The organism is Streptomyces afghaniensis, assembly GCF_044327915.1.
Taxonomy (GTDB): domain Bacteria; phylum Actinomycetota; class Actinomycetes; order Streptomycetales; family Streptomycetaceae; genus Streptomyces; species Streptomyces afghaniensis.
The window spans coordinates 651,114-707,154 of the sequence record NZ_JBIRGJ010000005.1 but is presented as its reverse complement, the minus strand read 5'-3'; the positions used below and the strand labels follow the sequence as shown (position 1 = coordinate 707,154).

Below are 56,041 nucleotides of genomic sequence, written 5' to 3'. Positions count from 1 at the left end.
CATGACCGAGGCGAGCGGCCTGGTGAACAAGACGCCCGCGGCGTTCAGCGAGGCGATCGAGGAGGGCGACGACGTCTCGCCCCGGATCCTCCAGGAGAGTCTGGCCCTGTTCAGCGGCGGGAAGGTCAAGGTGCTCGTCTACAACGAGCAGACCTCCGGCCCGCAGACCGTGAAGTCCGAAGCGGCGGCCAAGGCGGCCGGCATCCCCGTCGTGCCCGTCACCGAGACCCTGCCGAAGGGCAAGGACTACCTCGGCTGGATGACCGCCAACGTCGACGCGCTCGCGAGCGCGCTGGCCAAGTGACCCCGGTGTCCGGTCAGGACGTCAGTCCCGTCGTCAGTCTGCGCGACGGGGCCCTGGCGTACGGCGACCGCACGGTGTGGAGCGGCCTCGACCTCGACGTTCGGCCCGGGGAGTTCCTGGCCGTGCTGGGGCCGAACGGCGCGGGCAAGACCAGTTTCGTACGGGCGCTGCTGGGCCGCCGGCCGCTGTCCGCCGGGACGCTGACCGTCCTCGGCCGGCCCGCTCGGGACGCCGCCCGGCACATCGGCTACGTCCCGCAGCAGGCGGCGCTGTCCGCGCAGGCCATGCTGCGGGCCCGGGACCTCGTGCGGTTCGGTATCGACGGGCACCGCTTCGGCCCGCGCCTGCGCACCGGAGCGGTCCGCCGCCGCGTGGACGAGATCCTCGAGTCGGTCGGGGCCGCGGCATACGCCGACGTCCCCCTCGGCATGCTGTCCGGCGGCGAGCGGCAACGCGTGCGCATCGGGCAGGCGCTGGCGACCGACCCGCGCATTCTGCTGTGCGACGAGCCGCTGCTGTCGCTCGACCTGCACCACCAGCGGGCCGTCACCGAGCTGATCGACGCCCGGCGCCGCTCCCACGGCACGGCGGTGGTCTTCGTGACGCACGAGATCAACCCGGTGCTGGGGATGGTCGACCGGGTGCTGTACCTGGCCCCCGGCGGCCACCGTGTCGGCACCCCGGACGAGGTACTGACCTCCGAGTCGCTGTCCCGGCTCTACGGCACGCAGGTCGACGTGGTGCGTGTGCGGGGCCGGGTCGTGGTCGCCGGGGCCCCCGACGGGCCGGCCGCGCACGCGCACCATCCCGGGCCGGTTCACGAGACGGACGGAGTGCGCGCATGACGCTCGCCGACGGGGTCTGGCACCAGATCTTCGACTTCACGGACTACGGCGAACTCCTGGCCCTGGTCCGCAACTCGCTCATCGCGGGCGTGGCACTGGGGCTCGTGGGCGGGCTGGCCGGGGTCTTCGTCCTGATGCGGGACCTGCCGTTCGCGGTGCACGGCATCAGTGAGCTGTCCTTCGCGGGCGCGTCGGCCGCGTTGCTGCTGGGCGCGAACATCGTGGCGGGCTCGATCGCCGGTTCGCTCCTCGCGGCCGGAGCCATCGGGGTGCTGGGGACACGGGCCCGGGACCGCAACTCGGTGATCGGCATCATCATGCCGTTCGGACTGGGGCTCGGCGTGCTCTTCCTCGCCCTCTACAAGGGCCGGGCGGCCAACAAGTTCGGCCTGCTCACCGGTCAGATCGTCGCCGTGGACACCCCGCAGATGTCGTGGCTGCTCGGCACGTCCGTGCTGGTGCTGATCGCCCTGGCGGTCATGTGGCGTCCGCTCGCCTTCGCCAGCACGGACCCGGACGTGGCGGAGGCCCGCGGGGTGCCGGTGCGCACGCTGTCCTTGGCGTTCATGCTGGTGCTCGGGCTCGCGGTCGCCCTGTCGGTGCAGGTCGTCGGGGCGCTGCTGGTGCTCACGCTGGTCGTCACGCCGGCCGCGGCCGCCGCCCGCGTCACCGCGTCGCCGGTGCTGCTGCCCGTGCTGAGCGTGCTGTTCGCCGTGGCCTCGATCGAGGGCGGCATCCTGCTCGCGCTGGGCAGCAGCATTCCCATCAGCCCGTACGTCACGACGGTCTCGTTCGGCATCTACGCGGTGTGCCGGGTGGCCGGGACGTACCGGACCCGGCGGTGGGGAGCGCGGGGGACGGCGGTGGGGGCGGCGTGACCCGTTGACCGCTCCTCGGCCCGGGTCGGCTCAGCGTTCGAAGACCACCCGCCCGTCGAACACCGTGAGATCCACCTGGACCTCGGTGATGTCGTGCGGGTCGAGGCCCAGCAAGGGTCGGTCCAGGACGCACAGGTCGGCGGCCCTGCCCGGCTCGATCGTGCCCTTCCAGTCGTCGGCGAAGTCCTGCCAGGCCGGGGTGGCCGTGTAGGCGCGCAGGGCGTCGGCGAGCGGCACGCACTGTTCGGGGCCGCTGGGGCGGCCGCTGGCCTTGGACTCGCGGAGCATCATCGACGCGACGCCCTGTCGCCAGTCGGGCTCGGTGATCGGCGCGTCGGAGCTGGCGCAGACCCGTACTCCGGCGTCGAGCGCAGAGCGCACCGGCCACTGGTAGGCGGAGCGTTCGGGGCCGACGACCTCGTCCATCAGATCGGAGATGGTCCACTTGATGGCGGGGTTCATGTTGACGCCGTAGCCGTGCGCGGCGAGTCCGGCCAGGCTGCCGGGGCTGATGAAGTCGCCGTGGATGACGTAGTGGCGGGCGTCGGGGCGGGGCGCGGCCCGGTCGGCGGCGACGAAGGCGTCCACCACCGTGTCGATGGCGCGGTCGCCGGTGACGTGCACACCGAGCTGGAACCCGGCCTCGTGGGCGACCCGGATCATCTCGCGCAGTTCGTCGGCCTGGAGCGCCGGGGTGTCGCCGTGCACGCACAGGGCACCGTGCCCGCCCTGAGCGTAGGGCTCGTTCATCCAGGCCGTGCGGTTGGGCGGCACGCCGTCAGCGAAGATCTTGACGCCGATGGCCCGCAGCAGCCGGGGGTCGGCGGACTCGGGGCGGCGCAGTTCCGCCAGGCCCTTGCGGACGTCGTCGGCGGAGCCGCCCATGGGGGCGGGCAGCAGCAGGACGCTGACGCGTGCCCCGAGTTCGCCGCTCGCCGCGAGGTCCGCGTACGCGGTCCAGTTGTCGGTGCTCAGGCCGCCGAAGAGAGTGCCGGAGCCGCCGGGGCCGAGGCCGGGCTCGGTGTAGCTGGTGATGCCGCGGGAGTGCAGTTCGCGGACCACGTTCTGGATGGCCTGGCGGCGCTGGGCGAGGGTGGGGGCGGGCAGGGCGGCCTGGACGAGCCGCCCGGCGGCCTCGCGCAGGATGCCGGTCGGCCGGCTGTCGGGGTCGCGGTCGATGACGCCGCCGGGCGGGGGCGTGGTGTCCGCGTCGATGCCGCAGCGGCGCAGCGCCTCGGAGTTGGCCCACACCATGTGCGAGGAGAAGTCGGTCAGGCAGACCGGGTGGCCCGGGGCCACCGCGTCCAGGTCCCGGCGGTGCGGGAAGCGGCCCGGGTCGGCCAGGCACTCGGCGAGGTAACCGGGGTCCCAGCCCAGGCCGACGATCCACGCTCCGTCCGGGACGTCCCGTGCCGCCCGGGCCACGGCCGCGGCGATGCCGGCGATGGACCCCACCGCCGGATGGCCGACGTCGATGGCGAACGGCGGCTTCGTCATCCCGTAGGCGGCTCCGTGCAGATGCGAGTCGTTGATGCCGGGCAGCACGGTCCGGCCGCCCAGTCCGACGATCCGGGTGCCGGGCCCTGCCAGGGCGCGCATGTCCGCGTCGCTGCCGACGGCCAGGATGTCCCGGCCGCGTACGGCGACGCCTTCGGCGACGGTGAAGCCGGTGTCGACGGTCAGGACCTGGCCGCCGGTCAGGACGAGGGTGGGAGCGGTGTCGCTCACGGTGACCTCTTTCTCGGGGTAGGGGGATCAGCGCTCCGCGGAGGGAACAGCGCCCCGTATGGGGATCAGCGCCCCGTGCGGGGTGCGAAGTACGCCAGGGCCGCGCCGGCCACCAGCGCGACGCCCTGGGCCATCTGCTGCCAGAACGTCGGCACGTTCAGCAGGGTCAGGCCGTTCTGCAGGCCGCCGAGGAAGAGCACGCCGAGCAGGACGCCGAGGATCGAGCCGGAGCCGCCGGTGAGGGCCACTCCGCCGACCAGCACGGCGGTGAGCACGGCCAGCTCAAAACCGGATCCTGAGGTTCCGGCCACCACGCTGTCCAGTACCGACGCCTTGACGGCACCGGCCAGACCGGCGGCCACGCCGGTCACGACGAACAGCGCGAACGGGGTGCGCCGGACCTGGATGCCGGAGAGGTGGGCGGCCTCCCGGTTGACGCCGATGGCGAAGACGTGCCGTCCGGCCGGGGTGACCGCGAGGAACAGCGCACCCGCCGCCAGTACCACCGCCGCGATGACGACCGGCGCCGCGATCCCGGCGATCCGCGCCCCGCCGATCCAGGCGAACCCGGAGCCGAAGCCGCTCAGCGGCAGCGGGAACAACTGCTGTGCCAGACCGCGTACGGCGGTCAGCATGCCGAGCGTGACGATGAACGCGGACAGGCCGAAGTAACAGCACAGGACGCCGTTCACCGCGCCGACCACCGCCCCGGCGGCGAGCGCCCCGAGCAGGGCGACGGCGGGCGGCTGGTGGTGCTGCCCGGCCAGCCAGCCGGCGACAAGACCGCCGAGGGCGAGCGTGGAGCCGACCGACAGGTCGAGGTATCCGCTGATGACGAGCAGGGCCAGCGGGACGGCGACGATGGCGAGGGTGGCGGCGTCGGTGGCGATGCCGCCGAGGTTGGCCGGGTCGAGGAAGCTGCCCGTGGCCATCTGGAAGACCAGCACCATCGCCACGAGCACGACGAGGAGCGGGTTGCGGCGTACGGTGGTCAGCCCGCCCGTGGCGATCAGACGCGGACGTGTGAGGACGCGGCCGGCGGTGGTCATGCTGCTCCTTCGGCGGGCAGGGGGTCGGGATCGGCGTCGTGGACCGCCGAGAGCAGGGCCTGTTCGGTCAGCCCCGGCCCGGAGAGCTCGCCGACGATCCGTCCCCGGGCGACGATCAGGCAGCGGTCGGCGAGCGCCGCGACCTCCTCCGGGTCGCTGGACGCGAACAGCACGGCGGTGCCGCGCTCGGCGGCGAGCCCGGACACCACCCGGTAGATCTCCTGACGGGCCCCGACGTCGACGCCCTGGGTCGGCTCGTCCAGCAGCAGCACGTCACGTCCACGTGCCGGGCCTCGTTGATCCACCGGCCGAGGACGAGCTTCTGCTGGTTGCCCCCGGAGAACGCGCCCGCCGGCAGCCCGGGCCTGGCCGGGCGCAGCCCGACCGCCGTGGCCAGCGCGTCGAACACCCGTCATTCGGTGCGCAGCGCCCGTACGTGGTACCGGGCCAAGGTCCGGACGGCCGGCAGCAGTGTGTTGTCCTGGGCGGACAGCGACGGGAACAGGCCCTGTGCGCGCCGGTCCGCCGGTACGAGCGCGATTCCGACGCCGAGCGCGTCGGCAGGCCGGGCGGGGCTGACGGTGCGTTCGCCGACGCGGATGGTGCCGGCGGTGGCTCGGCGCCGGCCGTAGAGCGTCTCCAGGATGCGGGTGCGGCCGGAGCCGATGAGCCCGAACAGACCGACGCGTTCGCCCTCGGCGACGGTGAGACCGACGGGCCCGAAGCCGGGGCCGCGCAGGGCTTCGACGACCAGCCTGGGCGGGGGCGGAACGCGCTGCTGCTCGGGCGTGTCAGGGCCTGGCGTGTACGCGTCTCGGCCGGGAGTGCGCCTCGGCTTCCCGGCGTCCGGGCTCGGCTTGTGCCGGTCGTCATGCCCCGCCGGGCCGGGCATGTGCCGCGGCCTCCGGGCGCCCGTGCCGGGCACGCCACGGGCCTCGTCCACGTCCGCGCCGGACGCGTGGCGCGGCCTGCCCGCTATCGCCTCGACCAGGTCGCGCCGCGTCTGTCCCGCCACCGCGGCCTGGTGGGTCACCCGGCCGTCGCGCAGTACGGTGACCGCGTCCGCGAGTCGTTCCACCTCCGACAGCAGGTGCGTGACGTAGACGATGGCGAGGCCCTGCGCGCGGAGATCCTCGACGCGTTCGGCCAGGGCGTCGGTCTCCGCGCCGGACAGGGCCGCGGTCGGCTCGTCGAGGACCAGGACGGCGGCGCTGCGGCTCAGGGCCTTGGCGATCTCGACCAACTGCCGCTGGGCCATGGGCAGATCGCCCACCCGGTCGCGCGGGGAGCACCTGGCCGCGACCCGCTGGAGCAGCCCGGCGGCGACCTCCTCCTGGGCGCGCCGGTCGATACGGCCGTACCGGGTCCACTCCTGGCCGAGGAAGATGTTCTCCGCCACGGTCAGCGCGTCGACCACGCTCAAGGTCTGGAAGATGATCGCCACGCCGGCCGCGATCGACTCGCGCGGGGTGAGGCGGCCGTACGACGTACCGCCCACCTCGATCGTTCCCGCGTCGGGCGGGTAGGCGCCGCCGAGGCACTTGATGAGGGTGGACTTGCCGGCGCCGTTGTGGCCGAGCAGGGCGTGTACCTGCCCGGCGGGCACGGTGAGGTCCACGCCGTCGAGGGCCCGGACGCCGCCGAAGGACTTGGTCAGGCCGCGGACGCGGAGGTTCGTGGTCGTCATCACGGGGCCTCAGGCGTTCTGCGCGAGCAGGGCGTCGATCTCGGCGGTGTCGGCGTGCTGGACGAGCGCGACCGGCACCTGGACGCTGGGGTTCGCCTTGCCCGCGGCGACGGCGCGCGGCACGTCGACGATCGCGGCGGCGATGTCCTTCGGGGCCAGCGCGGCACAGGCCCGGTAGAAGGTGCCCTGCTTGACGGCGAGGAGGGAGGGCGCGGAGCCGTCCTGGCCGCCGACGAAGGTCCTGGCGTCGTCGGCGGCGCGCCCGGTCTGCTGCAGGGCCTTGAATCCGCCGTACGCGGCGGCGTCCGTGACGCCGAGGACGAGGTTGAGGTCGGGGTGCTTGGCCAGGATCGCCTTCGTCTTCGACAGGCCCGTGTCCGGGTCGATGGCCTGTTCCCGCGCCACCACGTCGACGCCGGGCGCCAGCCGGGTGAAGGCGTCGATCATGCCCTTGGTGCGTTCGCGGCCCAGCTCGATGGTGCTGTCGGTGAGGAAGGCGATCTTGCCCTTGCCGTCGAGGTGCTCCTCGGCCCACTTCGCCGCTGCCTCGCCGAGCAGGGTGCCGCCCTTGCGGAAGCTGAACTGGATGTCGGCGCTCTGGTGTTGCAGGGAACCGCCGTAGGTGACCCAGATCAGTCCCGCGTCCAGGGCCGCCTCGGCGACGGGCTCGGCGGCCTCGAAGACCATCGGGAAGGACACGATCGCGGGGACCTTGCGGGCGACCCAGGTGTTGAGGTTGCTCGCCTGTGTGTCGGCGCTGGCGTTGTCGCTGGTCGTGAGCAGCGAGATGCCGTGCCGCTCGGCCTGGGCGGTGGAGAGCTTCACCAGGGTGGAGTAGAGCGGGAGTTGGGTGAAGGGGTAGTCGAGCCCGATCTTCGTCAGGGGCGTCCTGCCGGAGGGCGACGGATCGGCCGACGCGGCCGTGTTCCGTGGCGCCGAGCATCCGGCGGCCGCCAGGGCGGTGGCTGCGGAGAGAGCGAGGAAGTGCCGGCGTGAGGGTGTGGACGGGGGTGGGGTCATGGCGGGGGCTCTCCGAGGGGCGGGCCCGACTGGAGCGGGCGTCCGGGTGTGCCGAACAGGAAAGACCTGCCGGGCCCGCCGCACCATCCGTACAAATACCGACTGCGAACGACAGCAGGCGGATCACGGGCCCCTCGCACGACAAGACGGTGAACACCTTGCCGTACCCGGACCGACCCCTTATCGTTAGGCCCCAAACGACATCGCGCCCGAGCCGCCCGGAGGCTCGCCATGCCCAGTCACCACCAGATCGCGGCAGCAGCACGCATCGGCATGCTCACCCGCGAGCGCGACACCACGTCCGCCTCCGCGCAGGCCCTGCTCGAACTCGCCCACGCACTGCCGCTGGACGCGGCGACCCTGCTCACGATCGACCCGCTGACCGGATCCCACATCCAGGTCGCGAGCATCGGCTACACCGCCGCGGCCTCGCAGGCCCTGGCCGGGGAGTTCGTCGAGACGCCGTGGTACCGCAACGTCGTACGGCGCGAGCTGCCACCGTCCATCTCCGAGGACGCGGAGGACACCGACGACGCCGGGCCGCGCTTCCGGCACGGCTGGTTCTACGCCGAGCGGGTCCGCCCGGCCGGCTTCCGGGACGGCGTCACGGGCGCGCTGCGGCACCGGGGCCGGCTGGTGGGCCTGGTGCACCTCTCCACCGAGAGCGCGGACGCCTACGACACGGACGCCCGGCGGCTCCTCGCCTCCGTGATGCCCGCCCTCGCCGCGCTCGCCGACCCGCTGGCCCACGCCGGCGACCTGCACGGCCTGGCGGCGGAGGATGCGGCGAGCCTGGTCACCGGCGACGGCGGGGTGATCGACCTGCCGGGCCGGGACCGGCCGCGGGTGCTGCGGGACGCCGGCGGGTTCCGCGCGCTGCTCGACGCCTTCACCGGCACGGGCGGCCGGCGGCTGCGCCTGCTGTGGCCGGCCGGCGGCGGCTGGCAGCGGGTCGTACTGCACCGGCACCCGGCGGGGCCCGGCCTGGCGTCCGAGGCGGTGCTGGTGCACGAGACGCCCACGGAACTGCCGTACGGGCTCAGCCCCCGGGAGCTTGACGTGCTCACCCGGGCGGCCACGGGGCAGACCAACCAGGCCATCGCGCAGGCGCTGTTCCTGTCCCCGCGGACCGTGCACAGTCATGTCGAGCATCTGCTGCGCAAGACCGGATGCGCCTCCCGTGCGCAGGCGACCGCGCTCGCAGTCCGGGACGGGCTGCTGCGGCCGGACCCGGATCACCTCGCACGGTTCGTCGAGCGGTGAGCCGGGCCGTGGGGGTCAGCAGGTTAGGGCTCCGCGCGCCGCATGACGTCCCGGCAGAACTCCCCCCGGGGGGCACGCCGAGGACCCGGACGGGCGGGTTTCCCTGTCGTCTCCGTACAATTTGAGCCCGAACGACCGGGCGGCGAGAATGCGCCGCCCGGGTGTGACGCCTCGCGACCAGACGAAGGAGCCGCCCGTGCCGGGCCACCGATCCATCACCGAGGCCGAGAAGCTCGCGGCGGCGAAGCTCGGAGGTGTTCCGATCCGCCGGGAGCAGATGGCGGCGGTGGCGAACATCTACCGGGCCGCGTCCGCCGTGCGGCAGCACCTGGAGAACTCGGTGCTGCGCGGCTCCGACCTGACCTGGACGGCCTTCGTGGTGCTGTGGGTGGTCTGGGTGTGGGGCGAGTCGGAGACCCGGCACGTGGCGGAGGAGGCGGGGATCTCCAAGGGCACGCTGACGGGTGTGGCGCGCACGCTGGAGTCGCGGGGCCTGTTGCGACGGGCGGACCACCCGAGCGACGGGCGGCTGGTGCTGCTGAGCCTCACCGAGGAGGGCGACGCGTTCATGCAGCGGGTCTTTCCGGCGTTCAACGAGGAGGAGGCGTTCGTGACGGCCCGGCTCAGCGACGCGGAGTGCCGCAGCCTCGCCGAAGGGCTGCGGAGTGTGGTGCTCCAGGTCGAGGAGCAGGGCGAGGAGCGGCGGCAGTCCCTGCTGGGCGGCGCCGAGCCCGCACCACGGCGCAGCGGACGGCGGCCCCGGGCCTGACCCCCGCCGTGGCCAGGACGAGGACGTCGAACAGGCCCTGCACGACCCCCCACACCATCTCCCACGCCATGCCGGCCCTCATCCAGCGCCCCGAGCAGCCGGCCGGTCTCCAGGACCGCGCTGCGGTGCGGTGGGGCCGAAGGCGGTGGCGACGAAGGCCGCGGTCCACGGACATGATCGCGCCTGCGCGCGATACGCCGCCGGACATGCGTCGCTCGGCCGTCGGCGGGAGGCTGGTCTTCTCAGCACGGTCGGGCGTCCGGAGGAGATCGTCATGGACAGCGCCACTCTGGAAGACATGCGGACGGCATTGCGGGGGCCGGTCATAAGCCCGCGGGACACCGAGTACGACCAGGCCCGCAAGATCTACAACGCGATGATCGACAAACGCCCCGCCGCCATCGTGCGGTGCGCGGACGCCGCGGACGTCATGGCCGCGGTGACCTTCGTCCGCGATCACGGCCTGGAGCCGGCCGTACGGGGCGGCGGGCACAGCGGCCCGGGCCTGTGCCTGGTGGACGACGGCGTGACCATCGACCTCTCGCCGATGCGCGGGGTGCGTGTCGACCCGGTCGCGAAGACCGCGCAGGCCGGCGGGGGCAGCCGGCTCGGCGACCTGGACCACGCCACGCACGCCTTCGGCCTCGCCACTCCCACGGGCATCATCTCCATGACGGGCGTCGGAGGCCTGACCCTCGGCGGCGGACACGGCTATCTCACCCGCAAGTACGGCCTGACCGCGGACAACCTGCTCAGCGCGGACGTCGTGCTGGCCGACGGCAGCTTCGTCACCGCGAACGCGACCGAACACCCGGACCTGTTCTGGGCGTTGCGTGGTGGCGGCGGCAACTTCGGCATCGCGACGTCCCTCACCTTCCGGCTGCACCCGGTGGACACGGTCGGGGCCGGGGTGACCGTCTGGCCGGTCGAGCACACCCGCGAAGTGCTGGGGTGGTACCGCGAGTTCCTCCCCCGGGCGCCGGAGGACGTGTACGGGTTCTTCACCGTCTTCGTCATCCCTCCCGGGCCGCCCTTCCCCGAGGAGATCCACAGGCAGAAGGTGTGCGGCATCGTGTGGTGCCACACCGGCGACCCCGACCGGCTCGACGAGGCTCTCTCCGTGGTCCGGGAGCCCGGCCCGCCGGCCTTCCACTTCGCGGCACCGATGCCCTACGTCGCGCTGCAGAGCATGTTCGACGAACTGATCCCGACCGGCTACCAGTGGTACTGGCGCGGCGACTTCTTCGACGACATCCCCGACGCCGCCCTGGACGTCCACCTCAAGTACGGCGAGAACAATCCGACGCAGCTCTCGCTGATGCACCTCTACCCGGTCGACGGAGCCGCCCACCGGGTGGGTCCGGACGACACGGCGTGGAGCTACCGGGACGCCGTCTGGTCCGGCGTCTTCGCGGGTGTCGATCCCGATCCGGCCAACGCCGGGATCATCAGGCAGTGGTGCGTCGGCTACCAGGAGGAGCTGCACCCGTACTCCATGGGCGGCTCGTACGTGAACTTCATGGGCACCGGGGAGGGCCAGGAACGGGTCCGGGCGACATACCGTGACCACTACGACCGGCTCGCCCGGGTCAAGAGGACGTACGACCCGGACAACCTGTTCCACGCCAACCAGAACATCGCGCCGGCGCAGGTGTGACGACCACGGATCCCGTTCCAGGAGGCCGGCCATGGGACAGATGATCGACGCCGACGGTGTGGAACTCTGGGTCGAACGACGGGGCGAGGGACCCGACGTCCTGCTCATCTCGGGACTCGGAGATCCCGCCGAGGCCTGGCAGCCGCAGCTCGACGGGCTCGCGGACCGCTACCGGCTCACGGCCTTCGACAACCGTGGCGCCGGGCGTACGCCGCTGCCCGAGGGGCCGCTCTCCGTGGCGCGGATGGCCGACGACGCCGCGGCACTGCTCCGGGCGCTCCAGGTGCCTGCTGCCCACGTCGCCGGTTTCTCCGGGGGCAGCTTCATCGCGCAGGAGCTGGCGCTCCGCCATCCCGGCGTGGTCCGCAGCCTCGTCCTCATGAGCACGATGGCTCGCCCGGACCCCTACTTCCGTGCCATGACGCGCTTCTGGCACTGGATGGTCGAACGCGCCCCGGACGAGCGGGCCATGCTCGAGGCGTTCTTCCTGTGGATCTACACACCTCGCGCCCACGCGGACGGCATAGCCGACCGGTTCGTCGAGGAGACGCTCGCCTTCGAACACGCGCAGTCCGTCGAGGACTTCCAGCGCCAGCTGGCGGCGTTCGCCGAGCACGACACGCTCGACCGGCTCGGCCGGATCACCGCGCCGGCCCTCGTGCTCGCCGGCGAACTCGACCTCGCCACGCCGCCGCGCCTGGGCCGCGTGGTCGCGGACAGCATCCCGGGCGCCGCGTTCGAGGTGCTGCCCGGGGAGGCCCATCAGCCGTTCCAGGAGGTGCCGGACGTGTTCAACGCCCGGGTCGACGCGTTCTGGCGCGAGGTGGAGGCAGGGCACTGATGGTCCGTCAGGACTCGAGCCTGCGCAGGCGTTCCGCGTCGCAGGTGCGGGGGCAGGTGGCGCAGGCCTCGTCGGGACGGATGGCGTAGTAGAGGCAGCAGCCCGTGCGGGTACGGGTCGGGTGGTGGCGGCCGTCGGTACCGGCCAGGAGGCGGAAGTCCGCTCCGGCCGGGTAGGGGCTGACGGGTTCGGGGAGCAGGGCGGTGGCCGCGCGTACGGCGTCGTCCTCGCGGCCCAGGGTGCGGCCGAGGTACCAGATCCCGGAGACGAGATCGTCGCCGACCATGCCCCACAGGGCGCGCGGGCCGCGGCGTACGGCGGGGCCGAGGGCGGTGAGCAGCGGGCGCATGTGGTCGGCGACCGCGGCGCGCAGTTCGGCCCGCAGGGCCTCCTCGTCCGCGACGGCCACCGCCCCGGGCAGCGTGGCGACGGGGTCACCGGGCAGACAGGCGACGCGGGGCTCGGGCGTGATCGCGTACGTCCCGGCCGCGAGGTCCAGGCGCACCGCTTGGGGGCGTACGCGGGGCACACGGCGCTCCAGGTACCACACGCCGCTCATCAGCAGGGCGATCGACCAGGCGTAGTCGTGCAGGGCGCGTGAGGCTGCGACGTGGGGGCGCGGAGTGCGGCCGTGGCGCGTGCGGATGCGGGTCGCCTCGGCGTCCAGGAAGGCGTCGAGAGTCTGCTGATCGGACGTCAGTTCATCAGCGGAGAAGGTGTGCCGGCGGGCAGCCGTCCAGGGGTCCGCGACCTCGACGTCCAGCGCCTCACACACGCTGGTCAACCGCCGGTAAGCGGCGGCGAGGACGGAGGTGAGGGCCGGCGGTGACTCCAGGACAGTGCGCATCGATCACTCCTACGGGCAGTTGCAACCCGTGGTTGGATAGGCAAGGCTAACCTAAGGTACAAGATCGTCGGCGTGCTCGTGGACGTCCGCCGATCAAGGGCTGTCCCTGTCACAGGGTCCCGCGGCACGCCGTCCGCGCCCTGGCCGAGCGGCCCGCCGCCGACCCCGCCCCTCCCGGAAGACCGCCATGCGCCTGTACCTTCTCGCCCTCAACCCGACCGACTCCGTCACCGAGGGTTTCCTGCCCGCCGCCGCCCGGCTGGGCCTGGACGTCACCGTTCTCACCGACCAGCCCGCCGCGCACCGGAGAATTTGCCCGGACATCGAGGTTCTGGAGTGTGACGTGCGGGACTTCCGGGCCGTCGTGGCGCGGGTGTCGGACCGTCACCGTCCCGGCGCGGTCTTCACCAACAGCGACCACCTCCAGACCCAGGCCGCCCTGGCCGCCGCCTACTTCGGCCTGCCGGGCAAGGACTGGCGCGCCGCCCTGCGCTGCAAGGACAAGGCGGAGATGCGCCGCCGGCTGGCCGCCACCGGGGTGGACACCGTCTGGTCGGCCGAACTCACCGAACCCGCCCCGCTCGACGCGCCCTACCCGTGTGTCGTCAAGCCCCGCGAGGGCGTGCCAGTGAGGACGTGGTCCTCGTCGACGGCCCCGAGGACCTGGTGATCCGCGCCGAGGAGATCCTGGACCGCCGTCCCGGCGGCACCCTGGTGGTCGAGGAGTATCTCCCCGGCGAGTTGTACACGCTGGAGACCCTGGGCGACGGCCGGGTCCGCCATGTCCTGGGCGGCTTCCGCACCGAGCTGTCGCCGCCGCCGTACTTCGTCGAGGAACGCCTCACCTTCGTCCCGGCCCACCCCGAGCCGGTCGTGGCGCAGGTCCTCGGGCAACTCGACGCGCTCGGTGCCGGGTTCGGCGCCTGTCACACCGAGTTCGTGGTGCACGCGGGCCGGGCGCGGATCGTCGAGGTCAACTACCGCAATATCGGCGACCAGTGCGACCTGCTGCTCGCCCGGCTCCTCGGCATCCCGCTGTTCGAGCTCGTGCTCCGCACCCACCTGGGCGAACCGCTCCCGGCCGGGCTGGGCGCCCGCCGCGACGGCGCCGCCCTCGTGGAGTACCCGTGTGCCGACCGGTCCGGGACCCTGACCGACGCCCCGGATGCCGCCGACCTCACCGTCGATGGCGTGCGTCTGACGTACCGTCCCCTGCGGGCCGTGGGCGAGAGGCACGAGCTGTACCGCACCAACCGGGACTACCTCGGCGTCCTGCGGGCCACCGGCACCGACCAGGAGACCGTGGACCGGGTGGCGGCGGGCTTCCTGGCCACCTGCCGCTGGGAGATCCAGCCGTGACCGCACTGCCGCCCCCGCCGGACACCTGCGCGGCCGGGCTGCTCACCCGGGTGCTGAGCGCTCTGCTGCGCGAGGACGTCGTCGGACTGCGCTCCCGGAGCACCCTCGTCCACCGCCCGGACGGGCCCTGGCTGCGGCGCGCCGCCGGGCACGACGCACTGCTGCTGCCCGTCGCAGAGGACGGCTTCCAGTGCGCGTACGCCGCGCGGCTGCCGCTCCTGCGCCGCGCGTCGGACGGCACCGAGCTGACGTCGTTCGCCGACGTGCTGGGCGCGCTGCGCGCGCTCGCCGAGCCCGAGGACCGGGCCGGCTTCGACGCCTTCGCCGAGGAGTGCCGGCAGACGCTGGCCACGGAGCGGCTGCACGCCGGGACACGCGATGACATCGCGGCGGACATGACCGCCCGCCACGGGGCCGACCCCGCGTCCTGGACGGGCCTCGACGGTGGCCTGGCCTTCGACGCGCTCGCCGCCCGGCTCGACCATCCGGTGTACCCGACGGGGAGGGGCCGGGCGGGACTGGAGGAGGGGCAACTCCGGTCGTACGCACCCGAGTTCCATCCGCGGTTCCCGCTGCGCTGGCTGGCCGTGCCGCGGGACGCGGTCCATGTGACGGGCGTCCTCCCCGAGTCGTGGCCCACGCCGGCGCGGCTCGGTCTGCCCGGGCTGGACCGCACGCACCTCGCCCTGCCGGTGCACCCGCTGACCGTCGGCCCCGTGTTCGACGAGGCGTTACGGGCGACCGGCCTGCGTGGACGAGCGGTACTGGCCGAGCACGGCGCCCTGGAGGTCGTACCGACCCTGTCGATGCGGACGGTGGCGACGGTGGCGGATCCGGCGCTGCACCTCAAACTGCCCCTGGCCACCTCCTCGTTGGGGCTGCGCAACAAGCGGTCCGTCAAGCCCGGCACCCTCGTCGACGGGGCCGCCGGGCAGCGGCTGGTCCAGCGGATCGTCGCCCGCGAGCCGCGTTTCCGGGACACGATCCTGCACGCCGACGAGACGACGTACGCCCACGCGGGTCATGAGCTGCTGGCCGTGCTGTGCCGCCGCTACCCGGCCGGTCTCGCGGACTCGGTCGTCGTGCCGATGGCGGCGCTGCTCGCCGAGGCACCGGACGGGCGGCTGGTCCTCGACCATCTCGCCGACCGCTTCCACGACGGCGACCCGCTCGCGCTGCTCGACGCCTGTCTGACGCTGCTGTTCGACTGGCAGACCACACTGTTCGGGTACGGCGTCGCGCTGGAGTCGCACCAGCAGAACATCTCGCTGGTCCTGCGGCCGGGCAGCCTCCGGCTGCTGTTCAAGGACAACGACGGGCCACGCGTCAACGCGCGGCGGCTGCGCACCCGGCTGCCCGGCGCGTGGGAGTTCGACGACGCACGGGTCCTCGGCACGGACGACCGGCCGGTGGCCGACCTGTTCACCACCGTCACCGTCCATCTGTGCGCGGGCGCCTACGCGTTCGGACTCGCCCGGCACGGGCGCGCCCCGCTGCCGGTGTTGCTGCGGCTGGTGCGCGAACGGCTGGCCCAGGCCGTGGCACGGCTCGGCGGCGAGGCGGGGGACGTCCTGCGCGCCCGGGTGCTCGACGCACCGGAGCTGCCCGTGAAGGCGATGGTCACGGCCGGGACGCTGCTGACCAAGCAGCGGTCGGGCGCCGCCGACATCAACAAGCACTACACCAGGGGCCCCAACTACCTGCTGTCCTCCCGGAGCACGTCATGAGAACCGGGAGCCGGACCGGTGCTGCCGCGCTCATCCCCTCACTCACCACCTGCCCGCATCGAACTCGCGCCCCCCGCTGGAGCCTGCCATGCACTCGCTGACCGAATCGCCCGGCACCACCGCCGCCGCCCCGGTCTCCCTGCCCACCGCCGACGACGTGGTGGCGCACACCCTGCTGAACTGCCTGCTGCGCGAGGTGTCCGGGCCCGAGCGCCAGACCGTCGTCGCCGACGGGCATCTGCTGCTGCGGCTGCCCCGCCGAGGGGTGCTGCTGCGGGTCGCCCTGCGCCGGACGTCGCTGCTCGGCGCGCACCGGTTCACCGGCCCGGTGTACGAGGAGCGGGACGGCGGGCGCAGGGACGTGGACTGGCGGCGACTCGCCGAGTACACGTGCGACGAGCTGTCACTGCGCACCGGGGTGCGCAACGAGGAGTTCCTGGAGCAGGTCGCCTCCAGTCACGCGGCCGTCGCCGCCGCCCTCGCCACCGGGCCGGTGAACCGGCGCGATCCGGCCGACCCGCGGTCCGCCTACGTCGCCTCCGAGCAGTCCCTGCTCTTCGGGCACCGTTTTCATCCCACACCCAAGGCCCGCAGCGGCGACCCGCGTTCCTGGGCCGCGTACGCACCCGAAGCGGGCGCCTCCTTCCCGCTGCGCCACCTCGCCGTGCGAGAGCACCTGATCGCGCAGGAGAGCGCCGAACCGTCCGCGACCGCCGTCCTGGACCGGCAGCGCGCGGACGTCCCGGAGGGATACCGGTTGCTGCCCGCCCACCCCTGGCAGTTCGGCGCGCTCCGGGAGCACCCGCTGCTGCGCGCCGCCCTGGACCGTGGTGACGTGCTCGACCTGGGGCCGGGCGGACGGCCCTTCGCGGCCACCGCGTCCGTTCGCACGCTGTACGACGGGGACACGTTTCTGAAGTTCAGCCTGAATGTGCGGATCACCAACTGCCTGCGCAAGAACAGCAGTTATGAACTGTCCGGGGCGGTCGCGCTCACCCGGGCGCTGGCCCCGGTGCTGTCCGGCCTCGCCGGGCGCTTCCCCGGCAGTGCCGTGCTCCGCGAGCCCGCCTACCGCAGCCTCGCCCTGCCGGGGCCCGGCGGCGCACCGGACCGCGAACTCCTGGAGGGCTTCGGCGTGATCGTCCGCGAGGGCCTGTCCCGGCGGCTCGCCCCGGGCACCACTCCCCTGCTCGCGGCCGCCGTCGCCGACGAGTACCCGACCAGTGCCGCCCATGTCTCCCGCCTGCTCGCCGGAGCGGACGCGGCGGCGGCGCTCGACTGGTGGTCGGCGTACCTGGACCTCCTCCTGCCGCCCGTCCTGGCCGCCTACTTCGACCACGGCGTGGTGCTGGAGCCGCACCTGCAGAACGTGCTGCTCTGTGTAGACGACACCGGACGGCCCGCCCAGGTCCTCTTCCGGGACCTGGAGGGCACCAAGTTGCTGCCCGAGCAGCACGCGTCCACGCTGGCCGCACTGCCGCCCGAGGTGGCCGGGCCGATGACGTACGACGCGCGGCGCGGCTGGGACCGGGTCGTGTACTGCCTGCTCGTCAACCATGTCGCCGAGCTGCTCGCGGCCGTCGCCGACCTGCATCCGCGGGCGGAGCCGGCGCTGTGGGCGCGGGTGCGCGACACGCTGCGGGCGTACGCCGGGCGGCACGGCTGCCCGCCCCGTCTGGCCGCCCTGCTCGCCGGGGTGCCGCTGCCCGCCAAGGCCAATCTGCTCACCCGCTGGGAGCGCAAGGCGGACCGAGCGGCGGGTTACGTCCGGCTGCCGTCGCCGCTGGGCGAGGACGTGCTGCACGAGGCGAAGAGGAGCTCCCGATGACCACGTCCCACCCGACGCCCGCGGTGCGTGATCGTGTCCTGTCCCTGCCGCCGTCGCGGCTGCCGGCCTACGTCTACGACCTGGCGGCGCTGCGCGCGCACGCCGCCGGGGTCCGGGCCGCGCTGCCCGGGCGGGTCGAGCTGTACTACGCGGCGAAGGCCAACCCCGAGCCGGAGATCCTGGCCGCGCTGGACCCCTGCGTCGACGGTTACGAGGTCGCGTCGGGCGGTGAACTCGCCCATGTCGCCAAGGCGGTGCCGGGCCGGCCGCTGGCCTTCGGCGGACCGGGCAAGACGCCGGAGGAGGTGACGGCCGCGCTGGAACTGGGCGTCGGACGGTTCCACGTCGAGAGCGAACACGAACTGCGTGTGCTGGCCGAGCTGGCGCGGCGCGTCGTGCCCCGGCGCCGGGTCGCGGTGCTGCCACGCGTCAACCTGCCGGTGCCCGACGGCTCACTGGCGGGGAGCTCACTGGCGATGGGCGGGCGGCCGACGCCCTTCGGCATGGACCCGGCCCGGGCCGAGCCGGTGCTCCGGGCCCTCGCCGACGGGACGTACCCCCAGCTTGGACTGCGCGGCGTACACGCCCACCTGGTGAGCGGGCTGGAAGCGGCCCAGTTGCTGGCGGTCGCCGAGGGCGTGGTCGGCTGGGCCACGGGGCTGGGTGTGCCGATCGCGGAGGTGAACGTCGGGGGCGGCATGAGCGTCGACTACGCGGACCCGGAGCGCCGCTTCGACTGGGACGCGTACGGCGAGGGCCTGGCCCGGCTCGCCGAGGCCCACCCGGGGCTGACGCTGCGGATCGAGCCCGGGCGGGCGCTCACCGCGTACTGCGGCTGGTACGCCACGGAGGTGCTGGACGTGAAGCACAGCCACGGCGAGGAGTTCGCCGTCCTGCGGGGCGGCACCCACCATCTGCGCACCCCGGCGACGAAGGGACACGACCAGCCCTGTTCCGTCCTCCCCGTGGACACCTGGCCGCACCCCTGGCCACGGCCGTCGGCCGAGAGCGGTCGCGTGACCCTCGCGGGTCAGCTGTGCACGCCGAAGGACGTGCTGGCCCGCCGGGTGCCCGTGCCGGCCCTCAGGGCCGGGGACCGGGTGGTGTTCTCGCTCGCGGGTGCCTACGCGTGGAACATCTCGCACCACGATTTCCTGATGCATCCCCGGCCCGGGTTCCACTTCCTGACCGCCGGCACCCCGGACCCCTGAACCGCTCGCACGCCGGCCTGTGCCCGCCGGACGGGTCCGGCGGGCGCGGGTTGGGTCCGGCGGGCGCGGGTTGGGTCCGGCGGGCGCGGGTTGGATCCGGCGGGCGTCGCGGGCCGGACGCGTCAGGCGGCGGCCAGGGCCGGTGACGCGACCAGTGGCGGTTGCTCCGCCTCGGCGAGCAGGGCCATCAGCGTCGCCCGGGCGCGTGCCACGCGGGAGCGGACGGTGCCGACCGGACAGTCGCTCAGCTCAGCGGCCTCCGCGTACGGCATGCCGAGCAGCTGCGTGAGCACGAACGCCTCGCGCCGCTCGTCCGGCAGTGAGGCCAGCAACTCCAGCAGCGCCACGCCGTCGTCGAAGCCGGGCAGGCCGCGCGGCTGGGCGAGCTCGACCGCCGGCTCCCAGTCGGACAGGTCGGCCGCGCGGGGGCGTACGGCGGTGTTCCGGAGGCTGTCGGCCACCGCACGCCGGGCGATCGCCAGCAGCCAGGTGCGTGCCGAGGAACGGCCCTCGAACCGGTGCAGGCTGCCGAGCGCCCGCAGGAACGTGTCCTGCGCCAGATCGTCCACGGCCTGCGGATCGGCGCACAGATGGGCGACGTAGCGGATGACGTCTCGGTGCAGGGCACGCACGAAGCGGTCGACGGCGGCGGGGTCACCGCCCCGGGCGGCCAGCGCCCAGGCGGTTATCGACTCATCGGCCGACGCCTGCGGCTCTCTTCTCTCGTGCGAAAGGGGCAGGGCAGGAGTGATCACCTGATGTCCTTCTCGGGATTCCGGGACCACGGGCGGCGAGCACGCAGGCGTACGTGATGCCGGGCGTGCGCGCGGGCTGCGCGGTCCGGTGGGTGAGGGACGGGCCGTACCCGATGGGCCGTACCCGTACGGCACCGGGACGCACAGGGGCGCCCCGGGACCTACCGGCTGCCGTCAGACGGCAGCGGACCCCATGGGTGGCCCTCGAGAGGTGATCGCGTGGACGAGAAGGAGGAGGCGCGGCGCCCGGTCCGAGGACCAGCGCCGTGCGCGCACGGGCGGGGGCGGCGGTACGGGCAGGGCGAACAGGAGCCGCAGCGGCGCGGCCAGCCGGCTGCCCACGGCACGCAGGAGACGGAAGACGGCCCGCTCCCCGTGCCCCAGCCACAGACCGCACAGCAGGGCGGCGAGCAGGTGGGCGGCGAGCATGCCGAGGGACGAGTCACCGTCGGGAGTGTGTCCCGCGTGCCCCATGTGCGCGGACATGGACGCGGACATGGGCATGGGCATGGACCCCGCGGATCCCATGTCCATGGAGTCCGGCGCCGACGACGCGAGTGAGAACGCCGAGTGCAGGGCCGTCTGGACGGCCACCGCGACGGCGACGACCAGCCGGAGTCCGCGCTCGCGGCCCGCCAGGCACCAGCCCGCCACGCCCGTCACGGCCCAGCCGGCCAGCAGCGTCCGGAGCGGCACATGGTCGCCGGACATCATGACGTGCCCCAGGGCGGCGAGCACGACACAGACGGCCGCGAACACCGCGGCCCGTATCGTGCGAGCACACCGCCCAGCTGTCATGGCGCCTCATCCTCGCACCCGGCCCCGCTCCGTCACCCAGGGGTACGGACATCGCCCGGGCCGGGTACTCAATCCACGCCATGTGATCCAGACCACTGACCGTGCTTCAGTCGGGCGCCCACCGGGCCGGGAGTGAGGGCGATCTACAGTGCTCGTCATGACGACAGCGGCCTCGCCGGCCACACAGGCTTATCTCTCCGGGTTGTTCTCCCTGCACGGCCGGACCGCGGTGGTCACGGGCGGCAGTTCGGGCATCGGCCGTGCCATCACCGGTGCCCTCGCGCGCGCCGGGGCGAGCGTGGTCGTCGTAGCCCGCGGCGAGGCCGGGCTGACCGCGGCGGTCGAGGAGCTGACGGCCGAGGGCTGCCGCGCCGCGTGGGTCAGCGCGGACCTGAGCACGCGCGAGGGTGTGCGGACGGCCGCCGAGCGGGCCGTCGAGGCGTTCGGGGAACCCGACATCCTCGTCAACAGCGCCGGAATCAACGTGCGTCCGCCCATGGACGAACTCACCGAGGACGTCTGGGACGTCACGATGGCCGTCAACCTGGACGCGCCCTTCCTGCTGGGCCAGCGTTTCGGCCCCGGCATGGCGGAGCGCGGTTACGGGCGGATCCTGCACATCAGCTCGCAGCAGGCGCACCGGGCGTTCGTCCAGAGCGGTGCCTACGGTGCCTCCAAGGGCGGCCTGGAATCGCTGGCGCGGTCCCAGGCCGAGGCGTGGTCGCCGCGCGGCGTCACGTGCAATGTGCTGGTGCCGGGCTTCGTCATGACACCGCTCAACGCGCGGCTGTCGTCGGATCCGGAGAAGGTGGCCGCCCTCGCCGAACGCACGCTGATCGGCCGGAACGGACTGGCCGAGGACTTCGCGGGAGCGGCGGTCTTCCTGGCGGGCCCCGCGTCCGCCTACATCACCGGGCAGGCGGTCTTCGTCGACGGCGGCATGTCGGTGCACTGACGCCGTCCCGGCGCGGGTGGCGGTCAGTGCCCGGAGGAGTCCTTCCGCCATATGAAGACCTCCGTGCTCGGGCCGCGTTCGGAGAACCTCCCCGCCGGAGAGGCCTGCCGCAGCACCCGGCGCAGGTCCCCTTCGAAGTCGTCCCGGCGCCCTTCGAACAGATGCGGCGCCGAGAACGACATCGAGAACACCCAGGCGACGACATCGTCGACGGTCCGCTCCAGCACCTGGCCGCCGGGTACGACCAGACGCCGGGGGCCGGAGAATCCCGCCCGGGCGAACACCTCGGCCTCGCCGCCCGGTGTGCCCTGCGCCAGGACTCCGCGGCCCGCTCGACGCACGGGCCCCAGGTACCGCTTGACCAGGCCGTCCACGGCCGCGTAGGGGACCGCCGGGTGCGGCAGGCCGTCGAGGGTGCGGTCTTCCGTCTTCAGGTCCGAGATGTGCACCAGGGCCCCGCCCGGCTGGAGCATGTCCCTCACGGTCGCCGCGACGAGGTCGCGATCCATCCAGTGGAAGGACTGCGCGAAGGCGGCGACGGCGAACGTGCCGAGTCCCGCGGGGAGGTCCTCGGCGCGGGCCCGCACCCACCGGGTCTTCTCCCCCACTCCCCGCGCCGCTGCCCGGCGTCCTGCTTCGGCGATCATCCCGCGGTCGGGGTCCACGCCGACGACCTCCCCGAACAGGTGGGCGAGGCTCAGGGCGATGATCCCGGGCCCGCAGCCGACGTCGACGAGGCGCCCCTCCCCGTCGGGTCGCAGCGCCTCGGCGAGTGCGTCCGCCAGCCCCGGGGCGTACGGCAGCCGCCCCCGCTCGTAGTAGGCGGCGGTCCCAGAGAACAACGTGTCGTCCCACTCCCAGCCGGCCACCACGCCGCCCACCACCTCACCGCACAGGGTTCCGCGATCACCCGACCGGGCGATGCCCCCGATGATTCCACGGCGGTACAACTCCGAGGGACGGACGGCCGGGGATCCGCCGACCGGGCCTCGGCCGACGGGCGGTTGTCAGTGCCCGGTGTCAGGCTGGGGAGACCGAATCTGCGGAAGGGATGCATCGCCATGATCACCACGGAGTTCGCCCCCGGTTCCCCCTGCTGGCTCGACCTCGGCACTCCGGACGTGCGGGCCGCCGCGGCCTTCTACGGCGCCGTGCTCGGGTGGGACTACGAGTCCATGGGCGGGAGCGAGGACTTCGAAGGCGGCATGTTCCGGAAGGACGGCAAGATCGTCGCCGGTCTCGGCAAGCTCACGGAGGAGGGAGCACGCTCGGCCTGGATGCTCTACTTCAGCGTCCCCGACGCGGACGCCACCACCGAGGCCGTGCAGCAGGCGGGCGGCACCGTCCGGGTGGCGCCGATGGACCTCGACGACTGGGGCAGGATGGCGCAGTACAGCGACCCGCTGGGCGGCCAGTTCGCCGTCTGGCAGCCGGGGACGACCAAGGGCGTCGACCTGGTCGACCAGCCGGGCTCGCTGTCGTGGACCGAGCTGCTCACGAGCGACGCGACAGCCGCGAAGGAGTTCTACGGCGGCCTGTTCGGCTGGCAGTTCAGCGACATGGAACTGCCGGGCGGCGGGGGCACGTACACGCTCATCACCCCCGCGGGACTGCCCGAGGAGCGCATGCACGGCGGCCTCATGGAGATGGGCAAGGAGAACCTCTCGCTGACGAACGGCCGGCCGTACTGGCACCCGGTCTTCGCCGTGGAGGACTGCGACGCCGCGGTGGCCAAGGTCCGGGAGAAGGGCGGCAGCGTGCAGATGGGGCCCGAGGACGCGGAGGGCGTCGGGCGGCTGGCCGTCTGCGTCGACCCGGCGAACGCGGACTTCGTGGTGCTCACCCCGACCGGGAGCTGAGCCCGGCGGACACCCCCTGGCGAGCCCGAAGAGCTTCTTGCATATGATGTGCAAATGCACGACATCATCATCCGGGAAGCCACGGCGGAAGACCTCGACGGGGCCCGGGTGGTGATGCTCGACGCGGTGTACCGCGACTTCGGGACGGGATACGTGCCAAGGTGGCACGCCGACATCATCGATCCCGCGTCCTTCTACGTCGCACCGCCGCGGCACACACTCCTGGTCGCCGTGGACGAGCGGGATGGGACGGTGGCGGCAACGGCGGCCCTGGACGCGCGCGGCCCGGCGCATCCGCCGAACCCCCGCTGGCTGGCCGAGCGGTACCCCTCGGGCGAGACCGCACAGCTCCGGCGGGTGTACGTGCGCCCGGAGTACCGGCGGCGGGGCCTGGCCCGGCGGCTGGTGGAGGGCCTGCTGGAGTTCGCGCGGGCCGACGGTGGTTACCGGTCGGTGTATCTGCACACGTATCCGCACTCGCCCGGTGCGATGGGCCTGTGGCGGACGCTGGGCAAGGTGGTGTGCGACGAGCGGGAGGACGTGCCCGGCGGGGGCAGCGGCGCGGTGCACTTCGAGATCCCCTTCGCCTGAGCGGCACGGGGACGACGGTGAACACCTCGACCTCACCCCTGGCCAAGGGCCTGGCCGCCCTGCGCGTTCTCGCGCGCGGCGGCGGCCCGACGCTGCTGTGGCGGATCGCGCTCACGGCCGGCCTGGTGGGCGCGATCGGCCTGCTGCCGTGGCTGTCGCGCACCGACCCGGCGCTGACCGTGCTGAAGGCCCGCTCGGCCGACCGCGACCCGGACCCCGGGACGCTGCGCGCCATCCGTGACCAACTCGGGCTCGACGACGGCCCATTGGTGCTGCTCGGCCGCTGGCTGGGCGGGCTGCTGCGCGGGGACGCGGGCACATCGTGGGTGTCCGGCGCCCAAGTGCTGCCTTCTGTCGCGCAGGCGCTCGGCGTGTCGTTGCTGCTGATGACCGGCGCCATCGTCGTCGCCGCGGTCACGGTGACGGTCGTGTGCGCCCGTACACTCCGGCTCGGCTCGCGGGGCCGGCTCGCCACGCGCGGGGCCGGCGGCACGGCGACCGCGGTGCTGGCCGCGCTGCCCGAGTTCCTCGTCGCCTCGGTGCTCGCCTCGGTGATCGGCGTGCAGCTGGGCTGGCTGCCGGCCCTCGGCTGGTACGGGCCGCAGTGGATGGTGCTGCCCTCGCTGGCCCTCGGCCTGCCGGCCGGCGCGGTCCTCGGGCGGACGCTGGACGACCTGCTGCCCGGCGCGTTCGCCGAACCGTGGGCGCTGGCCGCCGCGGCCCGCGGTGTTCCGCCGAAGTCCGTGGCGCGGCGGGCGGTGCGCCGCTGTGTGCCCGGGCTGCTGCCCAACCTGGGCCTGTTCGTGGTCGGTCTGACCGGCGGCTCGGTCGCCGTCGAGCAGATCTTCGACATCCCGGGCCTGGGCCGGCTCACCCTGCAGTCCGCGCTCGCCCAGGACCTGCCCGTCCTGCAGACCGGCACGCTCGCCCTGGTCCTGCTCGCGGCCACCGCCGGCGTCCTCGCCAGGCTCACGGCCCGGCTGCTGATCGGGCCCGCGCTGCGCGACGGCGCCCTGTCCTCCCTGCACCGGCCGGCCCCGCCCGCGCCCCGCGCCCTGCCCCTGCTGTACGGGGCGCTGCTCGCCGCGGTCATCGGCATCGGTCTGCCGCGCGACGCGCTCGCCCTGGACACCCTCGCCCGGCTGCAAGCCCCCTCCCCCGCGCACCCGTTCGGGACGGACGCGCTGGGCCGGGACGTCCTCGCCCGTGTCGCGGACGGAGCGCTGAACACCCTCGGCACGGCGCTCGCGGTGAGCGCCGCCGCCCTCGTGGCCGGGCTGCTGCTGGGGCTGCTGCCGCGGCTGTCCGGGCCGCTGGTCGACACCGTCAGTGCCGTACCGCCCGTCCTGGCCGGGCTCCTCGTCACCGGCGTCACGGGCAGCGGCCCCTGGGCGCCCGCCCTGGCCGTCGGCGTCGTGGCCTGGTCCCCGCTGGCCGCCCACACGTCCTCCCTGCTGCGCCAGGAGCGGGCGACCACCCACCTGGCCGCCACCCGCGCGCTGGGCGCCGGGCGCTGGTATCTGCTCCGGCACGAACTGCTGCCCGCGGTGCTGCCGCCGGTGGCCCGGCACGCCCTGCTCCGGCTCCCCGGCGTCGCGTTGAGCCTCGCCGCGCTCGGCTTCCTCGGCCTGGGCGCGCAGCCGCCGTCCCCCGAATGGGGCCTGCTGCTCGCCGAGAACCAGCCGTACGCCGAACGCGCCCCGTGGGCCGTCCTCTTCCCGGCCGCCGTACTCGCCCTGCTGGGTGCGCTCGCGGTGACGGCCGCCGGCGGCGTACGACCGCCCCGGCGGCGTGGGCGGCGGGCCGGTCGCCCGGCGGGGCCGCCCGGCGACCGGGTCGTGCCCGCACCGCGGCAGCGGCCGAACCGTGGTGACGCCCTCCTGACCCCCGCGTCCCGCTCACCGAGAGAAGAACGATGACAGGCCTCATATCCCGCGTCCTGGCCCGCCGGGCCGCCCCGACGTCCGGCGACGAGACACCCGACGGCGCGACGCCCGGGGCCACGCGCGAGAGCACCTGGAGACTCTGGCGGGAACTCTCCCCGCTGCTGCGGCTGCTGATCGTGACCCAGCTCGCCTTCAACATCGGCTTCTACGCCGTGCTGCCGTTCCTCGCCGAGCACCTCGGCACCGCGATCGGCATGGCGGGCTGGCTGGTCGGCTTCGTCCTCGGTCTGCGCACCTTCAGCCAGCAGGGCCTGTTCGTGGTCGGCGGCTCGCTCGTCGACCGCTACGGCGTACGCCCGGTCGTGCTGGCCGGCTGCGTACTGCGGATCGCCGGGTTCGCGTGGCTCGGGTACGCGCAGGCGAGCTGGACGGTGATCGGCGCCGTGCTGGTGATCGGCTTCGCCGCCGCGCTGTTCTCCCCCGCCGTGGAGTCCGAGGTGGCCCGCCAGGCGGTGGTCTGGGAGGAGGAAGGACACGGCTCACGCACCCGTCTCCTCGGCCTGTTCAGCGTGGCGGGCCAGGCCGGGGCCTTCGTCGGACCGCTGCTCGGCGCGCTGCTGCTCGCCGTCGACTTCCGCACCGCGTGCCTCGCGGGTGCCGCGGTGTTCGTGCTCGTCCTCGCCGGGCACGTGTGGCTGATGCCGCAGCACATTCCCGGCAGGGTACGCGTCCGGGAGCGGGGCGGGGCGCGCCTGCTGCTGCGCAACCGCCGCTTCCTGGCCCTGTGCTGCGCGTACGGCACGTACCTGCTCGCCTACAACCAGCTGTATCTGGCCCTGCCGGACGAGGTGCAGCGTGCGGCGGGCTCCCAGGCGCCGCTGTCCTGGCTGTTCGCCCTGTCCTCGGTGCTGGTGGTGTGCGCACAGCTGCCGGTGACCCGCTGGGCGGGCGACCGGCTCGGCCTGCGCCGTTCCATGACCGCCGGGCTGCTGCTGATCGCGTCCGGTTTCGCGGTGGTCGCCGCGGCGCGCCCCGCCGGCTGGACCGGTACCGCCGGGCTGCTGCCGGCCGCGGGCTTCGTCGTACTGCTCACCGTGGGGCAGATGCTGGTCGTGCCCGCGGCCCGCGCCTGGGTGCCCGACCTCGCCGAGGAGGGCCGGATCGGCCTCTACATGGGTGCGCTGTCGTCGGTCTCGGGCCTGATCGTCCTCGCCGGCAGCGCGGCCACCGGCTCCCTGCTCGACACGGGCCTCCCGGCCGCCGTGCCCTGGCTGGTCCTGGCGGCGGTACCGGCCCTGGCGGTGGCACTGCTGCCGCGCCGGGAGGAACGGGCGCAGGCGGCGGGCACGGCGGCCTGACGGCACGGGGGAGGCGGGGGGGGCGGGCGCGCGGCGGCCCGGCCACAGGCCGGGCGCAGCCGCGGGCGCGCGGCGACCTGACCACAGGCCCACCGCAGGGGCGGCGCGCGGCGGCCCGACCGCACACGCAGGCCCGGAAGCCGGGCGCGCGGCGGCCCGACCACAACACCCGCAGACGCGGAAGCCGGGCACGCGGAAACCCGGCCGCACGCGCAGAACGCAGGGAGGCGAGGGAGGAGGCAGCGGCGGTCCGATCCGGCGCCCGGCGGCACTGAGGAAAGTCGCGGCAACCACGCGCGCCGCAGCGTCACCCCGGTGGGACGGGACTCCGCTCCCCGTTTTCCGGGACCGTACCGTCCCACGACACCGCACCGGGGAACTGTGGTCACGCGACGCCAGTATCCTGGGTCGGCTGCGGCACCCCCCACCAACCCCCGCTCCGACGCGGGGAGTTGCGGCCTGCGGCGAGGACCTTCCCACGAGCATAGGACGAGGACGAGTGCTGCTAGCGGGCCGCTACCGGCTGGACGTTGAGATCGGGCGCGGCGGAATGGGCGAGGTCTGGCGTGCGTACGACGAGACACTCGCCAGAGCGGTGGCCGTCAAGCTGCTGCTGCCCCAGGACACCGACGCCACGGCGGCCTCCCGGTTCCGCCTGGAGGCCCAGACGGCCGGGCGTCTCAACCACCCCAACCTGGTAGGGGTCCTGGACTTCGGCGAGTACGACAACCGGCTGTACCTGGTGATGGAGCTGGTCGAGGGCGACAGCCTCGCCCGGGTGCTGTCCGTCTCGGGCGCGCTTCCCGCCGAGCGCGTGGCCCGACTCGCCGCGCAGGCCGCCGCCGGGCTCGCCGCCGCGCACCAGCAGGGCATCGTGCACCGGGACGTCAAACCCGCCAACCTCCTGCTGGACGCGGGCGGCACGCTGAAGATCGGCGACTTCGGCATCGCGCGCTTCCTCGACGACCCGGGCGCCGCGCTCACCGCCACCGGTCAGATCGTCGGCACGGGCCTCTACCTCGCGCCCGAACGGGCCCTGGGCCGGCCCGCGGGTCCCGCTTCCGACATGTACTCCCTGGGGTGCGTGCTCTACCAGCTCCTCAGCGGCCGCCCGCCGTTCCAGGCCGACACCGCCGTCGCACTCCTCCACCAGCATCTCGACAACGCCCCCGTACCGCCCCGCGAACTCGGTGTCGCCGGTCTGCCGCCCGCCTTTGAGAGCTACCTCCTCGCCCTGCTCGCCAAGCAGCCCGAGGACCGGCCCACGGCGCAGCAGGCCGCCGAGTGGTTCGCCGGCGGCGCCTGGCGGGGGCTGCCCGAGCCGCTGCCGGAGGCGGCGTCCCCGGTGCCGTCCGCCGGGCCGAGACCGTACGCGGCAGCCGACAGCGGCGCCCCGGCCACGTACGCGCTGCCCACGGGGTCTCGCACCGCCCGGGGCGGGCGTTCCCGTCGCGCCGCGCCCCGCAGCGGTCTCGGCGACCACCGGAGAACGGCAGCGGTGGTGGCCGCGGCGGCCGTCTTCCTCGCCGCGATGCTCGCCGGCATGCTGTGGTTCTCGCCCGACAACACCGCGACGGAGGGCACGGAACCCGACGCGTCCCCGTCCGCGAGCAGCCCGGCCGCCCCCTCGCCCGGCGACTCCGCCGACTCCGCCGATCCTCTGGCCTCCGCCCCGGCGGCCGCCACGACTCCGACCGCCGGCGCAGTGGCCGATGTCACCCCCTCCACCACGGCACCCGATTCCCCGGCCCCCGCCGAAGCGACGAGCGCCCCCGAGAGCCCGGCGCAGGAGACCAACAGCAGCCCGCCGGAGGAGACGGACAAGCCCAAGCAGGAACAGGCTCCGCGCTCGTGGGGGAACGGGGAGGACGAGGACGACGAGGGTGACGACTGAGCCGTCCTGCGCCGGTGTGTGAGCGGTGGCCCCCTCACGCGCCCTTCCGCGCGCCCCCTCGGCTGGCTTGTCATGGCCCTTATCTCGGCATTACTGTCACCACGCCTTGGTGAACGGGAAATCCGGTGTGATGCCGGTGCGGCCCTCGCCACTGTGATCGGGAAGTCCGGCTCCAGCCCTAGCGGGCAGCCACTGGGTTCTCACGGACCCGGGAAGGCGGAGTACGGGCGGTGGGACCCGTGAGCCAGGAGACCGGCCAAGGCGCGTCAACCATCCACGAGGTGCTGGAGAGGGTCTGCTGAGCCATGCACATTGCCGAGGGTTTCCTGCCGCCGGCGCACGCGGTCGCCTGGGGCGCCGCGTCTGCGCCGTTCGTCCTCCACGGAGTCCGGTCGCTCACCCGTGAGGTGCGCGAGCACCCCGAGAGCACCCTGCTCCTCGGCGCCTCGGGCGCCTTCACGTTCGTCCTGTCCGCGCTGAAACTGCCGTCCGTCACCGGCAGCTGCTCCCACCCCACCGGCACGGGCCTGGGAGCCATCCTGTTCCGGCCCCCCGTCATGGCGGTGCTGGGCACCATCACCCTGCTCTTCCAGGCGCTGCTGCTCGCGCACGGCGGTCTGACGACGCTCGGCGCCAACGTCTTCTCCATGGCGATCGTCGGGCCCTGGGCCGGCTACGCGGTGTACCGCCTGCTGCGCCGCTACGGCGTGCCGCTGATGGTCGCCGTGTTCTTCGCCGCGTTCGTCGCCGACCTGTCCACCTACTGCGTCACCAGCGTGCAGCTCGCGCTCGCGTTCCCCGACCCGGGCAGCGGGTTCCTGGGCGCGCTCGGCAAGTTCGGCTCCATCTTCGCCGTCACCCAGATCCCGCTCGCGGTGAGCGAGGGACTGCTGACGGTGCTCGTGATGCGGCTGCTGGTGCAGTCCAGCAAGGGCGAACTGACCCGGCTGGGTGTGCTCCTGGCCGCGAAGGAGTCCCGGAGCGAGACCGAGGCGGTGGCCCGATGAGCAGGAACACGAAGATCAACCTCCTGCTGCTGCTCGCCGTGGCCGCGCTCGCCGTGCTGCCGCTCGCGCTCGGCCTCGGCGACCACAAGAAGGAGCCGTTCGCGGGCTCCGACGGCGAGGCCGAGACGGCGATCACCGAGATCGAGCCGGACTACAAGCCCTGGTTCTCGCCCCTGTACGAGCCGCCGTCCGGTGAGATCGAGTCGGCGCTGTTCTCCCTCCAGGCGGCCCTCGGCGCCGGTGTCCTCGCCTACTACTTCGGCCTGCGCCGGGGCAGGCGGCAGGGTGAGCAGCGGGCGCTGGAGCGGGAGCGGGACTCCGGGAGCCGGGCGGCCGGGGGCACGGCCGAGGAGTCCACGGCCGAAGGGGCCTGAGCCGCGTGCTGCCGATCGACGCGGCGGCGCACAGCAGTCGCTGGCGCCGCCGCCATCCCGTGGACAAGGCCGTGCTCGGGCTGGGTCTGACCCTGCTGGCGATCTCGCTGCCGCCCTGGCCGGGCGCGGCTCTGGTGCTGCTGACCGCCCTGGTGGTGCTGCTGGGTCCGGCGGGCGTGCCCTGGCGCCGGCTGTGGCGGGCCTACCGGGTGCCGCTGGGTTTCTGCGTGACCGGCGCGCTGACCCTGCTCGTGCAGGTCGGCGGGCCGGGCGGCTTCGTCTCGCTCGCCGGTGACGGGCCGGTCCGGGCCGGGGAGTTGCTGCTGCGCACCTCGGCGGCATCCCTGGGGGTGCTGCTGTTCGCGTTCACCACGCCCATGTCCGACCTGTTGCCGCGGCTGGTCCGGGCCGGGGTGCCGGCGCCGGTCGTCGACGTGGCGCTCGTGACGTACCGGATGAGTTTCCTGCTGCTGGACTCCGTGCGCCGGGTCCGTGACGCGCAGGCGGCCCGGCTCGGGCACACCACGCGGGCCGCCGCCTGGCGTTCCCTGGGCGGTCTCGGGGCCACCGCCTTCGTCCGGGCCTTCGACCGGGCGGTCCGCCTCCAGGCCGGTCTCGCCGGGCGCGGCTACGACGGCACCCTGCGCGTCCTGGTGCCCGAGGCCCGGGTCTCCGTCCGCTTCACGACGGCCAGTTGCGTACTCCTCGCGGCGCTGGCCGTCCTCACCTTCGTACTGGAAAGGCCGCTGACATGAGCGAGCCCGCCCTCGTCGCCCTGCGGGGCGCGTCCTTCGCCTACGAGGACGGCCCGGCCGTGCTCAGCGGCCTGGACTTCGGGATCCGCGAGGGGCGCGCGCTCGCGCTGCTCGGCCGCAACGGCAGCGGCAAGACCACGCTGATGCGGCTCCTCAGCGGCGGACTGCGGCCCCACGAGGGCCGGCTGACGGTCGACGGGCAGCCGGTGACGTACGACCGCAAGGGCCTGACCCGGCTGCGGACGACCGTCCAGCTGGTGGTGCAGGACCCGGACGACCAGCTCTTCGCGGCGTCCGTCGAGCAGGACGTGTCGTTCGGGCCGCTGAACCTCGGTCTGGACGACACCCAGGTGCGGGCGCGGGTGGCGGAGGCGCTCACCGCCCTGGACATCACCGCCCTGGCCGACCGGCCCACCCATCTGCTCTCCTACGGGCAGCGCAAACGCACCGCCATCGCGGGCGCGGTCGCCATGCGCCCCCGTGTCCTCATCCTCGACGAGCCGACGGCCGGACTCGACCCCGACGGCCAGGAACGGCTCCTCACCACGCTCGACGGACTCCGTGCGGCCGGCACCACGGTGGTGATGGCCACCCACGACGTCGACCTCGCCCTGCGCTGGGCCGACGACGCGGCGCTCCTCACCCCGTCCGGAGTCCGCACCGGGCCCGCCCCCGCCGCACTGTCCCGCACCGATCTCCTCCGGGAGGCGGGGCTGCGGCTGCCGTGGGGAGCCGCCGCGGCGGAACTCCTCCGCGCGCAGGGGCTGCTGACCGGCACGGAGCCGGGGCCGCGTACGCCTGCGGAACTCGCCGCCCTCGCGGCCGGGCGGCTGGGCGCGCCGGGAGTCCGAGGGGCGCCCGGAGACTGAGGGGCTCAGGCAGCCCGCACAGCGGGAGTCGGCGCGGTGACCTCGGTCAGTCGAAGTAGGACTCGAGGGAGCCGCGGCGCCGGACGTCGAGCGTCGCGCAGTGGAACGAGCCGCCGAACGGCGCGTAGTGCAGCAGGTCGCACGGGATCGGCTCGAAGCCCCACTTCTCCAGGGCCCGCAGCATGCCGGTGTGGTGCCGCTCCGCGATCACCCGCCGTTCGTCGATCATGAGCACGTTCATGCTGAGCCACTTGCCGCACATCGACGTGACCTTGAGCAGCGTCTCGTCGATCGGGTCGGGCTCGGGGGCGACCAGGACGTCCCAGGAGCTCAGGATGCCGGGCAGCCGGCCGACGTCGATGTACTCGGGGTTGACCAGCACCTTTCCGGGAGCGAGCAGGACGAAGGTCGTGTCGATGTGCATGGGCGTGCGGCAACGGCTCTCGATCTCGTGGATGCGGTACCCCGGCCCGAGATGGCGGCGCAGCCAGTCGATGCCCATCCCGTTGGTGACGTTGCTGCGCGTGACGAAGAGGTCCCGCCCGGCCCGGACGAAGTCCGCCGCATCGAAGACCGGCTCGAACTCGGTGAGGATGTACCGCATGGGCTCGCCGTCCTTCGGGACCTGGAAGTCCGGATCGAACAGTTCGTCCGTGAGCTGCGGCTTGGGTGCCGCCGTCCAGCGCGCGCCGCGGCGGAAGTAGTCCTTGAGGAGCGGGCGGTAGGAGTGGGTCTCGAAGTACCGGCACGGCCAGGCCATCGGGGTTTCGATGATCTCGTCGCCGATCACGAGCATGCTGTCCCGCGGACAGGTGTTGCAGAAGCCCCGGGAGGACCAGTCGGGGGTGGCGAAGCGGCGCCGGTGGTCGACCACGTCCGGCCGCCTGACCGTGACGCCGAGGGACTCCAGCAGGGCGACGAACCCGTCGATCTCCTGCTGCGCCTGCTCGACGAGCACGCGCGGATACCGGAAACCGGCGGCGAGTCCCTGCAACCGCCCGGCCCAGGGCGGCACGTTGCAGCTCACCACCGGGTGGTCCGAAGGGATCGTCGCGCCCTCGAGACGCCCGACGATGATCTCCTCCAACGGGTCCCACTCGGTGTACGAGTTGACCGGCGAGACGAGGCGCTCCACGCCCGCGCCCGTCGCAGCCGGCGTTTCGGACCTCCCCATCATGGCCATGCCCACCACCTTCGGATCTCAGGCTTCGGTGATGCACCGCGCTTGCCACGTCACTCACCGTGGCGCGCCGGCCGGGCCGGCGTCAACAGTCGTGCCCGACGGCGCTGTCGCTCGGGCGGTCCTGCCGTCCGCAATCCGCTTGTCCGCCCGCGCGGCACGGCCTACGTTGCCGGTGTGGATCTCTTCTCAAGCTCCTGGTCGGCGTTGCGCGCCGCGGTCGCCGAGCTGGCCGACGAGGACTTCGCCCGGCCGTCCGGCTGTACCGGCTGGCTGGTGCGGGACCTGGTGTGCCATCTGGTCATCGACGCGCAGGACGTCCTGATCACCCTCGCCACCCCCGCCGACGGGGAACCGACCCGTGACGCACTGAGCTACTGGGAGATCTCCGACACGCCGCCGACCGGAGACGACCCGCTCGATGCGCTGACCGTCCGGCTGGCCGCCGCGTACGGGGAACCGCACCTGCTCAAGTTCCACCTGGACGACGTCGGCTCCGCCGCGGGCCGCGCGGCGGAGCTCGCCGGCCCCGGTCTCAGGGTCGGCACCCGCGACGAGGTTCTCACCGTGGGCGACTACCTCTCCACGTACGTCATGGAGTGGACGCTGCACCATCTCGACCTGATCGCCCACCTCCCGGACGCCGCGCCGCCGCCCGCCGAGGGGCTCGCCCGGTCCCGCGAGATGCTGGAGCAGATCGCCGGGAGCGCGTTCCCCCCGTCGTTCTCCGACGCGGACGCGCTGCTGGTGGGCACGGGGCGGCGGGCGCCGACCGAGGCGGAGCGGGCTGACCTGGGCGCTCTGGCCTCGACGTTGCCGCTCTACCTGGGCTGAGCGGGGAGACCGGCCCGCGCAGTGGCGCTGCGGTACGTCGAGATACCCAGCGCGAGCAGCCAGTAGCTGAGGATCGCCCCCATAGATGCGGTGGTGCCCCAGCCGTTCGCCGCGTAGAAGTCCGCCGGGTCGTTGCCGAAGAACAAGGACGGCACGAAGGCCAGATTGACACCGGCCAGGACGTAGGCGGAGCGGCCGGTCCAGCGCGGCAGCAGGTTCGTACGGGAGATGCCGAAGCCCACCGTGGCCAGGAACAGCGCCAGCAGCACCCGGCCGATCGTCCCGTAGAGGATGTAGGTGCCGCTGACCGTGATGGTCGGGTCGATCGAACGGTCGGCGGCGATGACCGCGCCGGCTTCCAGGCCGCTGGAGACCAGGGTGACCGTCGCGTAGACCAGTCCGGTGGCGAAGGCCATCGAACCCACCCACTCGTAGGCCGGGTTCACCCGCTTGACCAGCTCGCGGAAGGCCGTCACGAACACGATCAGGAACGCCAGCGCGAAGATCGCGAGCAGCAGCCTGCCGAGGACGTTCGCGTCCGGCGGCGGACCGGAGTAGATGAAGTACAGCGGCACCTCGATGATGAGGGCGGCCGCGGCGGCGATGCCGGCGAGGCCCGTCAGGCGCCTGGCGAAGGTCTCGTTCATGGGGGTCCCCCGAAGTCCGGTGGCGGATCGCTCGTCGGCCGGTCGCCGACGACACACATGCTGCCGCCCCCGGCACGGCCCGTCCCTGGGCCTGGACACCCGATGCGGGGGTGGCCCTACCGACACCCCCGCGCACTCACGTCCCTGAACCGCCCGGCCGGCCCGCACCACCGCCCCGTACCGCCCCGAGTCCGCCGACCGTGCCTCTTGGCGCTCCCTGCGCACCACCGCCGGGCCGGAAAACACTTGGACGCCGCGGGCGCTATCGCGGGACACTTCCGGACTCGACCCGAATCTCCACACATCCGTTGCGGCGATGGCCCCTGCCCGCACCAGCGCGTGGCGGGCGGCCACAGAACGACACAGGGGTGGGATGGAAAAGCCTGGAACGCGCAGGGTTCAGCCGGGCAAACGCTCGGTACTTCTCGCACTTCGTTACTACGGACGGGAGTTGGCCAGGCTCCGCCGGCTGACGGCACCCGCGATGCTGTTCATGGCGCTGGGCAACATCGGAATCAACTACGTCGCGCCGCTGATCGTCGCCAAGCTCGTCGGCGACATCGCCGACGACAGGGACGTCACTTTCGACTCGGCACTGCCGTACGTCCTCGGCTTCGCCGGGGTCCTGCTGTTCGCGGAGGCACTGTGGCGCGTCGCCCTGCACTGCCTCAACCGCCTCGACGCCCTGGGCATCGAGCACCTGTACGTGATCGGGATGGACGAGCTGTTCGCCAAGGACGCCGCGTTCTTCCACGACAACTTCGCCGGTTCGCTGACCAAGCGCGTCCTGAGCTTCGCCTCGCGTTTCGAGCAGTTCGTGGACACGCTGACGTTCCAGATCGTGGGCAGCTTCGTACCGCTGGCGTTCGGGGCGGTGGTGCTGTGGCGCTACGAACCCCTCCTCGTGGTCGGACTGCTGGTGATGATCGCCCTGACCGGGGTGCTGGTCGTGCCTCTCATCCGGCGCCGCCAGGCGCTGGTCGACCTGCGTGAGGAGGCGATCGCCCGGGTGTCGGGCCACGTCGCCGACAGCCTGATGAACATGGACACGGTGCGGGCGTTCGCCGCGGAGGAGCGCGAGGCCGCCGAGCACCGCTCCCGGGTCGCCACGTCGCGCCGGCTCACGCTGCGGTCGTGGGACTACGGCAACCTCCGCATCGACACGCTGGTCGCGCCGATGTCGGTGCTGACCAACGCGATGGGTCTGCTGCTCGCCGTCACGCTCGCCGGGAGCGGCAACGGCGTGGAGGCGATCGTGGTCGCCTTCACCTACTACAGCAACGCGACCCGGATCATGTTCGAGTTCAACCAGATATACCGCCGGCTGGAGAGCTCGATGACGGAGGCCGCGCAGTTCACCGAGCTGCTCCTGACGCCTCCCACGGTCCTCGACCCGCCGTCGCCGGAACCGCTGCGGCCCCGGTCCGCCGGCATCCGCTTCGAGAAGGTGACTTTCGCGCACCGGGGTGGCAGGCCGTTGTTCGAGGGTCTCGACCTGGACGTGCCGAGCGGGGCGAGGGTCGGTCTGGTCGGCCGGTCGGGCGGCGGCAAGACCTCCCTGACCCGGCTGCTGCTGCGGATGACGGACATCGACGGCGGCCGCATCCTGGTCGGCGGTCAGGACATCAGCCGGCTGCGCCAGGCCGACCTGCGCGGCCAGATCGCGTACGTGCCGCAGGACCCGGCGATGTTCCACCGCACCCTGCGGGACAACATCGCGTTCGCCCGGCCGGACGCCACCGAGGCCGAGATCCGCCGCGCGGCCGAGGCGGCCCATGTCACGGAGTTCGCCGACGCGCTGCCGGACGGCTTCGACACCATGGTGGGCGAGCGCGGCATCAAGCTGTCCGGCGGTCAGCGCCAGCGCGTCGCTCTCGCCCGGGCGATCCTGCGCGACGCGCCGATCCTGCTGCTCGACGAGGCGACCAGCGCGCTGGACTCGGAGAGCGAAATCCTCGTGCAGGAGGCGTTGTGGCGGCTCATGGACGGGCGGACCGCGCTGGTCGTGGCGCACCGGCTGAGCACGGTCGCCTCCATGGACCAGCTCGTCGTCCTCGACCGCGGACGGATCGTCGAGCAGGGCACGCACCAGGAGCTGCTCACGATCGACGGTGCCTACGCGAAGCTGTGGCAGCACCAGTCGGGCGGGTTCCTCGACGACACGACGGGGCGGGCCGAGGTGCTCTGAGCGACGGCGCGCGCCGGAGGCCGTCTCCTCGCCCCCTGAGGAGACGGCCTCCGGCCACAGCGCTGTGCGACGCCCTGGTCAGTGGCCGTAGGGCGGCTCGAAGCAGCCGGTCTCCGGGTACGGCCCGTTGGCCCGGACGTCGAAGTTCGACTTCTGCACGAACGCCGTGACGCAGGCGTCGCGATGGACGCGCAGCGCCACCCGCACCGTCGCGGGGTCCTTGGCGTGGGCGGGGGACATCTCGCAAAGGCCTGACCGCGCAGGACGACTCGGCGCGCTCGTCGTGCGCCCGCCTCCGGTATCGACGACGCTGGACACGGAAGGCATCCCCCGGATCCAGCCAGTCGAGGACAAAGGCGGCGGCGCCATGACGATCGACGTGTCCGTGGAGCGCGTGATCCCGCTCCCGCCCGAACAGGTGGCCGAGTACGCCATGGACTGGCGTCATGACGCCGAGTGGACCCAGGGCATCCGCACCGCGGAGCTGACCCGCGAAGCGGATGAAGGCGGGTTCGGCGCGGGTGCCGAGGTCACCCGGACGGCATACTTCCTCGGCCGGCGCATCGACTACGTCCTGCGCGTGGCCGCGTACGAACCGCCCCGCCTGCTGGACATGATCTCCGTAGCCGGCCCGATGCCCATGCACGTCACGTACGCCTTCGAGCCGGACGTACACGGCACACGGGCCCGCATTCGCGTCCGGGGCGGCGAAGGCGGCTTCTACCGGCTGGCCGCGCCGCTCCTGGCCCGCCAGGTGCGCTCCTCCCTCCGCAAGGACCTGCGCGACCTCGAACAGCGGCTCATCGCACGGTAGTGATGCTCTTCAGCGCCCCGGTCTCAGAGCTGATGGGCGCGGGTGCCGCGCAGCCGGCCCCGGGTGTCCAGCAGCAGTCGGGCGTACTCGGGCAACCGGTCCAGCGGAACGGCGTCGTGGTCCTGCACCAGAATCGTGAGGTCCGCGTCCGTGGCGGCAGCCAGGGCGTCGACGGACCGCTTCACGGGTTCGCCGCCCGGCGACCAGGCGTCCACGTACGGGTCGTGATACGTGACGTCGGTGCCGCTCTGTCGCATCAGCCGGACGATCGCGGCGGCCGGGGTGGCCCGCAGATCCGTGCTGTTGCGCTTGTAGGTCACTCCGACGAGCAGCACCCGCGCCTCCCGCAGGGCACGTCCCCGCTCGTTCAGCAAGTGCTCGGCACGCCGCACGACATGCGCCGGCATCCCGGCGTTGACCTCCTGCGAGAGCTCGACCAGCCGCAGCGGGGTCCCGCCGGTGCGCGCCCAGTGCGTGAGATAGACGGGATCGACCGGGATGCAGTGCCCACCCACCCCCGGTCCCGGCCGGAACTCCTGGAAACCGAATGGTTTCGTGCGTGCGCAGTCGAGAGCCTCCCACACATCGACTCCCAGTGCCCGGGCGGCGACGGCGAGTTCGTTGACCAGGGCGATGTTCACGTTGCGGTAGGTGTTCTCCAGGAGTTTCGCCAGTTCGGCCTCGCGTGCGGAGCCCGCCTCCACGACTCGGTCGCACAGGTGCCGGAAGAAGTCGGCCGCGACCGCCGTGCACCTTCGGGTGCAGCCACCCACGACGCGTGGGGTGTTGCGCACCCCGAAGGTCTGGTTGCCCGGGTCGATGCGCTCGGGTGAGAAGGCGAGGGAGAAGTCCGTTCCGGCATTGAGTCCGGAGGCCTGCTCCACGATGCCACGGACGACGTCGTCCGTGGTGCCCGGGAAGGACGTGGACTCCAGGACGACGAGGGTGCCGGGTTTCAGCCGGTCCCCGAGGGCGGAGGCGGCGCGCCGCACGTGGGAGAGATCGGGTCCGCCGGTGTCGTCCAGTGGTGTGGGCACGCAGATCACGGCGACCGAGGCCTCCGCCAGCGGGCTCTCGTCGGCGGAGGCCCGGAAACCGGCGTCCAGCATGGCGGCGAGGTCGGCATCGGTGACGTCGGGGACGTGTGAGCGGCCCGAGTTCAGGGACGCGGTGACGGACGGGTTCTCATCGATGCCTGTGACACGCATACCGGCGCGGCACGCCTCGCGGGCCAGGGGGAGGCCGGTGTATCCGAGTCCGATGACGGCAACGCTGTTCATGTCGCTCCCTGGTTGTGGGCGGTCAGCGGCCGGCGGAGGTCTCACGGGCGGCCAGGAGCGCGAGGGTGCTGCGGCAGATCTTTCCGGTGGGTCCGAGGGGCATCTCCGCGACGCGCAGCAGGAGTTCGGGGAGCTTGCGGCGTTCGAGGCCGCGCTGGGACTCCAGGAAGACAGCGAGTTCGCCCAGGTCGGGTACGGGCGCGCCCGGCCTCTCCCGGATGCACGCGCACAGGCGCTCCCCCAGTTCCGGGTCGGGCACACCGACGCAGGCCACCTCGGCCACGGCGGTGTGCGCGGCGAGTTCGCGTTCCACCTCCGCCGGGCTGATGTTGTAGCCGCCTCGTACGACGATCTGCTTGATGCGGCCCAGTACGTGGAGCCTGCCGTGTTCGTCCAGGAACCCGCGGTCGCCGGTGCGCACCCAGCCGGTCGCAGTGCGGTACCGGGCGTCCAGGCCGGGGTCGGCGACGTAGCTCAGGGGTGTCATGGGGCCTCTGGCGCAGATCTCACCGGGCTGTCCGGCCGGTACCGGGGCACCGGTGTCGTCGGTGATGCGGATCCGCGCCACGGCCGGGTCGGGACGTCCGGTGCCCGCCTCGGGCCGGAGCCCGGTGGCGGCGGTGTGGCAGTTCACGCCGTCGGACGATCCGTAGACGGTGATGACACGGCGGCCGAAGCGGGCGCGGCACGCCTCGGCGGTGGCTTCCGGGAGAGCCGCTCCGCTGGACACGACGGCTTGGAGGCCGGTGAAGTCCTCGCCGGGTGTGGGGGGTTGTTCGGCGATGCGGTGCAGCATCGTGGGCACGCCGAAGACGTGTGTGGGACGGTGCTCGACGATCATGCGGAGGGCCGCGGCCGGGTCGAAGGACGCCTGCACCAGCAGCGTTCCGCCGAGGGCGGCGAGGGTGACGGATGTGCCGCAGGAGCCGAAGGAGGAGGCCAGCGGGACGAGCACGAGGTTGCGCATCGGGCCGTCCCCGGCGTGCAGGGCGCGTACGTAGGCGGCGCGGCCGCCGGCCATCGCGTTGTGGGAGTAGGCCACCATCTTGGGTTCGGCCTCCGAGCCGGAGGAGACCAGAATCCGGGCGGGTGCCTCGGGGTCGACGGGGCGCGGGACGAAGGGCCGCCGCGCCGGCGCCGCGAGTGACTGCACTGCCCGATGCCCCTCCCCCAGGGTGAACACCGTTTCGAGGTGAGGGAGGTGAGCGTGTGCCACCGCGTCGGAGGGACGGGCGACGATGACCGCGCGGGCGCGGGCGCGGGCGAGCAGGCTCGCCGGCCCCCGGCTGCCGGGCCCCGGCGGATAGGGCAGTGCCACCGCTCCGATCGCGGCGACCGCGAGTTCCGCGGCCACCGCGTCGCGCCCGTTCGGCACCCGTACGGCGATGATGTCCCGTTCGCCCAGGCCGTGTTCGGCAAGCCGGGCCGCGATGTGCCGTACCCGGGCGTCGAGTTCGGCGTAGTCCGCCGTGCCCGCCGAGTCGATGACGGCCGTCCGGCCGGGGTGCCGCCGTACGTGCCCGGAGAACAGCGTGTACAGGTCACGGTCGGGGCAGTGGCCCGCTTCGGACCAGGCGCGCCGCACCGGGGCCGGCACCAGGTCACGGATCTCGACGCCGGCGTTGGATGTCCATCCGGCCCTCATGAGAACTCCCAGGGTGCGAGGGGTGCCGCGTACTCCCCGACGGTCAGCGCCGGAGCGAACCGCGGGTCGCGGGCCAGGTCCGAGAGGCTGGTGCACACCGGCGTGGCGGCCACGCCCGCTGCCGCCAGCTCTGGCAGCCAGTCGGCGGTGGGCCGCGTCCGGGCCCGGGAGGTGATCGCGTCCGCGCCCGCCGAGGCGCCGAGGCCGAGCGCTCGCGCGAGGCGCTCCGGCCGCTCCCGTGCCCGCGGCCCCAGTGAGACGTACCCGTCCCGGGTGCGCAGCGGGCGGTCCGGTGCTTCGGAACGTCTCCGCCTGCGGGGAACGAGGGCGGCGGCGGAGTACAGGGAGGAGTCCACGCGAGCGCCCCTTCCGGTACGACGCCGTGCCAGCAGTGCCGCCAGTACGCCCTGCGCGCAGATCAGTCCGCCGAGGACGTCGGTGAGCGTCATCAGGGAGGGCGCGGGCGGCTCGTCCGCGGGCCGCACGGCGGCGGCGAGGCCGCTGTGCGCCTGGACCAGGTAGTCGGTCCCCACGGGTGGTTGCGGCCCCAGGGCGTCGCCCCAGCCGGATGCCCACGCGTACACCAGCCCGGGGCGCGCCGTACGCAGGTCTTCGGCGTCCAGCCCGAGCCGGGCCGCCTTGCCCGGCGCCCAGTTGTGCAGGAAGACGTCGGCCTCGGACACGAGTGCGCGGACGGCCCGCCGTCCCGCGTCGGTGGTGAAGTCGATCTCCGTGACGGCTTTGCCGGCGTTGAGGGCGCTGAAGCGGGCCGACGTCGTGCCCGCCGTCGGGGGGATGCCGCGCATCGGGTCACCGCCGGGCGGTTCGATCCGTACGACGTCGGCGCCCAGGAGCCGCAGGACGTGGCCGGCCATCGGCCCCTGGACCCGTCGTGCCGACTCGACGACCAGCAGTCCCGCCAGGGGCGCGGCGGCCGCACCGGCCCTGTCGGTCGTGGTCGCGCCCGGCTCCGGGAACGGTGTGAGGGTCCACGGGGGCGTCGGCGTGGGCGGGAGGGGGTCTTGCCGTACGGGCAGCACGGCGGCGCCCGACCGGTCCGCCGCCGACCGGACGTCCGTGAACGAGGCACGCCGCACGGTCGCGGACAGCGCGGGGGGCAGCACGCAGGTGGCGGTGGCGAACCGCTGCTGGAACGACCGCCATCCGCGTCCGGTGTCGGCCCGGTCCGCGCCGAGCAACCGCCAGAAGTCCAGCCATCGCTCGGCGTCGAGGGCTTCGAGTTCGAAGCGCACGCCGTCGGCGCAGACGAAGGAGCAGTCGGCAGGCGCGGGCTCCTCCCCCGAGCCGGCGCGTGACGGGTGGCCGTCCGCCGGGTCGTCGCCGTCCGCGGTCGCCGCCGCGAGGTACTGGGCGAGGGCCAGCAGCGCGGCCTGACCGACCGACGTCCGTACCTGTGTCACGTCGGCGCCGCCGGCCCGCGCGAGGAGTGCCGCGCAGACTCCCTGGGCCGCCAGGACGCCCGCCACCGTGGAGGCGTAGTCGACGGCGAGCGGTGCCGGGCGTCCGGCCGCCCGGCCGTGGACGTGCATGATCCCGCAGGCCGCCTGGACGGCCCGCTCATCGGCCAGCGGGACGGACAGCGGGCCCTGCCAGTCGATCTCCCAGCCGACGGTGGCGGTGGCGGGGTCGCCCACCAGGTCGAGGAGGTGTGCCGCGACCCCGGCGGCCACCGGCGCCGTGGCCGTGGCCGGGTCTCCGCCGCGCGGCACGCAGAGCGTCATCGGGCGTCCTCCGGCAGCGGCCGCGGGCCGTCGTCCGCCGCGTCCGCCTGCGGGCGCCGGCCGTGCACCGAGTAGACGACGCTGGACGCGGCGCAGAACGACGGGTCCCGCATCAGCGCCCGTACGTCCGCCAGCTGCGCCTCGGTCAGGCCCGCGGCCAGGAGTTCGTCCCGCAGGTGGTAGGTGTGGTTGAGCTGCATGCGCAGGCCCGGCGACCCCGGGGTGCGCAGTTCGATGCGGGGTCGCGGGTCGATGTCGACGAGCCCCGCGGCACGCATGGCGGCCGGCGCGTTCCGGGCCCAGTGGGGGTCTCCGCCACGGGCCCGCAGGATGGCGCACTTGGCGTCGAGGAAGGCCGAGTAGAGCCGCGCGGAGGCCTCGTCCGGGGTGAGCAGGGGCGGTTCGTAGGAGGCGTCGAACTCCTCGATGTGCAGCCACCCTCCGGGCTTGAGGGCGCGCACCAGTTTGCCGAGGACGGCGAGCCGCTCGGGCAGGTGCTGGAGGACGAGACGGGCGACGACGAGGTCGAAGGCCGCCTCGGGGAGCGGATCCCTCACCACGTCGTGCTCGACCGCGGTCAGGCACGGCCCTCCCTGGAGGTGGTGCGGCTTGACGTCGGTGGCCGTGACCTCGCCGGTGGGGGCGACGCGTTCGGCTAGCCACCGGGCCACGCTGCCGCTCCCGGAGCCGACGTCCAGGCACCGCCACCCGGTGGTGACGCCGGTCTCGGCGAGCCGTGCGAAGGTCATGGCGTCGTAGGCGTCGGTGAGGCAGCGGTGCAGTTCGTCGCTGTGCACGCTGTCGTTGTCGAAGGCGTAGCCCGGGGCCGGGCCCTGGCTCTCGCGCATGTCGTCTCTCCCTCGTCCCCGGTGTCAGGTCCACCGGCCGGAGCCGTAGGTGCCGGTACGTCCGGTCAGGCGGTGCAGCAGCTCCCGTCGCCGCACCTTGCCGGTGCCGGTGCGCGGTACCTGGTCCCAGGTGAGTGCGACCGGTTCGCGCAGCGGCGGCAGGTCACGCACCGCTTCCTTCCAGCGGGCCGGGTCGACACGGCCGTCGGCGGTGACCACGACGGGCAGCGGATCCCGGCCGGGCTCGGCGAGGACGACGCACTCCAGGGCGTTCGGCAGCCGGGCCTCCAGGAGGTCCTCGGTGCGCAGGCAGCTGAGCTGCGGGGTTCGGTCCACCTCCCGGTCGAGGAGTTCGATGCTGCCGTCGCGGTTGCGCGCGCCGATGTCGCCGGTGTTCCACCAGCCACCGTGGCTCTTGGCCGACCAGCGGTCCTCCTCTCCGACGTAGCCCAGGGCACGGGCGGCGGTCCTGGCCAGCACCAGACCCGCCTGCCCCGACGGCAGGGGCCGGAAGGTGTGGGGGTCGACCACCCGCAGCCGTGTCTTCACGGGCACCGGACGTCCGAGGTTCCGGGTTCCGGCCCCGCCCGACGCCCGGCGGACGGACTGCCGGGTGTGGAAGCGGAAGGTCAGCGGTCCCGTCTCGGTCTGCCCCCATCCCTCCATCCACACGGGCCTCTTGTGCCGGCTCGCGCCGAGGTAGGCACGGACGGTGGGGGGATGCACGGCGTCGTACGTGCTGATGACCATGCGGACGCGCCGGAACGGGTTGTCCAGTCCTTCGGTCAGCGGCTGGAAGCGCACGAACGAGGCGGGCAGCGCCTCCAGGACGGTCGGCGGACGGGCACGTAGCACGGGGTCGGCGAGGTTCGGGTCCTGCGTGGTGATGATCGAGATGGCGGCGGGGCCCATGCACAGCGCGCTCGCGGTCCAGCAGAACGTCCTGCCGTGGGCGAAGGCGCTCGCGTTGGCGAGGACGTCGGTGCGTCGCAGGCCGATCCGCGGCAACCGCACGCTCTCGAACCGTGCCAGCTTCCCGACGATCGTGCGGGTGGAGTGCACCACCAGCTTGGGCACCCCGGTGGTGCCCGACGTGTGGTGGATCACCAGCGGCTCGTCGTCGTGGCGGCGGTGCGGCCCGGGAGCGGTGTGTCCGCGTACGTCGTCCATGCCCAGCGTCCCCGGCACGGCGCCGTCCAGCACCAGCGTGGCCCGTGCGGTCGAGGCCAGGTCGGTGCCCTCCTTCCGGCCGCGTTCCAGCACGTGTGCCGTCGTGACGAGCAGAGCGGGGCCGAGCCGGGCCAGCAGCGTGCCCAGCACTTCCCCGGACAGGTGCGCGGACAGCTGCGCGGGGACGGCGCCGACGCGCACGGCGGCGCAGGCCAGCAGGTCGTAGTCCCAGTGGTTGTCCTTGACGATCGCCACCCGGTCGCCGGGACCGGCCCCGGCGGCGGCCAGCCAGCCGGCCGCTTCCCGTACGAGCGTGGCGAGTTGCGGGAGCGTGTGGTGGGTCCGGGAGCCCGCGTCGATGTCGAACGGCCGGTCCAGGTGGACGCGCGTGCCGAGCTGTCGCTCGGCGCACTCGTCGAGCAGGACGCCCATGTCGTGCGGTTTCACGAGACGTTCTCCTCGGTCGGGCGGGAGGCTGGGCGGATCCGTCCGGCCGACCGCGGGGGCCGCAGCCGGCTGAGGACGCGAGAGGCGGCGAGCACGCCCGAGCGCACGGCGCCTTCGCTGGCCGGCCGCAACATCACCCAGTCCCCGGCGTACTCGACCGGCCGTACGGCACGCTCCATGAACGGCCGGCGCCGGCGCAGGGCGTCGGGGGTGGCCTCCGGCAGGCCATGGGTGAAGGCGTGCACGAAGTGGCGCCCGGCGCTCTTGTCCAGACCGGGGACGTACCGGGTGGCTGCGCGCACGAGCCGCTCGGCCGTTTGCCGCTCCGGCGCGGCCAGCAGTTCGGGGATGCCGCGGGCGTCGGCCATCAGGGTCAGCAGTCCCTTGCCGGCGGGCGCCCGGTCCGGGTGCTTGGCGTGGTCCACGATGATCGCGGAGAGCACGTCGTCCTCCGCGTCCGGTGTCAGCAGGACGTACAGGGGCTTGCGGGACGGGGGTGCGAGCGGCCGGTCCAGCAGGCAACTGACCTTGAGCGTGGGGGTGAAGGTGCAGGCCGACAGGTACGAGAGCTCGTCGGCCGGGGCGTTGGCATGCAGGCGCGCCGCGACCGGGGCGGGCACGCACAGGACCGCCGAGCGCGCCGTGACGCTGTCGTTCCCGACGCGCAGCCGCACGCGGCCTTCCTCGGTGACGACCTCGTGCACCTGACTGCCGGTGACCACGTCGAGTCCCTCGGCCAGCCGCCGCGCGAGCAGGTCCATGCCGTCGCGGTACGTCCGCCAGCCGGTGGCCGGCCCCACCTCCAGGAGCAGGCTGAGCATCGGTGCGACGGCGGATCGCGCCGTGTCCCAGCCGAAGAAGCTTCCGGCGACCGGCTGCAACAGGTAGTCGTGCACGTCCCTGTGGTACCGGCGCGCGAACTCCCTGACCGTCAGGTGCCCGGCCGGGGTCCGTTCGGGGTGGTCGGCGTCGAACTCCCGGCGGTGTGAACCCGTCCAGGCCAGGATCCGGGCGAGATCGAACCGGGCCCGGGGCGAGAGCCCGGCACCGGTGAGCACCGCGGAGGGGTCCGCGACTCCGGGGTGGGCCCGTCCGCCGCGCCACACACCGACCGACTTGCCGATCCGTGGCACGTCGCCTCGCGGCACGCCCAGCCGTGACAGCAGTTCCCAGGTCGCGCGGTAGCCCTGCTCCGAGATCTGTTCGGCACCCTCGTCGATGGTGTATCCGTCGTGCCGGAAGCCGCGCATCCTGCCGCCGACGTGCTCGTGCTGCTCGTAGACCCGTACCTGGAGGCCCGCGCGCCGCAGTTCGTGTGCGGTGGTCAGTCCCGCCATGCCCGCGCCGACCACGGCCACGTCGAGGTCAGGGCTCATCCGGTGGCCCCCGCGCCGACGATCAGGTTCGCCGTGATCAGCAGCACGGTGCCGACCCGGTGTGCGGGGAACCCGAGCTTGCGGGCTCGCATGATGTCCCCCTGGCGGAAGCCGGTGAGGAACTGCCGCACGCGCAGCGCGGTGACGGGCAGCATCAGGAACACGAACCACCACGGGGCGATCCCGGCGACGGAGGCGACGGCTCCGGTCAGGAACTCCGCCGCCGAGAGCGACCCGATGAAGACGGCGTTGCCCTTGGGTGACACCAGGCACGCCACGGTGCGACGCCCGACGGCCCGGTCCCCGGGGATGTCGTTGGTGTTGGAGTACACACCGAACAGCAGCGGCCCGAAACCGAAGAGCACCCCTTGCACCAGCACGAACCCGGAGAAGTGGCCGGCCGCGAGCCCGTACGCGCCCGTCACCAGGGCCGCGCCCAGTCCGGCGAGGAAGATCTCCTGGAAGCCGTGGTAGCTGATCTTCAGCCCGTAGGAGTACTGGACGGAGACCACGAACAGGACCACGACCAGCACCACGGCCCAGGTGGGCGGGTGCGGTGCGATCGCCACGGCGGCAGCCCACAGGACGGCGCCGGCAGCGGCGGTGGCGCACGCGAAACCGAGCGCTTCGCGCAGGGTCAGGGTCCCCGCCACGAGCGGCTTGCGCAGCTTGTTGCGCAGCGGGTCGTCAGGACCGTAGTTCGCGGCGTCGCTGCCGTCGCGGTATCCGGTCACGTCGTCGAGGGCGACCATCGCCACGACGACGCAGACCGCGCCGAGAAGGAACAGGGTGAGCGTCACGATCGTCGTGGGCCGCAGGCCGGAGACGGGCAGCAGCACCGCGGACAGTGCCACGGCGACGCTCGGGTAGTAGTCGTAGACGTCGAGTTTGCCCAGCCGGGCATAGCTGCGCAGCTTGCTCTCGGGGCGTGCCGTTCCGGACGTGAACGGTCCGGCCTCGGTGCGGGTCGTCATCTGCTCCGCTCCTTCAGGTGTGTTCGGTCAGCGGCTGCCGCTCAGCCCGGCGTAGGCGCAGACCGTGTCCGCGATGTGCTCCACCTGGGCGTCGGTGAGGCGGGGGTGGACCGGGATGGCCAGTTGGCGTCGGCCGGCGCTCTCCGCGTGCGGCCAGCTCCGGTCCGCGGGCGCGAACCGGGTGAAGGCCGCCTGGTGCGGCAGCGGGAGCGGGTAGTAGACGTGGCTCTCGATGCCCCGGTCGGCCAGATACCGCTTCAGTTCGTCCCGCTCCTCGACGAGCAGCGAGTACACGTAGAAGCAGCGGCCGTTGCGGCCCGGCGGAGGGGGCAGCACACCACGCTCGCCGAGCGGCGTGAAGCGTTCGGTGTAGTGGTCGGCGATGCGGGCCCGGCGCTCCAGCAGCTCGGGAAGGCGGGGGAGCCGGTGGAGCTGGAAGGCGGCGAGCACTTCGTCGAACCGGCTGTTGTAGCCGGTGCGCGGGTAGACGAACCGCTCACTCTGCCCGTGGTTGCGCAACGACCTGACCGTACGGGCGAGTTCGGGGTCCATGGTGACGACGGCGCCGCCCTCGCCCGCTGTCCCGAAGGTCTTGACCTGGACGAAGGAGAACACTCCGGCCTCGCCCCAGGTCCCGGCGGGGCGGCCGTCGAGGACGCCGCCCTGGGCGACCGCCGAGTCCTCGACGAGGCGCACTCCGTGACGCCGGGCGATCTCGCGCATGCGGGGCATGTCGGCCATCACGGAGAACATGTGCGCGGGCATGATCGCCCTGGTCCGGTCGGTGATCGCCCGTTCCACCTCGTCCGGGTCGGCCACCATCGTCCACGGGTCGATGTCGGCGAACACCGGTGTCGCCCCCAGCCCTGCGACGGTATTGGCCAGCGGAGCACAGCCGTAGGCCGGTACGACGACCTCGTCGCCGGGTCCGATGCCCATGGCGTGCAGGACGAGGGTCAGCGCGGAGGTGCCGCTGGAGCAGGCCACGGCGTCGGCGGCGCCGAGCGAGTCGCGCAGGGCCTCCTCGAAGCGAGCGGTGTGCTCGCCGAGCAGGAACCTCTGCTCCGGTGCGGTGCCGATGTCGTGGACGAGGTCCATGAGCAACTGCCGGTCGTCCTCGAAGAGGTCCGGGGGAAAGAAGGGAACCGTCACGCCTGCCTCCTCGTCGTGAAGCGGCGGACGAGGTCGCACACCGTGTCGACGTCGTCGAGGCCCATGTCGGGGTAGAGCGGGAGGGCGAGGGTGCGCTCACAGGCCCTCTCGGCATGGGGGAAGTCGCCACGCCGGTACCCGAGGTGGGCGAAGCACTCCTGGAGGTGCAGCGGGACCGGGTAGTACGTCTCGGTGCCCACGCCGTGCCCGGCCAGGTACCCGGCCAGCTCGTCGCGCCGCTCGACCTCGACGAGGTAGACGTAGAAGACGGGGTCGGTCCGCGCGGTGCGGGGCACCACGGTGGGCAGCCGGAGGACGCCGGGTGTGCCTGCCAGCCGTTCGGTATAGGCGGCGGCGAGGCGGGCCCTGCGCGCGATGTCCTCGTGCAGCCGGGTCAGTTTGGCGAGGAGGACGGCCGCCTGGATGTCGTCCATCTTGCTGTTGACGCCGTTGACGGTGGTCTCGTTGCTGATGCCCGGGAAGTGGGCCAGCGTCCGGCCGAAGCGCCCGTGGTGGCGCAACGCCGCCGCCGTCTCGGCGAGTTCGGGGTCGTCGGTGAGAATCGCCCCGGCATCGCCGATGGCCCCGAGAGTCTTGGTGGGGAAGAACGAGAGCACACCGCCGGCCCCGAGCAGCCCGGCGTGGGCGCCGTTCCACCGCATGCCGACGGCCTCGGCGCTGTCCTCCACCACGGTCAGCCGGTGCTGCTGCGCGACGTCCAGCAGCGCGTCCATGTCGGCCATCTGGCAGAACAGATGGACGGGCATGATCACGCGGGTGCGTGGAGTGACGGCTTCGGCCGCGGACTTGGGGTCGATCGTGTAGGTGACGGGATCGATGTCGGCGAAGACCGGGCGGCCGCCGGCCAGTACGACGGAGGAGGCCGAGGCCACGAACGTGAAGGCGGGGACGACGACTTCGTCGCCGGGCCGCAGGCCGCAGGCGCGCAGCAACAGGGCCAGGGCGTCGGTGCCGCTGTTCACGCCGACCGCGTGGCGTGCGCCGGTCCACCGGGCCAGTGCCTCCTCGAACCGGGCGACCTGACGGCCGTGCGAGAACTTGCCGTCGTCGAAGACCTCGGTGAGCCGGGACCGGATCTCCGGCCAGAGCGCTTCGAAGGTCCGGGCCTGGGTGAAGAAGGGCACCTTGACCGAGGGGTCGTCCGCGGTGCCGGTCGCCCGGCCGTGCCTGCCGTTCCTCGGTCCGGGGGATGCGCTGGACATGGTTCCTTTCGTGGCGCCGAGGCGGATCGGGCCGGCCCGGCAGGGGGTGGTACGCCGGCGCTCCTCGTGGGCCGGGGAGCGCCGGACGCGGGGACCGGTGGATCCGGACGGGTCAGAGCAGGGCGAACTCCAGCTCGCCGGAGTGGTAGCGGTGTACGGCCGCGATCAGCTCGTCGACGGACAGCTGACCGTCGCCGTCGGTGTCGATCAGCTTGAACGCCGTGCCCGCCGTGGACTCGTCACTGCCGACGGCGACGATCCAGCGCTGGAATTCCTGAGGGCTGACCTGACCGTCGCCATCGGTGTCGCACAGGTCGGCGATCGCGCTGATCGTCGGGCGCAGCACCTGGTCGAAGCCGTCCTGCCCGCGGTCGAGTACCTGCTCCGCCGCCACGGCCTTGAACGCGTCGAAGTCCAGGGCGCCGCCGCCGTCGATCCCCGCCTGACCCGCGAGGTGATCCCACATGCCGAGGTAGGCGTCAGTGAGAGCCCGGCCCTTCGGGGAACTCTCGGTTTCTCCGAAGGCGAGCAGAATGCGTTTTGCCTCGCCTTCCCAGTCAGTGCGGTCGATGGTGCCGTCGCCGTTCTTGTCCCACATGTCGAAACGGCGACGCAGTCGCTGCTCCGGTACGGAAGTGCTCACGCTTCTTCCTTTCGTTTTCCTTTTCGGGACGTGCGCTTCAGATACTTACCTGAAGCAGCCTCTCCAACCCACTCTTACGAGTGAGAAGAAAAGCGCTGTTCATAAGCCGGCACCACTGATTCGCCGACTCAGCAGAATGACCATTCCCGCCACCATGATCGGGGCGACCTGGGAGATGAGTTGCCCGACCACGTCCACGGTCTCGAAGCGCCCGAGATGCGCCACGTGGAATACCAGGTGCGGAACCGTGAAGGCGAGGCAGCCGAAGGCCGCCGCCCGCACCAGTGACCGCTCGGGACGAACAGCGGCCCACAGCAGGACCGTCGTCAGGCCGAGTGACAGAGCACCGAGGTCACGCACGAGGTGTTCGTTGTACGGGGGGAATTTGGTCAGCCACGCGAAAGCCGGGAGAGGAAACGCGTCGTGGAACGATCGGGGCGCGAACAGAGCCCATGCGCCGGGCACCCCCTGTCCCAGGGACAGCAGCACCAGTGCGGCGCGCACCAGAAGGCGCCCGGTTTCCGGCGCCGGCCCCGCGGACACGGCCCGTCGGCCGGTTCCGGGGGCTTCGGCGGACCTGAGCCCGTCCTCGTCACCCGCGGGAACGGCCGGCGTCGGTGAACGGGGTTCTCCGAGCGATCCTCCTCCGGAGCGGGCCCTGCCGTGGGTCCGCGCGTCAGACACCCAGCAGCGGGCGTCGAGCTCGCCCGCGTGGTACTTGCCCACAGCGGCCACGAGTTCGTCGACGGACAGCCGCCCGTTTCCGTCGGTGTCCACCTGGCGGAACGCCTCGTCCGCGTCGATGCGGTCGTTGCCGATGGCCCCGAGCCACTTCCGGAACTCCTGCGGATCGACCTGCCCGTCGCCGTCGATGTCGCACAGGTCGACCATCGCGCGGATGCTGGGCCGGAGCACGGTGCTGAAGCCGACGGCGCCCCGGCTCAGCATCTGGGCGTCGGCGATCTCGACGAACTGCTCGACCGTCAGGGCCTCACCGGCGTCGCGGCCGGCCTGTTCCATCATGTAGTCCCACATGTGCGGGTACGCCTGCAGCAGCGCCCGCGCCTTCGGGGAGTTCTCCTCCTCGCCGAAGGCCTCGACGATGCGCCGGGCCTCCGCCTCCAGGTCGCCGCGCTCGATACGCCCGTCCCCGTTGGTGTCGTACAGCGCGAAGCGCTGCCGGAGCCGCTCGGCCTGGGCAGTCTTGTCGGACATCTGACTCCTCGTCGTCGAAAAGCTGCGGAGAAATCCGCCTGTCTCGCACCCCCGAAAACGCAGGAATCCGAAAAGGTGATTTTTCGGATTCCGTGAGGGTGATTCAGCCTCGCTGCTGGATACATGGGTACTCGCAGCCTTCTGGGCCTGTCAATGGAGAGAAGTGCCGCGCAAAGAGCGCAGGAACATTTTTTCTGCTCGCCGGCCACCGCGTCGCGGCCGATTGTATTCGTCCACGGGTTCGGCCTTGCAGCCGGAGTCGCCAGCCTGAGCCGCATCGGGCGGTCCGGCCGGACGCCACAGCCATCTCCGCCGTGAATTTCAGCCATACTCCCCTAGGGCTCGAAAATGACGCCCCCTCACACGGCAGGCCGCTATCGGATACGATCCACCGAGGCCGTGGTAATCCTTCGCCGTACGTATTCCGTGCGGACTGCCGCGCGTTTCAGGGACGGACGTGATGGGTATGCAGAAGAATTTCGATTCCATTCGCCGGCCCGCTCCCGGTGCGCTCGATGTCGCATTCGCACGCGAAATCATACCGGTGTGCGAATTCCAGAAAGGCCGCGCGAAAAAGGGGGTCGAGCCTTGCTGTACACGTTGATCGTCGGCCTGGGCCGATCGGGTCTGGGGCTGCATGTGCCGGTGCTGTCGCGTGCCCGCTCCCAAGTCCCCGGCACCTTCGCCGATCACCCCATCGTGGGAGTGGACCCGGGCGACACCGCCCGTGCCGAGCGGCGGGATCTGCTGATCGCCGATTCCCTGCGCCGGGCGCGCGATCTCCTCGACCCGGCGCGGACCGTCGTTCATCTGTGCACTCCCCCCGCTGTGCGCGCCGAGGTGCTCCGCGAGGTGGCCGCGCTCGGGTTCTCGCGGATCCTCATGGAGAAGCCGCTGGCCGGTGACCTGGACACGCTGCGGTGCGTCCTGCGGCTGGCGCGGGAACAGGAGCTACGCCTGGCCGTGGTGGCGCCCTGGCTGCACAGCACGCTGACCCGGCGTCTCGTCCAGCTGGTGGGCAACCGGAGGCTCGGCGCCGTTCGTTCCGTCTCCGTCACCCAGCACAAGCCCCGGTTCCGGCGCACCCTGAGCACCGGCAGTCACACCTCCGCCTTCGACGTGGAGGCGCCGCACGCGGTGGGTCTCCTCCTGCGCCTGCTGGGTGACGCGCAGTTGCGCGGCGCGCGCTGCGCCGACCTGCGAGTGGGAACGACGACGGTGCCCAACATGGGCGGTGCACACCTCGAACTGCAGCACCCGGGCGGGATCCGCAGCACGGTGCTGTCCGACCTGTCCGCACCGGTGCGTCAGCGGCGGATCGTCCTCGGCATGGAGGACGGAAACGTCGTCGGGCACTACGCGGTCGGCCAGGACGACGACTTCGCCCAGTTGCAGATCACACATGACGGCCACACCACCCGCGAGGTCTTCCATGATGACTCCCTCACGGCATGTCTGACCCACGCCTATCGCGGCTACGCCGAGGGCGGTGATGGAGCCGGTGCCGGCGACCTCGGCCTGCACGTGCGGACGGTCGAGCTGCTCGACGAGGCGAAACGGCTGGCGGACCTGTCTCCCGCCGGCGGCACGCACGCTCACAAGGAGGCACTGTCGCATGGGCGTTGACCGTCCCGGAGCGGACCCTGAGGAGCCCCGGTGCGGCGTGACCGGGGACGCCCCGAGCGGGCGGTCGGCTCCCGGTATCCGGTTCGCGGGCATCGGGGACGAGGCCGCAGCGGGTCTCACCGGGCAACTGGACGCACTGCGCCGGCTCGGCTGGACGGCGATCGAACTGCGCACCGTCGACGGCGTCGCAGTCGCCGACCTCGACGACCGGGCCTTCGCCGACCTGGCCGACCGGATCGCGGCAGCCGGTCTCGACGTCGTCTGCGTCGATTCCCGGATCGCCGACTGGAGCCGCCCGATCACCGGGCGCTTCGAGGACGATGTCCGGGAGCTGCGGCGGCTGGCCGGGCGCTGCGCCACCCTGGGCACCCGGTTCGTCCGGGTGATGTCCTACCCCAACTCCGGTCTGGACGAGGAGGAGTGGGGCAGGCGGGTGCTGGACCGGATGGCCCGGTTGGTCCGGCTGGCCGAGCAGGAGGGCCTGGTACTGCTGCACGAGAACTGCAGCGGTTGGGCCGGTACCCGGGCCGACCGGATGCGGCAGCTCCTCGACCGCGCCGGCGGTCCCGCGCTGCGGCTGCTGTTCGACACCGGCAACGGCGTGCCGTACGGCTACGACGCCCGCGCGCTGCTGGACGAGATCATCGACCACGTCGCTCACGTGCACGTCAAGGACGCCCGGACCGGGCCGGACGGTCAGGTCACGTACACACTGCCGGGCGACGGGGAGTCCGCCGTCCGCTCCTGCCTCAGGGCCCTGGTCGACCACGGCTACACCGGGGCCTGGTCCATCGAACCGCACACCCGTCTGCGACCGCACCAGGGCCAGGACAGCACCGGCGCCGACGGTGTGGCGGAGTTCGTCCGCTACGGGCGGTGCCTGGCGCGGCTCGTGCGGCAGGAATTCCTCCCCGACCGGGTTCCCGCCGGTGGGGGGCGGCATGGTTGACGTTCCGGCCCGGCCTGCTCTCCCGGCCGGATCCGCCGCCCACTCGCCAACCGCGGTTCTGCCGGCGCCCGTCCGGCTGACACCAGCCGATCACGACCTGCTGCTCGATCTGCTCAACACTCCCACGGCCGGACCCCTGGAAACCGGCACCGACGGTCCCGCCGTGCGCCTGTGGGAGGCCGGCCGGGCCTATGCGGCCGCCGCCTCGGCACTCGGTCTGGAGGTGCTGCGCCACGCCCCGCCGGATCCGGCAGCACTGCGCCGGGACGACGTGCCGCTCACGGTCCGGGAGGCGGCGCGCGACGAGACGTTCCTGGCCTCGCAGCCCAGCCTGTTGCTGCGCCTCGGCCCCGAACTCCCGCGGCAGGACACGGTGATGTTCAACGTCCACCTGGACACGGTGGCCGGCTGGTGGCCGGCCCGCTTCGACGGCCGGCGTTTCACCGGACGTGGAGCGGTCGACGCCAAGGGCCCCGCCGTCGCCCTGCTCGCCGGGATCCGGGCCGCTCGCGCCGCCGAGCCGGCCCTGGGCAGCCGGGTCGGTGTGCTCGTCCAGGCAGTGGCCGGGGAAGAAGGCGGTGCCATGGGCACGTTCGGCACCAGGCCGCTGGTGGAGGACGGGTTCACCGGCGGGCTGAACCTGTTCTGCGAGCCCACCGGGCACCGCTTCCTGCCCCGTTCGACAGCCTCCATGACGGCCCTGGTCCGCGTCGAGGGCGAGGACGCCGTGGACGACCGCCCCGAAGCCGGTCACAACGCGACCGTGCTGCTCGGGCACATCAGCCACCACCTCGCCCGGGCCCTGCCGCCGCGGATCGGCGACGGCAGGGTGTGCGTGGCCGGCCTGCACACCGGCGAACGGCACAACCGGGTCTACGGCACCGGCCGCCTGCTGCTCAACCTCTCCTACGGATCCCGGCCGGCCGGCCGAGCCGCCGAGACCGCGCTGGAGCAGGCACTGCGCGAAGCGCTCGCCGACTTCACCTCCGGGGCCGCCGGCACCCCCGACCTGGCCAGGACGGCCTCCGACGCGACACGGATCACCTCCCTGCACTGGTACAAACGCGGCCTGCCCGCGCTGGACGGCCGAGGCCGCGCGCCGTGGGCCGAGGAACTGCTGGCACGACACGCGGGCCTGGTGCGCTGGCCCGACGAGGAGCCGGCCTTCACCTGCGACGCGATCTGGATGGCGGACGTACCCGACAGCTACACGGCGGTCTTCGGCCCCGGCGACCTGGACACCAACCACGCGCACGCCCCCGGCGAACACGTCGACCTGGAAGCCCTGGACCGCTACGCCGACGAGGTCGCCCGCATTCTCGTCGCCCGGGTCCGCCACGGGCCGCCCGGCGAAGGCACCGACGAACCATCCGACGCTCACACAGCTGCCGTGCCCGGCGCGGCCGCGGACGGGATCCCTCCTCGATGACCTCTACGGTTTCCCCCACCTCCACAGCCTCAGCGGACGCGACCGCCCCGGCTGCCGCGCAGCCACGTTCCGGACCGTGCGCCGTCCCGCCCCAGGCCTCCGGCACCACCGGCGACGTCGCCGTCCGCGTCCCCTACCCGGGCCTCCTGGCGTTCGTGACGCAGGTCTTCCGCGCCAGGGGACTGCCCGAGGGCCGCGCGGGGGCCGCCGCCGAGGCACTGTGCCACGGCGACCTGACGGGCTTCACCAGTCACGGCATCACCAACCTCACCCGGCTCTACCTGCCCCTGCTCGACTCGGGCCGCTGCGACCCGCGCGCGGAGCCGCGCACCGTCACCGACCGCGGCGCCTCGGTGCTCCTCGACGCCCGACGGGCGCTCGGTCTGTGGGCCGCCACCGAGGCGATGGACCTGGCGGTCGAGCGCGCCCGCCGGTACGGGGTCGGCATGGTCTCGGTGCGGGGAGCCACCCACTTCGGCTGCGCGGGCCACCACGCCCTGCGCGCCGTCCGGCACGGCATGGTGGGCCTGGTCACCGCCAACTGC

50 protein-coding genes, 1 pseudogene and 1 riboswitch (2 of these 52 only partly in view) are annotated in these 56,041 nt (G+C 73.1%); of the genes and pseudogenes, 28 read left to right on the top strand and 23 right to left on the bottom strand.

Going from position 1 to position 56,041, the window contains the following annotated elements; translation table 11 throughout:
• The 3 genes in view from ACH4G3_RS21755 to ACH4G3_RS21745 are tightly spaced (each overlapping or abutting the next) and all read left to right on the top strand, a layout consistent with a single transcriptional unit that may run on beyond the window.
• Window positions 1-304, top strand: the 3' portion of a protein-coding gene (locus ACH4G3_RS21755; protein ID WP_397626047.1) for a metal ABC transporter solute-binding protein, Zn/Mn family. The gene continues 617 nt to the left of window position 1, outside the view; 304 of the gene's 921 nt are visible here — the last part of the coding sequence; its start codon lies beyond the left edge, outside the window; its stop codon occupies window positions 302-304.
• A complete protein-coding gene (locus tag ACH4G3_RS21750; RefSeq protein WP_397626046.1) occupies window positions 301-1,149 on the top strand; it encodes a metal ABC transporter ATP-binding protein in 849 nt (282 codons plus the stop codon). The genes ACH4G3_RS21755 and ACH4G3_RS21750 overlap by 4 nt, the downstream gene beginning before the upstream one ends.
• The gene (locus tag ACH4G3_RS21745) at window positions 1,146-2,027 is read left to right on the top strand and encodes a metal ABC transporter permease (protein ID WP_397626045.1); all 882 of its coding nucleotides are present in this window, start codon (window positions 1,146-1,148) and stop codon (window positions 2,025-2,027) included. Before ACH4G3_RS21750 ends, ACH4G3_RS21745 begins: the two co-directional genes overlap by 4 nt.
• A 30-nt stretch (window positions 2,028-2,057) precedes the next feature.
• On the opposite strand, the gene ACH4G3_RS21740 is transcribed toward ACH4G3_RS21745, so the two are convergent.
• From ACH4G3_RS21740 to ACH4G3_RS21720, 5 genes are all read right to left on the bottom strand, one after another.
• Window positions 2,058-3,755, bottom strand: a complete 1,698-nt coding sequence (locus ACH4G3_RS21740) for an amidohydrolase (RefSeq protein WP_397626044.1) — start codon at window positions 3,753-3,755, stop codon at window positions 2,058-2,060.
• 65 nt (window positions 3,756-3,820) lie between these two features.
• Window positions 3,821-4,804, bottom strand: a complete 984-nt coding sequence (locus ACH4G3_RS21735; RefSeq protein WP_397626043.1) for an ABC transporter permease — start codon at window positions 4,802-4,804, stop codon at window positions 3,821-3,823.
• On the bottom strand, window positions 4,801-5,076 hold the full coding sequence (locus ACH4G3_RS21730; protein ID WP_397626042.1) for a hypothetical protein: 276 nt from the start codon (window positions 5,074-5,076) through the stop codon (window positions 4,801-4,803). Before ACH4G3_RS21730 ends, ACH4G3_RS21735 begins: the two co-directional genes overlap by 4 nt.
• Window positions 5,077-5,216: 140 nt before the next feature.
• Complete coding sequence (locus tag ACH4G3_RS21725; RefSeq protein ID WP_397626041.1) at window positions 5,217-6,491, bottom strand: sugar ABC transporter ATP-binding protein; 1,275 nt, start codon at window positions 6,489-6,491, stop codon at window positions 5,217-5,219.
• A gap of 9 nt (window positions 6,492-6,500) precedes the next feature.
• Window positions 6,501-7,511, bottom strand: coding sequence for a sugar ABC transporter substrate-binding protein (locus tag ACH4G3_RS21720; protein WP_397626040.1), 1,011 nt, complete (start codon window positions 7,509-7,511; stop codon window positions 6,501-6,503).
• 231 nt (window positions 7,512-7,742) lie between these two features.
• Between ACH4G3_RS21720 and ACH4G3_RS21715 the strand changes: the two genes are divergently transcribed.
• The 4 genes from ACH4G3_RS21715 (at window position 7,743) to ACH4G3_RS21700 (ending at window position 12,041) form a co-directional block, all read left to right on the top strand.
• Window positions 7,743-8,774, top strand: coding sequence for a helix-turn-helix transcriptional regulator (locus ACH4G3_RS21715; protein ID WP_397626039.1), 1,032 nt, complete (start codon window positions 7,743-7,745; stop codon window positions 8,772-8,774).
• A 196-nt stretch (window positions 8,775-8,970) separates the two neighbouring features.
• Window positions 8,971-9,543 (top strand): MarR family winged helix-turn-helix transcriptional regulator, encoded by a 573-nt coding sequence (locus tag ACH4G3_RS21710; protein WP_397626038.1) that lies wholly within the window; start codon window positions 8,971-8,973, stop codon window positions 9,541-9,543.
• 274 nt (window positions 9,544-9,817) lie between these two features.
• The gene (locus ACH4G3_RS21705; protein WP_397626037.1) at window positions 9,818-11,200 is read left to right on the top strand and encodes an FAD-binding oxidoreductase; all 1,383 of its coding nucleotides are present in this window, start codon (window positions 9,818-9,820) and stop codon (window positions 11,198-11,200) included.
• A 31-nt stretch (window positions 11,201-11,231) separates the two neighbouring features.
• Window positions 11,232-12,041 carry an alpha/beta fold hydrolase gene (locus tag ACH4G3_RS21700; protein WP_397626036.1) on the top strand — a complete coding sequence of 270 codons (810 nt, stop codon included), beginning with the start codon at window positions 11,232-11,234 and terminating at the stop codon, window positions 12,039-12,041.
• Between the two features lie 7 nt (window positions 12,042-12,048).
• On the opposite strand, the gene ACH4G3_RS21695 is transcribed toward ACH4G3_RS21700, so the two are convergent.
• Window positions 12,049-12,888, bottom strand: a complete 840-nt coding sequence (locus ACH4G3_RS21695; protein WP_397626035.1) for a (2Fe-2S)-binding protein — start codon at window positions 12,886-12,888, stop codon at window positions 12,049-12,051.
• 187 nt (window positions 12,889-13,075) lie between these two features.
• Here ACH4G3_RS21695 and ACH4G3_RS21690 point away from each other — a divergent pair.
• The 4 genes and pseudogenes from ACH4G3_RS21690 (at window position 13,076) to ACH4G3_RS21675 (ending at window position 19,013) form a co-directional block, all read left to right on the top strand.
• Window positions 13,076-14,247, top strand: a pseudogene (locus tag ACH4G3_RS21690) (ATP-grasp domain-containing protein).
• Entirely contained in the window at window positions 14,244-15,974 is a 1,731-nt protein-coding gene (locus ACH4G3_RS21685; protein ID WP_397626034.1) for an IucA/IucC family protein, read from the top strand. Before ACH4G3_RS21690 ends, ACH4G3_RS21685 begins: the two are co-directional and overlap by 4 nt.
• Before the next feature lie 88 nt (window positions 15,975-16,062).
• A complete protein-coding gene (locus ACH4G3_RS21680) occupies window positions 16,063-17,802 on the top strand; it encodes an IucA/IucC family protein (RefSeq protein ID WP_397626033.1) in 1,740 nt (579 codons plus the stop codon).
• On the top strand, window positions 17,799-19,013 hold the full coding sequence (locus ACH4G3_RS21675; protein ID WP_397626032.1) for a type III PLP-dependent enzyme: 1,215 nt from the start codon (window positions 17,799-17,801) through the stop codon (window positions 19,011-19,013). Before ACH4G3_RS21680 ends, ACH4G3_RS21675 begins: the two co-directional genes overlap by 4 nt.
• Window positions 19,014-19,135: 122 nt before the next feature.
• Here ACH4G3_RS21675 and ACH4G3_RS21670 read toward each other — a convergent pair whose 3' ends face one another.
• A complete protein-coding gene (locus ACH4G3_RS21670) occupies window positions 19,136-19,768 on the bottom strand; it encodes a sigma-70 family RNA polymerase sigma factor (RefSeq protein ID WP_397626031.1) in 633 nt (210 codons plus the stop codon).
• A 174-nt stretch (window positions 19,769-19,942) separates the two neighbouring features.
• Complete coding sequence (locus ACH4G3_RS21665) at window positions 19,943-20,566, bottom strand: hypothetical protein (RefSeq protein WP_397626030.1); 624 nt, start codon at window positions 20,564-20,566, stop codon at window positions 19,943-19,945.
• A 157-nt stretch (window positions 20,567-20,723) separates the two neighbouring features.
• On the opposite strand from ACH4G3_RS21665, the gene ACH4G3_RS21660 reads away from it, so the two are divergent.
• Window positions 20,724-21,521, top strand: a complete 798-nt coding sequence (locus ACH4G3_RS21660) for an SDR family NAD(P)-dependent oxidoreductase (protein WP_397626029.1) — start codon at window positions 20,724-20,726, stop codon at window positions 21,519-21,521.
• 23 nt (window positions 21,522-21,544) lie between these two features.
• Here ACH4G3_RS21660 and ACH4G3_RS21655 read toward each other — a convergent pair whose 3' ends face one another.
• Entirely contained in the window at window positions 21,545-22,393 is an 849-nt protein-coding gene (locus ACH4G3_RS21655) for a class I SAM-dependent methyltransferase (RefSeq protein WP_397626189.1), read from the bottom strand.
• A 189-nt stretch (window positions 22,394-22,582) separates the two neighbouring features.
• Here ACH4G3_RS21655 and ACH4G3_RS21650 point away from each other — a divergent pair, with 189 nt between their 5' ends.
• The 9 genes from ACH4G3_RS21650 (at window position 22,583) to ACH4G3_RS21610 (ending at window position 32,114) form a co-directional block, all read left to right on the top strand.
• Window positions 22,583-23,380: a VOC family protein gene (locus ACH4G3_RS21650; protein ID WP_397626028.1), complete on the top strand. Its 798-nt coding sequence runs from the start codon at window positions 22,583-22,585 to the stop codon at window positions 23,378-23,380.
• A gap of 54 nt (window positions 23,381-23,434) precedes the next feature.
• Window positions 23,435-23,971 carry a GNAT family N-acetyltransferase gene (locus ACH4G3_RS21645; protein ID WP_397626027.1) on the top strand — a complete coding sequence of 179 codons (537 nt, stop codon included), beginning with the start codon at window positions 23,435-23,437 and terminating at the stop codon, window positions 23,969-23,971.
• 92 nt (window positions 23,972-24,063) lie between these two features.
• Complete coding sequence (locus tag ACH4G3_RS21640) at window positions 24,064-25,890, top strand: ABC transporter permease subunit (protein ID WP_397626188.1); 1,827 nt, start codon at window positions 24,064-24,066, stop codon at window positions 25,888-25,890.
• The gene (locus tag ACH4G3_RS21635) at window positions 25,887-27,215 is read left to right on the top strand and encodes an MDR family MFS transporter (RefSeq protein ID WP_397626026.1); all 1,329 of its coding nucleotides are present in this window, start codon (window positions 25,887-25,889) and stop codon (window positions 27,213-27,215) included. The genes ACH4G3_RS21640 and ACH4G3_RS21635 overlap by 4 nt, the downstream gene beginning before the upstream one ends.
• A gap of 499 nt (window positions 27,216-27,714) precedes the next feature.
• The gene (locus tag ACH4G3_RS21630) at window positions 27,715-29,109 is read left to right on the top strand and encodes a serine/threonine-protein kinase (RefSeq protein WP_397626025.1); all 1,395 of its coding nucleotides are present in this window, start codon (window positions 27,715-27,717) and stop codon (window positions 29,107-29,109) included.
• Between the two features lie 90 nt (window positions 29,110-29,199).
• Window positions 29,200-29,384, top strand: a riboswitch (cobalamin riboswitch).
• A gap of 30 nt (window positions 29,385-29,414) precedes the next feature.
• Window positions 29,415-30,116, top strand: a complete 702-nt coding sequence (locus ACH4G3_RS21625) for an energy-coupling factor ABC transporter permease (RefSeq protein WP_397626024.1) — start codon at window positions 29,415-29,417, stop codon at window positions 30,114-30,116.
• A complete protein-coding gene (locus ACH4G3_RS21620) occupies window positions 30,113-30,490 on the top strand; it encodes an energy-coupling factor ABC transporter substrate-binding protein (protein ID WP_397626023.1) in 378 nt (125 codons plus the stop codon). The genes ACH4G3_RS21625 and ACH4G3_RS21620 overlap by 4 nt, the downstream gene beginning before the upstream one ends.
• A 5-nt stretch (window positions 30,491-30,495) precedes the next feature.
• Window positions 30,496-31,245, top strand: coding sequence for a cobalt ECF transporter T component CbiQ (cbiQ, locus tag ACH4G3_RS21615; protein WP_020277151.1), 750 nt, complete (start codon window positions 30,496-30,498; stop codon window positions 31,243-31,245).
• A complete protein-coding gene (locus tag ACH4G3_RS21610) occupies window positions 31,242-32,114 on the top strand; it encodes an energy-coupling factor ABC transporter ATP-binding protein (protein ID WP_397626022.1) in 873 nt (290 codons plus the stop codon). Before cbiQ ends, ACH4G3_RS21610 begins: the two co-directional genes overlap by 4 nt.
• 46 nt (window positions 32,115-32,160) lie before the next feature.
• Here the strand turns inward: ACH4G3_RS21610 and ACH4G3_RS21605 are convergent, their stop codons facing one another.
• Window positions 32,161-33,291 carry an amidinotransferase gene (locus ACH4G3_RS21605; RefSeq protein WP_397626187.1) on the bottom strand — a complete coding sequence of 377 codons (1,131 nt, stop codon included), beginning with the start codon at window positions 33,289-33,291 and terminating at the stop codon, window positions 32,161-32,163.
• 180 nt (window positions 33,292-33,471) lie between these two features.
• Here ACH4G3_RS21605 and ACH4G3_RS21600 point away from each other — a divergent pair, with 180 nt between their 5' ends.
• Window positions 33,472-34,128 carry a maleylpyruvate isomerase N-terminal domain-containing protein gene (locus ACH4G3_RS21600; RefSeq protein ID WP_397626021.1) on the top strand — a complete coding sequence of 219 codons (657 nt, stop codon included), beginning with the start codon at window positions 33,472-33,474 and terminating at the stop codon, window positions 34,126-34,128.
• Here ACH4G3_RS21600 and ACH4G3_RS21595 read toward each other — a convergent pair.
• On the bottom strand, window positions 34,116-34,775 hold the full coding sequence (locus ACH4G3_RS21595) for a hypothetical protein (protein WP_397626020.1): 660 nt from the start codon (window positions 34,773-34,775) through the stop codon (window positions 34,116-34,118). The two genes, ACH4G3_RS21600 and ACH4G3_RS21595, sit on opposite strands and share 13 nt — an antisense overlap.
• 373 nt (window positions 34,776-35,148) lie before the next feature.
• Here ACH4G3_RS21595 and ACH4G3_RS21590 point away from each other — a divergent pair, with 373 nt between their 5' ends.
• Entirely contained in the window at window positions 35,149-36,963 is a 1,815-nt protein-coding gene (locus tag ACH4G3_RS21590; RefSeq protein ID WP_397626019.1) for an ABC transporter ATP-binding protein, read from the top strand.
• Window positions 36,964-37,041: 78 nt separating this feature from the next.
• Here the strand turns inward: ACH4G3_RS21590 and ACH4G3_RS21585 are convergent, their stop codons facing one another.
• Complete coding sequence (locus ACH4G3_RS21585; RefSeq protein WP_397626018.1) at window positions 37,042-37,203, bottom strand: hypothetical protein; 162 nt, start codon at window positions 37,201-37,203, stop codon at window positions 37,042-37,044.
• 127 nt (window positions 37,204-37,330) lie between these two features.
• Between ACH4G3_RS21585 and ACH4G3_RS21580 the strand changes: the two genes are divergently transcribed.
• On the top strand, window positions 37,331-37,777 hold the full coding sequence (locus ACH4G3_RS21580; RefSeq protein WP_397626017.1) for an SRPBCC family protein: 447 nt from the start codon (window positions 37,331-37,333) through the stop codon (window positions 37,775-37,777).
• 23 nt (window positions 37,778-37,800) lie between these two features.
• Here ACH4G3_RS21580 and ACH4G3_RS21575 read toward each other — a convergent pair whose 3' ends face one another.
• From ACH4G3_RS21575 to ACH4G3_RS21525, 11 genes are all read right to left on the bottom strand, one after another.
• Window positions 37,801-39,057 (bottom strand): nucleotide sugar dehydrogenase, encoded by a 1,257-nt coding sequence (locus ACH4G3_RS21575; protein WP_397626016.1) that lies wholly within the window; start codon window positions 39,055-39,057, stop codon window positions 37,801-37,803.
• 22 nt (window positions 39,058-39,079) lie between these two features.
• Window positions 39,080-40,702, bottom strand: a complete 1,623-nt coding sequence (locus tag ACH4G3_RS21570; protein ID WP_397626015.1) for a class I adenylate-forming enzyme family protein — start codon at window positions 40,700-40,702, stop codon at window positions 39,080-39,082.
• A complete protein-coding gene (locus ACH4G3_RS21565) occupies window positions 40,699-42,444 on the bottom strand; it encodes a CoA transferase (protein WP_397626014.1) in 1,746 nt (581 codons plus the stop codon). Before ACH4G3_RS21565 ends, ACH4G3_RS21570 begins: the two co-directional genes overlap by 4 nt.
• On the bottom strand, window positions 42,441-43,292 hold the full coding sequence (locus tag ACH4G3_RS21560) for a methyltransferase domain-containing protein (RefSeq protein ID WP_397626013.1): 852 nt from the start codon (window positions 43,290-43,292) through the stop codon (window positions 42,441-42,443). The genes ACH4G3_RS21565 and ACH4G3_RS21560 overlap by 4 nt, the downstream gene beginning before the upstream one ends.
• Before the next feature lie 24 nt (window positions 43,293-43,316).
• The gene (locus ACH4G3_RS21555; protein ID WP_397626186.1) at window positions 43,317-44,894 is read right to left on the bottom strand and encodes an AMP-binding protein; all 1,578 of its coding nucleotides are present in this window, start codon (window positions 44,892-44,894) and stop codon (window positions 43,317-43,319) included.
• A gap of 11 nt (window positions 44,895-44,905) precedes the next feature.
• Window positions 44,906-46,285: a protoporphyrinogen/coproporphyrinogen oxidase gene (locus ACH4G3_RS21550; RefSeq protein WP_397626012.1), complete on the bottom strand. Its 1,380-nt coding sequence runs from the start codon at window positions 46,283-46,285 to the stop codon at window positions 44,906-44,908.
• On the bottom strand, window positions 46,282-47,259 hold the full coding sequence (locus ACH4G3_RS21545; protein WP_397626011.1) for a UbiA family prenyltransferase: 978 nt from the start codon (window positions 47,257-47,259) through the stop codon (window positions 46,282-46,284). Before ACH4G3_RS21545 ends, ACH4G3_RS21550 begins: the two co-directional genes overlap by 4 nt.
• Window positions 47,260-47,286: 27 nt before the next feature.
• A complete protein-coding gene (locus tag ACH4G3_RS21540; RefSeq protein WP_397626010.1) occupies window positions 47,287-48,411 on the bottom strand; it encodes a DegT/DnrJ/EryC1/StrS family aminotransferase in 1,125 nt (374 codons plus the stop codon).
• Window positions 48,408-49,634, bottom strand: a complete 1,227-nt coding sequence (locus tag ACH4G3_RS21535) for a DegT/DnrJ/EryC1/StrS family aminotransferase (RefSeq protein ID WP_397626009.1) — start codon at window positions 49,632-49,634, stop codon at window positions 48,408-48,410. The genes ACH4G3_RS21540 and ACH4G3_RS21535 overlap by 4 nt, the downstream gene beginning before the upstream one ends.
• A 112-nt stretch (window positions 49,635-49,746) precedes the next feature.
• Complete coding sequence (locus tag ACH4G3_RS21530; RefSeq protein WP_397626008.1) at window positions 49,747-50,277, bottom strand: EF-hand domain-containing protein; 531 nt, start codon at window positions 50,275-50,277, stop codon at window positions 49,747-49,749.
• A gap of 99 nt (window positions 50,278-50,376) precedes the next feature.
• On the bottom strand, window positions 50,377-51,492 hold the full coding sequence (locus ACH4G3_RS21525) for an EF-hand domain-containing protein (RefSeq protein WP_397626007.1): 1,116 nt from the start codon (window positions 51,490-51,492) through the stop codon (window positions 50,377-50,379).
• Window positions 51,493-52,080: 588 nt separating this feature from the next.
• On the opposite strand from ACH4G3_RS21525, the gene ACH4G3_RS21520 reads away from it, so the two are divergent.
• The 4 genes in view from ACH4G3_RS21520 to ACH4G3_RS21505 are tightly spaced (at most 37 nt apart) and all read left to right on the top strand, a layout consistent with a single transcriptional unit that may run on beyond the window.
• Window positions 52,081-53,118, top strand: a complete 1,038-nt coding sequence (locus ACH4G3_RS21520; protein ID WP_397626006.1) for a Gfo/Idh/MocA family oxidoreductase — start codon at window positions 52,081-52,083, stop codon at window positions 53,116-53,118.
• Between the two features lie 37 nt (window positions 53,119-53,155).
• A complete protein-coding gene (locus ACH4G3_RS21515; protein WP_397626005.1) occupies window positions 53,156-54,067 on the top strand; it encodes a sugar phosphate isomerase/epimerase family protein in 912 nt (303 codons plus the stop codon).
• Window positions 54,060-55,496, top strand: a complete 1,437-nt coding sequence (locus tag ACH4G3_RS21510; RefSeq protein ID WP_397626004.1) for a M20/M25/M40 family metallo-hydrolase — start codon at window positions 54,060-54,062, stop codon at window positions 55,494-55,496. The genes ACH4G3_RS21515 and ACH4G3_RS21510 overlap by 8 nt, the downstream gene beginning before the upstream one ends.
• Window positions 55,493-56,041 carry the start of an Ldh family oxidoreductase gene (locus tag ACH4G3_RS21505; protein WP_397626003.1) on the top strand. Its footprint extends 681 nt past the window's final position, so only the first 549 of its 1,230 coding nucleotides appear in the window; the start codon lies at window positions 55,493-55,495; its stop codon lies off the right edge, out of view. The genes ACH4G3_RS21510 and ACH4G3_RS21505 overlap by 4 nt, the downstream gene beginning before the upstream one ends.

Excerpts from the sequence above, each read along its gene's own strand:
- ACH4G3_RS21745 (WP_397626045.1), top strand. The coding sequence starts at position 1,146 with ATGACGCTCGCCGACGGGGTCTGGCACCAGATCTTCGACTTCACGGAC.
- ACH4G3_RS21735 (WP_397626043.1), bottom strand. The coding sequence starts at position 4,804 with ATGACCACCGCCGGCCGCGTCCTCACACGTCCGCGTCTGATCGCCACG.
- ACH4G3_RS21725 (WP_397626041.1), bottom strand. The coding sequence starts at position 6,491 with ATGACGACCACGAACCTCCGCGTCCGCGGCCTGACCAAGTCCTTCGGC.
- ACH4G3_RS21720 (WP_397626040.1), bottom strand. The coding sequence starts at position 7,511 with ATGACCCCACCCCCGTCCACACCCTCACGCCGGCACTTCCTCGCTCTC.
- ACH4G3_RS21715 (WP_397626039.1), top strand. The coding sequence starts at position 7,743 with ATGCCCAGTCACCACCAGATCGCGGCAGCAGCACGCATCGGCATGCTC.
- ACH4G3_RS21705 (WP_397626037.1), top strand. The coding sequence starts at position 9,818 with ATGGACAGCGCCACTCTGGAAGACATGCGGACGGCATTGCGGGGGCCG.
- ACH4G3_RS21700 (WP_397626036.1), top strand. The coding sequence starts at position 11,232 with ATGGGACAGATGATCGACGCCGACGGTGTGGAACTCTGGGTCGAACGA.
- ACH4G3_RS21695 (WP_397626035.1), bottom strand. The coding sequence starts at position 12,888 with ATGCGCACTGTCCTGGAGTCACCGCCGGCCCTCACCTCCGTCCTCGCC.
- ACH4G3_RS21680 (WP_397626033.1), top strand. The coding sequence starts at position 16,063 with ATGCACTCGCTGACCGAATCGCCCGGCACCACCGCCGCCGCCCCGGTC.
- ACH4G3_RS21675 (WP_397626032.1), top strand. The coding sequence starts at position 17,799 with ATGACCACGTCCCACCCGACGCCCGCGGTGCGTGATCGTGTCCTGTCC.
- ACH4G3_RS21665 (WP_397626030.1), bottom strand. The coding sequence starts at position 20,566 with ATGACAGCTGGGCGGTGTGCTCGCACGATACGGGCCGCGGTGTTCGCG.
- ACH4G3_RS21660 (WP_397626029.1), top strand. The coding sequence starts at position 20,724 with ATGACGACAGCGGCCTCGCCGGCCACACAGGCTTATCTCTCCGGGTTG.
- ACH4G3_RS21650 (WP_397626028.1), top strand. The coding sequence starts at position 22,583 with ATGATCACCACGGAGTTCGCCCCCGGTTCCCCCTGCTGGCTCGACCTC.
- ACH4G3_RS21645 (WP_397626027.1), top strand. The coding sequence starts at position 23,435 with ATGCACGACATCATCATCCGGGAAGCCACGGCGGAAGACCTCGACGGG.
- ACH4G3_RS21635 (WP_397626026.1), top strand. The coding sequence starts at position 25,887 with ATGACAGGCCTCATATCCCGCGTCCTGGCCCGCCGGGCCGCCCCGACG.
- ACH4G3_RS21625 (WP_397626024.1), top strand. The coding sequence starts at position 29,415 with ATGCACATTGCCGAGGGTTTCCTGCCGCCGGCGCACGCGGTCGCCTGG.
- ACH4G3_RS21620 (WP_397626023.1), top strand. The coding sequence starts at position 30,113 with ATGAGCAGGAACACGAAGATCAACCTCCTGCTGCTGCTCGCCGTGGCC.
- ACH4G3_RS21610 (WP_397626022.1), top strand. The coding sequence starts at position 31,242 with ATGAGCGAGCCCGCCCTCGTCGCCCTGCGGGGCGCGTCCTTCGCCTAC.
- ACH4G3_RS21605 (WP_397626187.1), bottom strand. The coding sequence starts at position 33,291 with ATGATGGGGAGGTCCGAAACGCCGGCTGCGACGGGCGCGGGCGTGGAG.
- ACH4G3_RS21595 (WP_397626020.1), bottom strand. The coding sequence starts at position 34,775 with ATGAACGAGACCTTCGCCAGGCGCCTGACGGGCCTCGCCGGCATCGCC.
- ACH4G3_RS21590 (WP_397626019.1), top strand. The coding sequence starts at position 35,149 with ATGGAAAAGCCTGGAACGCGCAGGGTTCAGCCGGGCAAACGCTCGGTA.
- ACH4G3_RS21585 (WP_397626018.1), bottom strand. The coding sequence starts at position 37,203 with ATGTCCCCCGCCCACGCCAAGGACCCCGCGACGGTGCGGGTGGCGCTG.
- ACH4G3_RS21580 (WP_397626017.1), top strand. The coding sequence starts at position 37,331 with ATGACGATCGACGTGTCCGTGGAGCGCGTGATCCCGCTCCCGCCCGAA.
- ACH4G3_RS21575 (WP_397626016.1), bottom strand. The coding sequence starts at position 39,057 with ATGAACAGCGTTGCCGTCATCGGACTCGGATACACCGGCCTCCCCCTG.
- ACH4G3_RS21570 (WP_397626015.1), bottom strand. The coding sequence starts at position 40,702 with ATGAGGGCCGGATGGACATCCAACGCCGGCGTCGAGATCCGTGACCTG.
- ACH4G3_RS21565 (WP_397626014.1), bottom strand. The coding sequence starts at position 42,444 with ATGACGCTCTGCGTGCCGCGCGGCGGAGACCCGGCCACGGCCACGGCG.
- ACH4G3_RS21560 (WP_397626013.1), bottom strand. The coding sequence starts at position 43,292 with ATGCGCGAGAGCCAGGGCCCGGCCCCGGGCTACGCCTTCGACAACGAC.
- ACH4G3_RS21555 (WP_397626186.1), bottom strand. The coding sequence starts at position 44,894 with ATGGGCGTCCTGCTCGACGAGTGCGCCGAGCGACAGCTCGGCACGCGC.
- ACH4G3_RS21550 (WP_397626012.1), bottom strand. The coding sequence starts at position 46,285 with ATGAGCCCTGACCTCGACGTGGCCGTGGTCGGCGCGGGCATGGCGGGA.
- ACH4G3_RS21545 (WP_397626011.1), bottom strand. The coding sequence starts at position 47,259 with ATGACGACCCGCACCGAGGCCGGACCGTTCACGTCCGGAACGGCACGC.
- ACH4G3_RS21535 (WP_397626009.1), bottom strand. The coding sequence starts at position 49,634 with ATGTCCAGCGCATCCCCCGGACCGAGGAACGGCAGGCACGGCCGGGCG.
- ACH4G3_RS21525 (WP_397626007.1), bottom strand. The coding sequence starts at position 51,492 with ATGTCCGACAAGACTGCCCAGGCCGAGCGGCTCCGGCAGCGCTTCGCG.
- ACH4G3_RS21510 (WP_397626004.1), top strand. The coding sequence starts at position 54,060 with ATGGTTGACGTTCCGGCCCGGCCTGCTCTCCCGGCCGGATCCGCCGCC.